At 66.9% G+C, this 55,733-nt stretch carries 57 protein-coding genes, 1 pseudogene and 1 riboswitch (1 of these 59 running past the window's edge); of the genes and pseudogenes, 35 read left to right on the top strand and 23 right to left on the bottom strand.

Annotated features, from left to right (window positions below):
- Positions 1-36: 36 nt before the first annotated feature.
- From AC5Y4T_RS18940 to AC5Y4T_RS18955, 4 genes are all read left to right on the top strand, one after another.
- Entirely contained in the window at positions 37-1,176 is a 1,140-nt protein-coding gene (locus AC5Y4T_RS18940) for a CaiB/BaiF CoA transferase family protein (protein ID WP_499917688.1), read from the top strand.
- Positions 1,177-2,889: a thiamine pyrophosphate-binding protein gene (locus AC5Y4T_RS18945; RefSeq protein WP_499917538.1), complete on the top strand. Its 1,713-nt coding sequence runs from the start codon at positions 1,177-1,179 to the stop codon at positions 2,887-2,889.
- Between the two features lie 27 nt (positions 2,890-2,916).
- The gene (locus AC5Y4T_RS18950) at positions 2,917-4,344 is read left to right on the top strand and encodes an aldehyde dehydrogenase family protein (protein ID WP_499917539.1); all 1,428 of its coding nucleotides are present in this window, start codon (positions 2,917-2,919) and stop codon (positions 4,342-4,344) included.
- Between the two features lie 238 nt (positions 4,345-4,582).
- Positions 4,583-6,577 (top strand): acyltransferase family protein, encoded by a 1,995-nt coding sequence (locus tag AC5Y4T_RS18955; protein ID WP_499917540.1) that lies wholly within the window; start codon positions 4,583-4,585, stop codon positions 6,575-6,577.
- 2 nt (positions 6,578-6,579) lie between these two features.
- On the opposite strand, the gene AC5Y4T_RS18960 is transcribed toward AC5Y4T_RS18955, so the two are convergent.
- Positions 6,580-7,239 (bottom strand): O-methyltransferase, encoded by a 660-nt coding sequence (locus tag AC5Y4T_RS18960; RefSeq protein WP_499917541.1) that lies wholly within the window; start codon positions 7,237-7,239, stop codon positions 6,580-6,582.
- A gap of 108 nt (positions 7,240-7,347) precedes the next feature.
- Positions 7,348-7,527, top strand: a riboswitch (M-box (ykoK) riboswitch).
- Positions 7,528-7,759: 232 nt separating this feature from the next.
- On the opposite strand from AC5Y4T_RS18960, the gene AC5Y4T_RS18965 reads away from it, so the two are divergent.
- Together AC5Y4T_RS18965 and AC5Y4T_RS18970 are read left to right on the top strand one after the other, a co-directional pair.
- The gene (locus AC5Y4T_RS18965) at positions 7,760-7,975 is read left to right on the top strand and encodes a hypothetical protein (protein WP_499954931.1); all 216 of its coding nucleotides are present in this window, start codon (positions 7,760-7,762) and stop codon (positions 7,973-7,975) included.
- A 109-nt stretch (positions 7,976-8,084) separates the two neighbouring features.
- On the top strand, positions 8,085-9,875 hold the full coding sequence (locus AC5Y4T_RS18970; protein WP_499954835.1) for an NRAMP family divalent metal transporter: 1,791 nt from the start codon (positions 8,085-8,087) through the stop codon (positions 9,873-9,875).
- On the opposite strand, the gene AC5Y4T_RS18975 is transcribed toward AC5Y4T_RS18970, so the two are convergent.
- Complete coding sequence (locus tag AC5Y4T_RS18975) at positions 9,867-10,811, bottom strand: NADP-dependent oxidoreductase (RefSeq protein ID WP_499917543.1); 945 nt, start codon at positions 10,809-10,811, stop codon at positions 9,867-9,869. The genes AC5Y4T_RS18970 and AC5Y4T_RS18975 overlap by 9 nt on opposite strands.
- A gap of 182 nt (positions 10,812-10,993) precedes the next feature.
- Here AC5Y4T_RS18975 and AC5Y4T_RS18980 point away from each other — a divergent pair, with 182 nt between their 5' ends.
- Positions 10,994-11,605 carry a hypothetical protein gene (locus AC5Y4T_RS18980; protein ID WP_499917544.1) on the top strand — a complete coding sequence of 204 codons (612 nt, stop codon included), beginning with the start codon at positions 10,994-10,996 and terminating at the stop codon, positions 11,603-11,605.
- 250 nt (positions 11,606-11,855) lie between these two features.
- Here AC5Y4T_RS18980 and AC5Y4T_RS18985 read toward each other — a convergent pair whose 3' ends face one another.
- A complete protein-coding gene (locus AC5Y4T_RS18985; RefSeq protein ID WP_499917545.1) occupies positions 11,856-12,611 on the bottom strand; it encodes a L,D-transpeptidase in 756 nt (251 codons plus the stop codon).
- A gap of 384 nt (positions 12,612-12,995) precedes the next feature.
- Here AC5Y4T_RS18985 and AC5Y4T_RS18990 point away from each other — a divergent pair, with 384 nt between their 5' ends.
- Complete coding sequence (locus AC5Y4T_RS18990; RefSeq protein ID WP_499917546.1) at positions 12,996-13,928, top strand: LysR family transcriptional regulator; 933 nt, start codon at positions 12,996-12,998, stop codon at positions 13,926-13,928.
- Here AC5Y4T_RS18990 and oxc read toward each other — a convergent pair.
- Complete coding sequence (oxc, locus tag AC5Y4T_RS18995; protein WP_499954837.1) at positions 13,912-15,663, bottom strand: oxalyl-CoA decarboxylase; 1,752 nt, start codon at positions 15,661-15,663, stop codon at positions 13,912-13,914. The two genes, AC5Y4T_RS18990 and oxc, sit on opposite strands and share 17 nt — an antisense overlap.
- A 238-nt stretch (positions 15,664-15,901) precedes the next feature.
- Here oxc and AC5Y4T_RS19000 point away from each other — a divergent pair, with 238 nt between their 5' ends.
- Positions 15,902-17,488 (top strand): FadD7 family fatty acid--CoA ligase, encoded by a 1,587-nt coding sequence (locus AC5Y4T_RS19000; protein ID WP_499954839.1) that lies wholly within the window; start codon positions 15,902-15,904, stop codon positions 17,486-17,488.
- 6 nt (positions 17,489-17,494) lie between these two features.
- Here AC5Y4T_RS19000 and AC5Y4T_RS19005 read toward each other — a convergent pair whose 3' ends face one another.
- Positions 17,495-19,654: an elongation factor G-like protein EF-G2 gene (locus AC5Y4T_RS19005; protein ID WP_499917549.1), complete on the bottom strand. Its 2,160-nt coding sequence runs from the start codon at positions 19,652-19,654 to the stop codon at positions 17,495-17,497.
- Between the two features lie 144 nt (positions 19,655-19,798).
- Positions 19,799-20,215: a TIGR03668 family PPOX class F420-dependent oxidoreductase gene (locus AC5Y4T_RS19010; RefSeq protein WP_499917550.1), complete on the bottom strand. Its 417-nt coding sequence runs from the start codon at positions 20,213-20,215 to the stop codon at positions 19,799-19,801.
- A 162-nt stretch (positions 20,216-20,377) separates the two neighbouring features.
- Here AC5Y4T_RS19010 and AC5Y4T_RS19015 point away from each other — a divergent pair, with 162 nt between their 5' ends.
- The 4 genes from AC5Y4T_RS19015 to AC5Y4T_RS19030 all read left to right on the top strand — a co-directional run bounded on the left by AC5Y4T_RS19015 (position 20,378) and on the right by AC5Y4T_RS19030 (position 25,567).
- Positions 20,378-21,460, top strand: coding sequence for a S1C family serine protease (locus AC5Y4T_RS19015; RefSeq protein WP_499917551.1), 1,083 nt, complete (start codon positions 20,378-20,380; stop codon positions 21,458-21,460).
- 121 nt (positions 21,461-21,581) lie between these two features.
- Positions 21,582-23,354: a maltose alpha-D-glucosyltransferase gene (treS, locus tag AC5Y4T_RS19020; RefSeq protein ID WP_499917552.1), complete on the top strand. Its 1,773-nt coding sequence runs from the start codon at positions 21,582-21,584 to the stop codon at positions 23,352-23,354.
- 100 nt (positions 23,355-23,454) lie between these two features.
- Complete coding sequence (locus AC5Y4T_RS19025) at positions 23,455-24,804, top strand: maltokinase N-terminal cap-like domain-containing protein (RefSeq protein ID WP_499917553.1); 1,350 nt, start codon at positions 23,455-23,457, stop codon at positions 24,802-24,804.
- Between the two features lie 58 nt (positions 24,805-24,862).
- Positions 24,863-25,567 carry a YoaK family protein gene (locus AC5Y4T_RS19030; RefSeq protein WP_499917554.1) on the top strand — a complete coding sequence of 235 codons (705 nt, stop codon included), beginning with the start codon at positions 24,863-24,865 and terminating at the stop codon, positions 25,565-25,567.
- 38 nt (positions 25,568-25,605) lie between these two features.
- On the opposite strand, the gene ag85C is transcribed toward AC5Y4T_RS19030, so the two are convergent.
- The 5 genes from ag85C to AC5Y4T_RS19055 all read right to left on the bottom strand — a co-directional run bounded on the left by ag85C (position 25,606) and on the right by AC5Y4T_RS19055 (position 29,519).
- Complete coding sequence (gene ag85C, locus AC5Y4T_RS19035; protein WP_499917555.1) at positions 25,606-26,631, bottom strand: diacylglycerol acyltransferase/mycolyltransferase Ag85C; 1,026 nt, start codon at positions 26,629-26,631, stop codon at positions 25,606-25,608.
- A 234-nt stretch (positions 26,632-26,865) separates the two neighbouring features.
- Entirely contained in the window at positions 26,866-27,684 is an 819-nt protein-coding gene (locus AC5Y4T_RS19040; RefSeq protein ID WP_499917556.1) for an ABC transporter permease, read from the bottom strand.
- The gene (locus AC5Y4T_RS19045; RefSeq protein WP_499917557.1) at positions 27,674-28,504 is read right to left on the bottom strand and encodes an ATP-binding cassette domain-containing protein; all 831 of its coding nucleotides are present in this window, start codon (positions 28,502-28,504) and stop codon (positions 27,674-27,676) included. The genes AC5Y4T_RS19040 and AC5Y4T_RS19045 overlap by 11 nt, the downstream gene beginning before the upstream one ends.
- Positions 28,501-28,953, bottom strand: coding sequence for a MarR family winged helix-turn-helix transcriptional regulator (locus tag AC5Y4T_RS19050; RefSeq protein ID WP_499917558.1), 453 nt, complete (start codon positions 28,951-28,953; stop codon positions 28,501-28,503). Before AC5Y4T_RS19050 ends, AC5Y4T_RS19045 begins: the two co-directional genes overlap by 4 nt.
- Before the next feature lie 68 nt (positions 28,954-29,021).
- Positions 29,022-29,519: a metallophosphoesterase family protein gene (locus AC5Y4T_RS19055; RefSeq protein WP_499917559.1), complete on the bottom strand. Its 498-nt coding sequence runs from the start codon at positions 29,517-29,519 to the stop codon at positions 29,022-29,024.
- A gap of 93 nt (positions 29,520-29,612) precedes the next feature.
- On the opposite strand from AC5Y4T_RS19055, the gene AC5Y4T_RS19060 reads away from it, so the two are divergent.
- Genes AC5Y4T_RS19060 through AC5Y4T_RS19070 form a run of 3 tightly spaced genes read left to right on the top strand, consistent with a single transcriptional unit; the run spans position 29,613 to position 31,004 of the window.
- Positions 29,613-29,921 (top strand): metal-sensitive transcriptional regulator, encoded by a 309-nt coding sequence (locus AC5Y4T_RS19060; protein WP_499917560.1) that lies wholly within the window; start codon positions 29,613-29,615, stop codon positions 29,919-29,921.
- A gap of 33 nt (positions 29,922-29,954) precedes the next feature.
- Positions 29,955-30,566 (top strand): DsbA family protein, encoded by a 612-nt coding sequence (locus AC5Y4T_RS19065; RefSeq protein ID WP_499917561.1) that lies wholly within the window; start codon positions 29,955-29,957, stop codon positions 30,564-30,566.
- A 36-nt stretch (positions 30,567-30,602) separates the two neighbouring features.
- Positions 30,603-31,004, top strand: a complete 402-nt coding sequence (locus tag AC5Y4T_RS19070) for a DUF302 domain-containing protein (protein ID WP_499917562.1) — start codon at positions 30,603-30,605, stop codon at positions 31,002-31,004.
- Between the two features lie 39 nt (positions 31,005-31,043).
- Here AC5Y4T_RS19070 and AC5Y4T_RS19075 read toward each other — a convergent pair whose 3' ends face one another.
- Entirely contained in the window at positions 31,044-31,217 is a 174-nt protein-coding gene (locus AC5Y4T_RS19075) for a hypothetical protein (RefSeq protein ID WP_499917563.1), read from the bottom strand.
- A gap of 133 nt (positions 31,218-31,350) precedes the next feature.
- On the opposite strand from AC5Y4T_RS19075, the gene AC5Y4T_RS19080 reads away from it, so the two are divergent.
- On the top strand, positions 31,351-31,806 hold the full coding sequence (locus AC5Y4T_RS19080) for a MaoC family dehydratase (protein ID WP_499917564.1): 456 nt from the start codon (positions 31,351-31,353) through the stop codon (positions 31,804-31,806).
- An 81-nt stretch (positions 31,807-31,887) separates the two neighbouring features.
- Here AC5Y4T_RS19080 and AC5Y4T_RS19085 read toward each other — a convergent pair whose 3' ends face one another.
- Both AC5Y4T_RS19085 and AC5Y4T_RS19090 read right to left on the bottom strand, forming a co-directional pair.
- Complete coding sequence (locus tag AC5Y4T_RS19085; protein ID WP_499917689.1) at positions 31,888-33,183, bottom strand: acyl-CoA dehydrogenase family protein; 1,296 nt, start codon at positions 33,181-33,183, stop codon at positions 31,888-31,890.
- An 81-nt stretch (positions 33,184-33,264) separates the two neighbouring features.
- Positions 33,265-33,963, bottom strand: a complete 699-nt coding sequence (locus AC5Y4T_RS19090) for a GAF and ANTAR domain-containing protein (protein ID WP_499917565.1) — start codon at positions 33,961-33,963, stop codon at positions 33,265-33,267.
- A gap of 159 nt (positions 33,964-34,122) precedes the next feature.
- Between AC5Y4T_RS19090 and AC5Y4T_RS19095 the strand changes: the two genes are divergently transcribed.
- Positions 34,123-35,022, top strand: a complete 900-nt coding sequence (locus tag AC5Y4T_RS19095; protein ID WP_499917566.1) for a manganese catalase family protein — start codon at positions 34,123-34,125, stop codon at positions 35,020-35,022.
- Positions 35,023-35,078: 56 nt separating this feature from the next.
- Here AC5Y4T_RS19095 and AC5Y4T_RS19100 read toward each other — a convergent pair whose 3' ends face one another.
- A complete protein-coding gene (locus AC5Y4T_RS19100; protein ID WP_499954841.1) occupies positions 35,079-35,657 on the bottom strand; it encodes a hemerythrin domain-containing protein in 579 nt (192 codons plus the stop codon).
- Positions 35,658-35,743: 86 nt separating this feature from the next.
- Entirely contained in the window at positions 35,744-36,838 is a 1,095-nt protein-coding gene (locus AC5Y4T_RS19105; protein ID WP_499954843.1) for a F420-dependent hydroxymycolic acid dehydrogenase, read from the bottom strand.
- Between the two features lie 51 nt (positions 36,839-36,889).
- Here AC5Y4T_RS19105 and AC5Y4T_RS19110 point away from each other — a divergent pair, with 51 nt between their 5' ends.
- Positions 36,890-37,495: a GNAT family N-acetyltransferase gene (locus AC5Y4T_RS19110; protein WP_499954845.1), complete on the top strand. Its 606-nt coding sequence runs from the start codon at positions 36,890-36,892 to the stop codon at positions 37,493-37,495.
- A 62-nt stretch (positions 37,496-37,557) separates the two neighbouring features.
- On the top strand, positions 37,558-37,905 hold the full coding sequence (locus tag AC5Y4T_RS19115; protein WP_499917570.1) for a hypothetical protein: 348 nt from the start codon (positions 37,558-37,560) through the stop codon (positions 37,903-37,905).
- Between the two features lie 34 nt (positions 37,906-37,939).
- On the opposite strand, the gene AC5Y4T_RS19120 is transcribed toward AC5Y4T_RS19115, so the two are convergent.
- A complete protein-coding gene (locus tag AC5Y4T_RS19120) occupies positions 37,940-38,614 on the bottom strand; it encodes a TetR family transcriptional regulator (RefSeq protein ID WP_112707223.1) in 675 nt (224 codons plus the stop codon).
- A 70-nt stretch (positions 38,615-38,684) separates the two neighbouring features.
- Here AC5Y4T_RS19120 and AC5Y4T_RS19125 point away from each other — a divergent pair, with 70 nt between their 5' ends.
- Genes AC5Y4T_RS19125 through AC5Y4T_RS19140 form a run of 4 tightly spaced genes read left to right on the top strand, consistent with a single transcriptional unit; the run spans position 38,685 to position 42,561 of the window.
- On the top strand, positions 38,685-39,788 hold the full coding sequence (locus AC5Y4T_RS19125) for a ferredoxin reductase (protein WP_499954847.1): 1,104 nt from the start codon (positions 38,685-38,687) through the stop codon (positions 39,786-39,788).
- Between the two features lie 38 nt (positions 39,789-39,826).
- Complete coding sequence (locus AC5Y4T_RS19130) at positions 39,827-40,942, top strand: fatty acid desaturase family protein (RefSeq protein WP_499947097.1); 1,116 nt, start codon at positions 39,827-39,829, stop codon at positions 40,940-40,942.
- A gap of 45 nt (positions 40,943-40,987) precedes the next feature.
- Positions 40,988-41,512, top strand: coding sequence for an SRPBCC family protein (locus AC5Y4T_RS19135; RefSeq protein ID WP_499954849.1), 525 nt, complete (start codon positions 40,988-40,990; stop codon positions 41,510-41,512).
- Positions 41,512-42,561, top strand: a complete 1,050-nt coding sequence (locus tag AC5Y4T_RS19140; RefSeq protein ID WP_499954851.1) for an LLM class flavin-dependent oxidoreductase — start codon at positions 41,512-41,514, stop codon at positions 42,559-42,561. Before AC5Y4T_RS19135 ends, AC5Y4T_RS19140 begins: the two co-directional genes overlap by 1 nt.
- Here the strand turns inward: AC5Y4T_RS19140 and AC5Y4T_RS19145 are convergent.
- Both AC5Y4T_RS19145 and AC5Y4T_RS19150 read right to left on the bottom strand, forming a co-directional pair.
- The gene (locus AC5Y4T_RS19145; RefSeq protein WP_499954853.1) at positions 42,558-43,661 is read right to left on the bottom strand and encodes a DUF1214 domain-containing protein; all 1,104 of its coding nucleotides are present in this window, start codon (positions 43,659-43,661) and stop codon (positions 42,558-42,560) included. The genes AC5Y4T_RS19140 and AC5Y4T_RS19145 overlap by 4 nt on opposite strands.
- On the bottom strand, positions 43,658-44,233 hold the full coding sequence (locus AC5Y4T_RS19150; protein ID WP_499954855.1) for a TetR/AcrR family transcriptional regulator: 576 nt from the start codon (positions 44,231-44,233) through the stop codon (positions 43,658-43,660). The genes AC5Y4T_RS19145 and AC5Y4T_RS19150 overlap by 4 nt, the downstream gene beginning before the upstream one ends.
- Positions 44,234-44,261: 28 nt before the next feature.
- Between AC5Y4T_RS19150 and AC5Y4T_RS19155 the strand changes: the two genes are divergently transcribed.
- Entirely contained in the window at positions 44,262-45,491 is a 1,230-nt protein-coding gene (locus tag AC5Y4T_RS19155; protein ID WP_499954857.1) for a sulfotransferase family protein, read from the top strand.
- A gap of 29 nt (positions 45,492-45,520) precedes the next feature.
- Entirely contained in the window at positions 45,521-46,411 is an 891-nt protein-coding gene (locus tag AC5Y4T_RS19160; RefSeq protein ID WP_499954859.1) for an alpha/beta fold hydrolase, read from the top strand.
- Positions 46,412-46,486: 75 nt separating this feature from the next.
- Here the strand turns inward: AC5Y4T_RS19160 and AC5Y4T_RS19165 are convergent, their stop codons facing one another.
- Together AC5Y4T_RS19165 and AC5Y4T_RS19170 are read right to left on the bottom strand one after the other, a co-directional pair.
- Positions 46,487-46,699 carry a TOBE domain-containing protein gene (locus AC5Y4T_RS19165; protein WP_067834587.1) on the bottom strand — a complete coding sequence of 71 codons (213 nt, stop codon included), beginning with the start codon at positions 46,697-46,699 and terminating at the stop codon, positions 46,487-46,489.
- Positions 46,700-46,805: 106 nt separating this feature from the next.
- A complete protein-coding gene (locus AC5Y4T_RS19170; RefSeq protein ID WP_499954924.1) occupies positions 46,806-47,423 on the bottom strand; it encodes a TetR/AcrR family transcriptional regulator in 618 nt (205 codons plus the stop codon).
- Positions 47,424-47,567: 144 nt separating this feature from the next.
- Between AC5Y4T_RS19170 and AC5Y4T_RS19175 the strand changes: the two genes are divergently transcribed.
- The gene (locus AC5Y4T_RS19175) at positions 47,568-48,887 is read left to right on the top strand and encodes a cytochrome P450 (RefSeq protein WP_499917579.1); all 1,320 of its coding nucleotides are present in this window, start codon (positions 47,568-47,570) and stop codon (positions 48,885-48,887) included.
- A gap of 37 nt (positions 48,888-48,924) precedes the next feature.
- Here AC5Y4T_RS19175 and msrA read toward each other — a convergent pair whose 3' ends face one another.
- Positions 48,925-49,437 carry a peptide-methionine (S)-S-oxide reductase MsrA gene (gene msrA, locus AC5Y4T_RS19180; RefSeq protein ID WP_499954861.1) on the bottom strand — a complete coding sequence of 171 codons (513 nt, stop codon included), beginning with the start codon at positions 49,435-49,437 and terminating at the stop codon, positions 48,925-48,927.
- Between the two features lie 88 nt (positions 49,438-49,525).
- Here msrA and AC5Y4T_RS19185 point away from each other — a divergent pair, with 88 nt between their 5' ends.
- From AC5Y4T_RS19185 to AC5Y4T_RS19200, 4 genes and pseudogenes are all read left to right on the top strand, one after another.
- Positions 49,526-50,032 (top strand): nuclear transport factor 2 family protein, encoded by a 507-nt coding sequence (locus AC5Y4T_RS19185; RefSeq protein WP_499954863.1) that lies wholly within the window; start codon positions 49,526-49,528, stop codon positions 50,030-50,032.
- Positions 50,029-51,048 carry an NAD-dependent epimerase/dehydratase family protein gene (locus AC5Y4T_RS19190; protein ID WP_499954865.1) on the top strand — a complete coding sequence of 340 codons (1,020 nt, stop codon included), beginning with the start codon at positions 50,029-50,031 and terminating at the stop codon, positions 51,046-51,048. Before AC5Y4T_RS19185 ends, AC5Y4T_RS19190 begins: the two co-directional genes overlap by 4 nt.
- An 82-nt stretch (positions 51,049-51,130) precedes the next feature.
- Positions 51,131-51,987, top strand: a pseudogene (locus AC5Y4T_RS19195) (class I SAM-dependent methyltransferase).
- A gap of 20 nt (positions 51,988-52,007) precedes the next feature.
- Complete coding sequence (locus AC5Y4T_RS19200; RefSeq protein WP_499954926.1) at positions 52,008-52,388, top strand: DUF427 domain-containing protein; 381 nt, start codon at positions 52,008-52,010, stop codon at positions 52,386-52,388.
- Here AC5Y4T_RS19200 and AC5Y4T_RS19205 read toward each other — a convergent pair.
- A complete protein-coding gene (locus AC5Y4T_RS19205) occupies positions 52,382-52,783 on the bottom strand; it encodes a nuclear transport factor 2 family protein (protein WP_499917584.1) in 402 nt (133 codons plus the stop codon). The two genes, AC5Y4T_RS19200 and AC5Y4T_RS19205, sit on opposite strands and share 7 nt — an antisense overlap.
- 60 nt (positions 52,784-52,843) lie before the next feature.
- Between AC5Y4T_RS19205 and AC5Y4T_RS19210 the strand changes: the two genes are divergently transcribed.
- The 4 genes from AC5Y4T_RS19210 to AC5Y4T_RS19225 all read left to right on the top strand — a co-directional run.
- A complete protein-coding gene (locus tag AC5Y4T_RS19210; protein ID WP_499917585.1) occupies positions 52,844-53,755 on the top strand; it encodes a DNA-3-methyladenine glycosylase family protein in 912 nt (303 codons plus the stop codon).
- An 87-nt stretch (positions 53,756-53,842) separates the two neighbouring features.
- The gene (locus AC5Y4T_RS19215; RefSeq protein ID WP_499917586.1) at positions 53,843-54,391 is read left to right on the top strand and encodes a Dps family protein; all 549 of its coding nucleotides are present in this window, start codon (positions 53,843-53,845) and stop codon (positions 54,389-54,391) included.
- A 135-nt stretch (positions 54,392-54,526) separates the two neighbouring features.
- Entirely contained in the window at positions 54,527-55,507 is a 981-nt protein-coding gene (locus AC5Y4T_RS19220) for a pirin family protein (RefSeq protein ID WP_499954867.1), read from the top strand.
- 2 nt (positions 55,508-55,509) lie between these two features.
- On the top strand, positions 55,510-55,733 hold the 5' end (the start) of the coding sequence (locus tag AC5Y4T_RS19225) for a TetR/AcrR family transcriptional regulator (RefSeq protein ID WP_499954869.1). The gene runs 412 nt beyond the window's last position; 224 of the gene's 636 nt are visible here — the first part of the coding sequence; it begins with the start codon at positions 55,510-55,512; the stop codon falls past the right edge of the window.

Here is a 55,733-nt window from a genome sequence, read left to right on the forward strand (position 1 = left end):
ACCAGGGGGCGCTCAATGGCTAGCCCGACCGGCCCGATGGCGGGGCTGCGCGTCATCGACCTCACCGCGATGGTGATGGGGCCGTACTGCACGCAGATCATGGCCGACATGGGTGCAGACGTCATCAAAGTCGAACCGCCGCAAGGGGATAACACCCGCTACATCTCGGTGGGTCCGGCACCGGGCATGAGCGGGGTGTTCGTCAACGTCAACCGCGGCAAGCGCAGCGTCGTGCTGGACCTGCAGACCGACGCCGGGGCGCGCGCGCTACGCGCTCTCGTCGAGACCGGCGACGTGTTCATCCACTCGATGCGCGCCAAGGCGATCACCAAACTCGGCTTCGGTTATGACGACGTCGCCGCGATCAATCCCGCAATCATCTACACCAATTGCTACGGGTACGGTCGACGCGGCCCCGACCACGACCGCCCCGCCTACGACGACACGATCCAGGCCGAGTGCGGCCTGCCCGCGGTGCAACGGCAATTGACCGGCGAGGCCGATTACGTCGGCACCATCATGGCCGACAAGATCGCCGGGCTGACCGCGCTGTACGCGACGACCATGGCGTTGTTCCATCGTGAGCGCACCGGCCAGGGCCAAGAGGTCGAAGTCGCCATGTTCGAGACCATGGCCTCGTTCATGCTCGTCGAACACGCCAACGGCGCCCTGTTCGACCCGCCCCTCGGGCCGGCGGTGTATCCGCGAACGGTGGCGCCCAACCGCCGCCCGTACCGGACCAGCGACGGCTACATCGCCGCGCTGATCTACAACGACAAGCACTGGAACGCCTTCATGAAAGCCGTTCAGCCGCCGTGGGCCAGCGAGTTGTACGCGACGCTGGAACAGCGCGCCCGCGAGATCGACACCGTCTACGGACTGCTGGCCGAGACCATGAAGGAGCGGACCACCGCGGAGTGGCTGCAGCTGCTGCGCGACCTCGAGATTCCGGCGGCGCCGCTGAACACACCGGAGGCTCTGTTCGACGATCCGCATCTCAACGCCGTCGGCATGTTCGAGACGGTGGACAGCCCGCACGGGCCGGTGCGCTTCCCGGGGGTGCCCACCTGGTTCTCGCAGACACCGGGCCACGTCGCCGGGCCGGCGCCAGAACTCGGCGCCGATACCGAAGAAGTACTCGCCGAAATTGGCGCTCGCGAGGGAAAGGAACTGTAAATGGGCGTGCCGGTTTATCGGAGGATCCTCGACCTGTTCGAGGCGGAGGGCGTGAACACGCTGTTCGGCATACCCGACCCGAACTTCGTGCACATGTTCGCCGAGGCCGACGCCCGCGGGTGGTCGGTGGTCGCGCCGCATCACGAGCTGAGCGCGGGATTCATGGCCGAGGCGGCGTCGCGGATGACGGGTAAGCCCGGCCTGTGCATCGGCACCCTCGGCCCGGGCATGGCCAACATCGCCGGTGCGATCCAGTGCGCGCTGGTGGAGAACTCGCCGGTGATCTTCCTCGGCGGGCAGCGGGCCCGGGTCACCGAGCGTCGGGTCCGGCGTGGGCGCATCCAATTCGTCCAGCAGGAACCGCTTTTCGCCGCGTCGGTCAAGTACAGCAGCTCGATCGAATACGCCGACCAGACCGACGAGATCATCCACGAGGCCATCCGCAGGTCGATGTCCGGCACCCCGGGACCGTCCTATGTCGAGTTCCCGTCGCACGTCATCCTCGAGGAACTCGAGGTGGGCGCCGCGCCGAGCCCGTCGGCCTACCGGCTGGTCAACCAGGGCGCCGGCACCCGCGAGGTGGCCGAGGCCGTGAAGCTGATCCGCGGGGCCAAAAGCCCGGTGCTGCTGGTCGGCCACGGCGTGCACACCTCCCGGACCCAGCAGCAGGTCAAGGAGCTGGCACAGTTGATGGCCTGCCCGGTGATCCAGACCTCCGGCGGCACCTCGTTCATCCCGGGACTACAGGAGCGGACGTTCCCATACTTGTTCTCGCCGGCCGCCAACGAGGCGGTCGAGGAATCCGACCTGTGCGTCGCGCTGGGTACCGAACTCGGTGAGCCCATGCACTACGGCCGGACGCAGCATTGGGCCGGCAACGACGCGAACCGCAGATGGGTGCTCGTGGAGCAGGATCCGACGGCCATCGGCGTGAACCGGCCGGTCGACGTGGCGCTGGTCGGCGATCTGCGCGGTGTCGTGCCGCAACTGGTCTCCGCCCTCAAAGATTCCCCGCGCAACCCCGCACCCGCGCTGCAGGCCCTGATCGACAAGGACACGAAAGAGCTTGCGGATATGGCTGAATCGGCACCGTCCGGGCGTTCGCCGATTCATCCCGCGCGCTATGTCGTCGAGGCGACCAAGGCGTTCAACGAACTCGACGACGGCATCCTCGTGCGCGACGGCGGTGCGACCGTGATCTTTCAATGGACCTACTCGCAGTCCAAGCCGCGCGACGTGATCTGGAACCAGAACTTCGGCCACCTCGGCACCGGCCTGCCGTATGCGGTCGGAGCCTCTGTCGCCGAGGGTGGAAAGCGGCCGGTGATGCTGTTGACCAGCGATTCGGCGTTCCTCTTCCACATCGCCGAATTGGAAACCGCTGCGCGGCAGAACCTTCCGCTGGTGTGCGTGGTGGGCGTCGACCACCAATGGGGCTTGGAGGTGGGTGTGTACAAGCGCACCTTCTCCCAGCCCTCGCCGCAGCCCGGTGTGCACTGGAGCAAGGACGTCCGGATGGACAAGGTTGCCGAGGGCTTCGGTTGCCACGGCGAGTATGTCGAGAAGGAATCCGAGATCGGCCCGGCGATCGCCCGCGCTTATGCCAGTGGCAAAGTCGGTGTAGTGCACGTGTGCATCGATCCGAAGGCCAATTCCGAAGAGATGCCGAAGTACGACCGATTCCGCACCTGGTACGCCGAAGGCACTCAGTAAGCCCACAGTAAGAAAAGGACCGATGTCATGCGCGAATACCTGAAGTTCTACATCGACGGACAATGGGTCGACCCGTTGCGGCCCAATGCATTCGACGTGGAGAACCCGGCAACCGAGCAGGTTTCCGGGAAAATCTCGCTGGGGTCGGCGGCTGACGTCGACGTGGCGGTCAATGCCGCCCGCCGGGCCTTCTCCAGCTGGTCGCAGAGCACCCGCGAACAGCGCCTGGACCTGTTGCAGGCCATCCTCACCGAATACCAGAAGCGCGCCGACGATCTCGCCGAGGCTGTCACCGAAGAAATCGGCGCGCCGCCCTCGCTGGCCGCCGGGCCGCAAGTCTTCCTCGGGATCGGTCACCTGACCACGGCCATCGACGCGCTGAAGAACTTCGAATTCTCCGAACAGAAAGGGGCGACACTGATCGCCAAGGAGCCGATCGGTGTCTGCGGGTTGATCACCCCCTGGAACTGGCCGATAAACCAGGTCGCGGTCAAGGTCTACCCGGCGCTGGCGACCGGCTGCACCGTCATCCTGAAACCCTCTGAGGTGGCCCCCTATTCGCCGTACATCTTCGCCGAGATCCTGGATGCCGCCGGCGTACCGGCCGGGGTGTTCAACCTGATCAACGGCGACGGCCCGGGGGTCGGCGTGGCCCTGGCGAGCCATCCCGACATCGACATGGTGTCCTTCACCGGATCCACCCGCGCCGGTGTCGATGTGGCCACGAATGCCGCCGCGACCGTGAAGCGAGTGACCCAGGAACTCGGCGGCAAAAGCCCCAACATCGTCCTCGACGACAGTGGCTTCGCCCAGGGCGTCAAGGCCGGCGTGGCCAACATGATGCCCAATTCCGGACAGAGCTGTAACGCCCCCTCGCGCATGCTGGTCCCGAATTCCCGGATGGCCGAGGCCATTGACATCGCGCGTGAGGTCGCCGAACAAGTCCAGGTGGGCAGCGGCGACGCGACCGCCATCGGTCCGGTCGCGTCGAGGGCACAGTTCGAGAAGGTTCAGCGCCTTATTCAGCAGGGCATCGACGAGGGCGCGACCGTGGTCGCGGGGGGCCCGGGCCGGCCGGAGGGACTCGACACGGGGTACTACGTCAAACCCACCGTCTTCGCCCATGTCACCAACGACATGACGATCGCGCGCGAGGAGATCTTCGGGCCGGTGCTGTGCATTCTCGGCTACGACGACCTCGACCACGCCGTCGAGATCGCCAACGACACCCAATACGGCCTCGCCGGCTACGTTTCGGGCGCCGACCTCGACACGGCGCGCGAGATCGCCCGCAAGATCCGCGCGGGATGGGTGACCATCAATCACGCATTCGACATGAACGCACCGTTCGGCGGCTACAAGCACAGCGGCAACGGTCGGGAATGGAGCGAGTTCGGCTTCCACGAGTATCTGGAGGTCAAGAGCACCCTGGGTTACGCCCCCGGCAAGGGCTGACGCGCCCACCCGAAATCCGAACGCAGCGCGGCGGAAAACACGTCGCGTGTCCTCCACCTGATCCCGTGCGCCCGCCTCTAGGCTGGCTTGCTGAAATCAACAGGAGGGGCAGCGACGTATCGGCATCAACCATGGCGCCGGGCGAAATGGTAGTTACGGCGCGCTGACAGCAAGCACAGAGCCGGGCGGGTTTCACCCCGCACCGGCTCGTCGCACTCGCCCCCGGTGGGTGGCCCCCGTGCGTCGCGTCGGCCGGCTGGCGATCTGGGATCGGCCCGAGCGGGCCAGCGGAATCCCGGCGCTCGACGGGCTGCGTGCGATCGCGGTCGCGCTGGTGCTCATCGGGCACGGCGGGATCCCGGGCGTCAGTGGCGGATTCATCGGCGTCGACGTGTTTTTCGTCCTCAGCGGGTTCCTGATCACCTCGCTGCTGCTGGACGAGCTTGGGCGCACCGGCCGTATCGAGTTGACCGGCTTCTGGATCCGGCGTGCGCGCCGGCTCTTGCCCGCACTGGTGCTCATGGTGCTCACCGTGGCCGCCGCCCGTCAGCTCTTGCCCGACCGGTCGCTGACCGGCCTGCGCGACGACGCCATCGCGGCCTTCGTGTGGATGGCGAACTGGCGGTTCGTCGCCCAGAAGACCGACTACTTCACCCAGGGCGCGCCGCCCTCGCCGCTACAGCACACCTGGTCACTCGGGGTGGAGGAGCAGTACTACTTCGTCTGGCCGGTGCTGCTCATCGCCGTGACCCTGCTGCTCGCCGCGCGCGCGAGGCGCCGCTCGTCCCGAGCCACCGTCGGCGGTGTGCGGTTCGCGACGTTCCTGATAGCCACCTTCGGCGCGCTGGCTTCGGCGGCGCTCGCCATCGTGTTGGCGTCCAATGGCACTCGCGACCGAATCTACTTCGGCACCGACACCCGTGCGCAGGCGTTGCTGGTCGGCGCCGCGTCGGCCGCGCTCCTGGTGCGGGACTGGCCGTCGATGAACCGCGGCTGGTGCATGATCCGCACCCGGTGGGGCCGCCGGGTCGCCCGGATCCTGCCGCTGTTCGGTATGGGGGGACTGGCGGCGGCGACCCACTACGCGACCGGGGCCAGCGGCGAATTCCGCCTCGGCTTGCTGATCGGAGTCGCGATCGCGGCGGTGATCGTGATCGCACCCGTCGCGCTGGAGCAGCGCGGAATCGTGGCCCGCGCGCTCGCGTTGCCACCCCTGGTGTGGCTGGGAACCATCTCCTACGGCGTCTACTTGTGGCATTGGCCAATCTTTTTGGCGCTCAACGGCGAACGCACCGGATGGTCCGGCCTGCCCTTGTTCGCCGCGCGGTGCGGTGCCACGCTACTGGCGGCCGCAACGTCGTATTGGCTGCTCGAACAACCCATTCGGCGCTGGCGACCGGCGCGGGTACCGCTGCTGCCGCTGGCGGCCGCGACCGTGGCCAGCGCGGCCGCGGTGACGCTGTTGGTGATCCCGGTGGGCACCGGGCCCGGCCTGCGTGAGGCCGGTCTGCCGCCCGGCGTCTCGGCCGTCGCGGCGGTCTCGCCGTCGCCGCCCGGCCCGAGCCGGCCCCGAGATGCCAACCGGCCGTTCACCGTCTCGGTGTTCGGTGATTCGATCGGGTGGACGTGGATGCACTACCTGCCCCCGACACCCGGGTTCGCCTTCCTCGACCACACCGTCATCGGATGCAGCCTGGTGCGTGGCACGCCGTACCGCTACATCGGCCAGACCCTGGAGCAACGGTCCGAATGCGATGGCTGGCCGATTCGCTGGTCGACACAGGTCAGCCGGGATCAGCCGGACGTCGCGCTGCTGGTCATCGGCCGCTGGGAGACGGTGGACCGGGTCAACGAAGGCCAGTGGACTCACATCGGCGACCCGACCTTCGACGCCTACCTCAACGGCGAGCTCGAACGGGCGCTGACCATCGTGGGCGCTACCGGTGTGCACGTGGTGGTCGCGACCGTCCCCTACAGCCGGGGTGGCGAAAAGCCGGACGGTCGGCTGTATCCGGAGGACCAGCCGGACCGGGCCAACCTGTGGAACACCATGTTGCGCAAGACCGTCAGCCACCATCCCAACGTCGCGATCCTCGACCTGAACAAGAAGCTGTGCCCCGACGGGGTCTATACCGCCAAGGTCGACGGCATCAAGGTGCGCAGCGACGGCGTCCACCTCACCCCCGAAGGGGTGAAGTGGCTGACGCCGTGGCTCGAGGAATCGCTGAGGTAGCCCTAACCGCTTGTGCGGCAGCTGATCTCCATGCTGTCGCTGTCGCGGACCTGGAAGTTGAAGCTGACGTAGCCGTTGTCCTGGTTGCGGACGCGATCGAGATAGGGCGCCATGTCGGCCGAGCTGGCGTTGTCGGCGATGACCAGCGCACCCGTGGACAGGCGAGGCTCCAGCAGCTCGATCACGGGCAGATACAGATCCTTCCAACCGTCGAGCAGCAGGAAATCGATTGCGCCGTCCAGGCTTTCCAGCGTGGTCAGCGCGTCGCCCTCCAGGATCGTGATCACATCGTCCAGGCCCGTCTCGGCGAATGTCTTCTTCGCCGCCGCGATCTTGGTCTCACTGAGCTCGGTGGTCACCACCCGGCCGGCGCCGTTGTCGCGCACCCCCGCGGCCAGATGCAGGGCGGAGATGCCGAAGGACATCCCGAATTCCACGACGGTGGCCGGGCGGGTGGCTCGCACCAGCGAATACAGCAGCCGGCCGGCTTCCGGTGTCACTGGAATGTAGAACTCGCTCATCGCCTCGGTGCGTTCTCGCGTGGTCATCGGCCGATCGAAGGTGCCGCGCCGCTCACGCAACAGCGACATCTGATTCTTCGACTCGGCGTACATGCGGTCGAGCGTCGATGCGACCCGGGAATCCTGCAAGGTTGTGGTCATGTGTTTGAGCCTAGGCTTTTTCCCATGAGCGGTGCCCGGGCGCGCAACCGTCAGGAAACCGTTAAGCGGTTTGACGAGCTTGCGGACCCGGTGTCACTATGGACCCCGCAAGCACCTCGGTAGGTGAGGCGTCTGCATGGACACAGGCCACTGACCCCGAACGTCGAGAGACGCCCCGGGTCAGGACAGCTCTTCCCGGACTAAGGGTTGAGCCCAAGTGGCTTCTGGACCATCGGCTGGGTCTGGATACGCCGTGCAGTGCCGAAGCTCCGACGAGAGGGGTGCGGCCGGCGCTGCACTGTCGGTCATTTCCGCCTCTCCCGTTCAGGTGAATGTAGTGACACCCGCGTGTGTCCCGGCCGTGAGGAGGTGAGGGCGAGATGAGTCCCGGCGATAGTCCCTATCCGAAATCCGTCTTGTCCCGATCCGGTTCCGGCATTTCTCGCACCGCCTGACCTCGCTTGGTTTCGCGGCTGACGCGCCGTGCCGACGCCGACCGGGCCTCCGTCAGGAGAAGATCATGGCTTTTGCTGTTATGCACCGTTTTTCCGCTGCCTCCGGGATGCGCGGCCGGTCGATGCTGCGTGCAGGCCGGTTGCTGGCCAACAGGTTTCACCTGCGCGCCAGCCTGACCCCGCAGGAGCGCGCCAACCTGTACGTCTCGAGGATGCCGGTCGCGATGGTCACCGCGTCGCTGGGCGGCCACGTCTCGGGTCCCGACGGCAGCCACCGTTGAAATGCTGCCCCGGCGGCGGGCGGCACAGCTCCGCTCGCCGCCGCAGGCACGTTGAGCGCCGCAACCGCCTCACTGGTGGCTGAAAACCGCTCGAGATAGCGAGGATTCGATGACTTCGATCTACGACCGCCGCACCCCGGTGGCCGGTCGGGCCGCTGCCGCGCCGGAAGGCGCACGCTCCGCGCCGCAACGCGCGGCCGAGCTGGATTCCGCGCACGCCGGCGACATCGTCGGGGCGTTCGGGCGCATCCGGCGCGACGGGGACGGGGCTTTCAGCGGGCGTTGGCGGCGCCTGCGCACACTGGCGGTCATCACCGGACCGGGACTGATCGTCATGGTGGGCGACAACGACGCCGGTGGCGTCGCGACCTATGCGCAGGCCGGCCAGAACTACGGCATGGGCCTGTTGTGGACGCTGGCACTGCTGATTCCGGTGCTGTACGTGAACCAGGAGATGGTGCTGCGACTAGGCGCAGTGGCCCGGGTTGGGCACGCGCGCTTGATATTCGAGCGGTTCGGCAAGTTCTGGGGCGCCTTCAGCGTCGCTGACTTGTTGATCCTGAACGCCTTGACCATCGTCACCGAATTCATCGGCGTCTCACTGGCTCTCGGGTTTTTGGGTTGCCCGAAGATCGTCGCCGTTCCCGCCGCGGCCGTCCTGCTGTTCGCCGCGGTGGCGGGCGGATCGTTCCGCCGTTGGGAGAGGTTGATGTTCCTCCTGATTGCGGTGAATGTGCTGATCTTCCCGATGGTCTTGCTGGTGCATCCGACCCCGAAAGCCACCGCGGCCGGGCTCATCCCGCAGTTTCCCGGTGGGCTCAACTCGACGGTGTTGCTGCTGGTGGTCGCGATCGTGGGCACTACGGTCGCACCGTGGCAGCTGTTCTTCCAGCAGTCCAATGTGGTGGACAAGCGCATCACGGCCCGCTGGATTCCCTACGGCCGAGCGGATTTGGCCATTGGAATCGTCGTGGTGATGGTCGGCGCGACGGCGCTGATGGCCGTCGCGGCGTTCGGGTTGACGGGCACGGCCGATGCGGGCCACTTCACCGATGCGGGCGCGGTCGCGTCGGGGTTGTCGACGCATCTTGGCCCCACGGTGGGCGTGCTGTTCGCGATCGTCCTGCTGGACGCGTCGCTGATCGGCGCCAATGCCGTCGGCCTGGCGACCACGTATGCGGTCGGTGATGCCATGGGTAAGCGCCACTCGCTGCATTGGAAGATCCGCGAGGCCCCGCTGTTCTACGGCGGCTACGCGATACTGCTGGCGGTGTCGGCAGCGGTCTCCTTCAGCCCCGACCACATCCTGGGCCTGGTGACCCAGGGAGTCCAGGCACTGGCCGGCGTGCTGCTGCCCTCGGCCACGGTCTTCTTGGTGTTGTTGTGCAACGATCGGGCTGTGCTGGGACCGTGGGTGAATACGGTGCGGCAGAACATCATTGCGTGGACCATCGTGTGGTGCCTGGTGCTGCTGTCGCTGGCGTTGACGGCGGCCACCTTCTTCCCCAGCCTCTCCACCGCCACCATCGAGGCCGGGCTCGCGACCGGTGCGGTGCTCGGCGTCGTCGGCGGTGCAGTGATGATCATCGTGGGCGGACGACACCGGAACCTGACCGAGGCGGAAGCAATCGTGCGCACTCTCGGCGGCGGCCTCGACCCGGGGGAGGTCGACGATCTCGACGACGCCTCGTCGCTGACGCGTGCCGAGCGGCGGGCGGTACGGCGCCAGGACCGGTTGAGCTGGCAGACCCCCAGCCTCGCGCTGCTCGATCGGCCAGTGATGTCACCGATGCGCCGGGCGGGGCTCTTCACCCTGCGGGGCTACCTGGTTGTGGCCGTCGTTTTCGTCATCATCAAGATCGTGCAGGCCGGCGTTGTCGGGCCGGCCACCTCATTCTGAGTTGGTCGGCAGCAGAACGATTTTCCCGTGTGTGTGCCGCTGCTCGAGCTCGGCATAGGCGTCGGCGACCCGGTCGAGCGGGTAGGCCGCGGCGATGTCGAATTCGATGGCGCCGGAAACGATCAGGTCGGCCATCTCGGCGAGCACCTCGGGTGTCGAGGCTGCCATGCTGCCCTCGGTCTTCGCGCCCACCTCGCCCGCCTTCTGGAACGAGATGATGGTGTCGATTCGCTCGGGTGCCACGCCGAGATCGACGGCAAGCTGGACGTAGTCAGGGCCGAACAGGTCGATGAATGCGTCGATGCCGTCCGGTGCCGCGTCACGCAGCCGCTCGGCGAGCCCGTCACCGTAGGCGATAGGGGTGACGCCATGCGCGCGTAGCCAGCCGGCATTGCCCGGGCCCGCAATGCCGAGCACTCGCGCCTCGCGCAACGCCAGAAGCTGCACGACAAGGCTGCCCACCCCGCCCGCGGCCGCCGACACGGCGATCGTTTCACCGGCTTGAGGCGCCACGGCACGCACGGCAGCATAGGCGGTCGCACCGACCACGTACAGCGAACCTGCCGTCTCCCAACTGAGTTCGGCGGGTTTGCGGATCAACTGGTTGACGGGAACCGCGGTGTGGGTGGCGTGGCTGGACCGCCGCATGCTGAAGCCCAAGACTTCGTCGTCGACCGAAAACTCGGTGACCCCGGGCGCCACGGCGGTGACGACGCCGGCCAGATCGCTGCCCTGGCCGGAGGGAAAGGTCGCCGGGAACATCTCGTGCATCGCCCCGGTCCGGATGCCGGCTTCGCCGGGATTTATCCCCGCCGCGCGCACCTCGACGACGACCTCGCCCGGCCCGGGGGAGGGCATCTCGATGTCCGCGACGTACAACACCTCACGCCCCCCGTAATGGTCGAACCGCACTGCGCGCGCCGCTGCAGCCGTCATACCGATCTCCTTCCAGCGCGGGGATGCTCGTGTCCACGCCAGCATAGGCGCGCCAAACCGCTACCCAGGGGGCGTCGACTGGGCCTATGTTCGTAGCGACCCTGGTTTACACCAGTGTTTCGCCGGCGGCGTCGGGGGCCGCGGCGGAGGCCCGGACACCGATGACACGTGGAAGGACATGCGTGCAAGTTGATCGGATCGGCATCGCCGGCTGGGCCGCTGCCATCGTCGTGGTCGGCGCCGCGAGCACCGGATGCGGCGGCGACGGCAAACCCTCATCGGCGCCGGCGCCGAGTTCTCCCGCTTCGACCGGTTCGAGCTCGGTCACCGGCCCGCCGTCGGTCCAGCCGTCGGACTACGGCTCCCTGCTGATCAAGCCGAACGACGTCGGCGGCGGGCTCACAGCACCGCAGTCGCCCCTGCTCAACCCCAACAATGCGCCCGGCGTCGCCCAGCTGTTCGCCAACGCGGACAGCAGCCGGCGGCTGTGGGACACCATCGTCATCGCCGCCGATCCGCCCGCGGCGGTCGCCGAATTAGCCTCCACCCAAAGCAGTTACAACGGCAAGGTGAGCGGTAGTTGGCAACCGCTTGCTGTCGGCGCGAACGGGGTGATGATCTCGGGGACCTCACCGGACAACTCCCAAGCGATGACCGTTTTGGTCTTCACCGAAGGCAAGGCACTGGTCACCCTGGAATTCGACAGCCCGCCCAACGAGCCGGTCGATCCGGCCGTCGCTCTCGACATCGGTCGCAAGCAGGATGCCGCGGTGAAGAAAGGGCTACCCGGCTAGCTTGGCAGCGACTACACCAAGCCCAGATCCGCGACGTTCTCGTCTGTCCACGCCGCCGACAGACGCGGAATGTCGTCGTCCACAACGATTTTCGCCTCCGGCACGGCGGTACGGAACACGTCGATCGGGCCGGCGCACCCACGGCGCGGCTGCGGCATTGGGTAGGCGCCCAGCAAAGCCCGCGCTTTCTTTCAGCGCCCGTGCCGGCGGTAGGGGAGCCCGGGTCGCGCCGCCGATGAGGCGGTGGCGCTCAGGCCACGACCTGGATAGGATCGCCGACGTTCACCTCGTTGAAGTACCAGGCGGCGTTGTCGGGACTGAGGTTGATGCAGCCATGGCTGACGTTGGCGTAGCCCTGGGAATCGACCGACCACGGTGCCGAGTGCACGTAGACGCCGCTCCAGGTGACTCGCACCGCGTAGGAGGCGGTGATCTTGTAGCCCTCGGGCGAGCTGAGCGGGATACCGATGGTCCGCGAGTCCATCACCACGGTGCGCTGCTTTTCCAGTGCCGTGAAGCTGCCGATCGGGGTGGGCCGGCTGGGCTTGCCCATCGACGCCGGCATGGTGCGCAGCACCTCCCCGTTCCTGCTCACGGTGAAGGTGTGCTTGGAGATGCTGGCGACACCGAGTAGCGAATCGCCGGTGTCGAAGCCCGTCGACAGGGCCTGCACGCCGACCTGCACGTGGGTGTGGGCCGGCCAATACTGGTCGGGTACCCACTGAACGACAGTGCTCTGGATCCATTCGAAGTGTCCGGGGGTGCCGCTGGGCGACGTGACGTGGATCGACCGTTCGACGGCGGCCCGATCGGCCACCGGAGCGGCGAAGGTCACCACGACCGGATGGGCGACGCCCACCGAGGCGCCATTAGCGGGCAAAATCGAGGCGACCTCGGGGGCGGGCTGTGGTTGTGGCACGGCCGCGGTGCTGCGACCGACCGGTGCCACCAGGCCCACAGCTGTGATCGCGACCATAACAAATAGATAACGAACACCCCGACGCATAGCGTCCACCCTTCGAGATGGCGTGATTAGCACACCGATATTCTACTGGTTACCCGCTGATCACCGTTTTCAGCAAACAATGACAGCTTGGCGCGGTCGTCACGGTAACGATTTGATCACCGATTGAGTTCACGCGCGTCGGAGCGCATCCGGGTGGGTCCCGCGTGCCGCGGAAGTTGCGCAAGCCTGAGCCGCAGTTGCGTGAAACCGGTACCAGCGCTTCGGTTTTCGCGGTCGCGGTGTTACGAGCAGCCCGAAAGGCCGAATTCATACGGATAGCCGCGATGGCGGTGGCGCAAACTTCGGCTTGGCCCGCCAGTCGGCAACGCGCTAGCCTCAGCGGATCGGTGCCCGAGAGGCCCAGCCCGAACCCGAGGAGTGCGGGTGCTGTTCCGTCAACTGGAGTACTTTGTGGCGGTCGCTTCCGAGCGGCACTTCGCCCGGGCGGCCGAGAAATGCTTTGTCTCCCAGCCGGCGCTCTCGGCCGCGATCGCCAAGCTCGAACGAGAACTGAATGTCACGCTGATCAATCGCGGACACAGCTTCGAGGGCCTCACTCCCGAAGGCGAGCGGCTGGTGGTGTGGGCCAGGCGGATCCTCGCCGAACACGATGCGTTCAAGTCCGAAGTGGACGCCGTACGCTCGGGCGTCACCGGGACACTTCGGCTGGGCACCGTTCCCACCGCCTCCACCACGGCTTCCCTGGTGCTCTCCGCGTTCTGTTCGGCGCACCCATTGGTGAAGGTGCACATCCTCTCTCGGCTGGCGGCCACCGAACTGTACCGGCGGCTCCGCGAGTTCGAGATCGATGCCGCCATCGTGCATGCGGCGCCGGAAGAAGCACACGACGTGAATCTGGTTTCGCTGTACCAGGAGCGATATGTGCTGCTGGCGCCGGCGGTCATGGTGGGATCCGGCGCGACGACGATGACCTGGGTGGAGGCCGCGCAACTGCCGCTGGCGTTGCTCACTACCGCGATGCGTGATCGCCAGATCATCGACAAGTCGTTCGCCGATCATTCCCTCACCGTCAGCCCGCAGGTCGAAACCGATTCCGTCGCATCGTTATTCGCTCAGGTCTCGGCGGGCAACTGGGCGTCGATCGTGCCGCACACGTGGCTGTGGACGTCGCCGCTGGGGCCGGCCATCCGGGCGGTGGAAATGGTCGACCCGGTGCTCAAGGCCGATGTCGCCCTGGCCACCAGCTCGAGCGGACCCGGATCGCCGATCGCCCGCGCGCTGGCCACATCCGCCGAACAGCTTTCGCTCAACGAGTTTTTCGACGCGCAGTTGCTGGGGCTTACCCACCGTCGCTGAGCGCCGCCGCCGGTGGGGCGGTGGCGGCGCTGGCCGGGTTCAGGTTGGACAGATGCCCGCTTTCGACCCCCGCCGCCGGGTCGAGTTCGCAGTCGATGAGTGAGGGCGCCCGGGAGCCGATCGCCTCTGTCAGCGCCGTGCGCAGCTCCGACGGGGTGGTGACGTGATAGCCCTTGCCGCCGAACGCGTCCGCGATCAGTTCGTGGCGCGCCCGGGCGTTCAGCACGGTCGGGGCCGGGTCGGATCTCGCGGCGGCCGCACCGGGTGTGGCCTCGTCACCGCGGTAGACACCGCCGTTGTTGAGGATGACCACGGTCACCGGCAGCCGGTAGCGGCAGATGGTTTCGATCTCCATGCCGCTGAAGCCGAACGCGCTGTCCCCCTCGATTGCGACCACCGGCTTGCCGGTCTCGACCGCAGCGGCGATGGCATATCCCATCCCGATGCCCATCACGCCCCAGGTTCCGGTGTCCAGCCGGTGCCGCGGCAGCTCCATGTCGATGACATTGCGGGCCAGATCGAGCGCGTTGGCGCCTTCGTTGACGACGTACACGTCCCGGTTGTCCTGCAGCACAGACTGAATCGCACCAAGCGCGTTGTAAAACCGCATGGGGTGCGGGTTTTCGGCCAGGCGCTCGCGCATCTTGGCGTCGTTGCGTGCCGTGCGCTCGGCCAGCTCGCCCGTCCATTGCGGCGGCGCGGTGATCGGGCGGGCGGCCAGGCCGTCACACAGCCCGGACATCACCGAGCCGATGTCTCCGGCCAGCGGCGCGACCTGCTGGTTGCTGTCGAACTCGGACGCGGCGATGTCCACCTGGACGAATTTGGCGTCACGGCTCCACTGCGGTGACTCCCCGTGTCCCAGAAGCCAATTCAGTCGGGCGCCGACCAGCAGGACCGCATCGGCGCGCGAGATCGCCAGGGACCGGGCGGCCGCGGCGGACTGCGGGTGCGAATCGGGGAGCAGCCCCTTGGCCATCGACATCGGCAGGAAAGGAATTCCGGTGGCCTCGACGAATTTCCTAATCGCGTTGTCGGCCTGGGCATACGCGGCGCCCTTGCCCAGCACGATCAACGGTCGCTGCGCTTGAGCCAGCACGTCCAGCGCGCGTTCGACGGCGTCCGCAGCCGGCAGCTGTCGGGGGGCGGGGTCGATGATGCGCCAGACCGTCCTCGCCGCGGCGTCTGCGTTCATGGCCTGACCCAGAACCTCACCGGGGATGTCCAGATAGACGCCGCCGGGCCGTCCGGAGACCGCGGTGCGGATGGCGCGCGCGACCCCGCGCCCGATGTCTTCGATCCGATTGATCCGATAGGCGGCCTTGGCGAACGGCTTCGCCGCGTTGAGTTGGTCGAGGTCCTGGTAATCGCCTCGCTGCAGGTCCACCAGCGCCCGATTGCTGGAGCCGGAGATCTGGATCATCGGAAAGCAATTCGTCGTGGCGTTCGCCAGCGCGGGCAGGGCGTTGAGGAACCCGGGTCCGGAGGTCGTGAGGCAGACGCCGGGACGCCGGGTGAGGAATCCGGCGGCGGCGGCGGCGTTGCCGGCCGAGGATTCCTGCCGGAAACCGATGTAGCGGATTCCCGACGCCTGCGCGACTCGGGCGAGGTCGGTGATCGGGATGCCGACGATGCCGTAGATCGTCTCGACGTCGTTGGCCATCAGCGCGTCCACCACGAGGTGAAAGCCGTCGATCAGGCCCCTCGGGTTCGGAGGTACCGAAGCGGTGGACATGGGCGACTCCTCGGGTGCTGTGCGGTACGGCCTTGGCCATCACTGTGACCCCGGCGCATCCCACGTGTCCAAGACGAGGGCACTATCCCTCGATTTATGTTGGCTATCGTCACAGGTCACGGCCACACTACGGGAGTTAATAGCCCCCGGTTATCGATCGTGAGCGAATCGGTATTGGACGCACCAGAAAGCCGACCGGCAGGGTGGCATCGATGGCAAGAGTGGAAGGAGTTCGGCGATGGGGTCGAATGACGGCGGCGGGGGGTCGACAGAATCCGCGAGCATCGCCGATCTGGTCGAGGCGGCGGCACGCCGATCGCCGGAGGCGCGCGCGCTGGTGGTCACCGCCGATCACCTACGGGTCGACTATCGCGATCTGCTCCGGCTGGTCGATGACCTGGCCGCGAAGCTGAAGGCCGCCGGCTTGCTGCGCGGCGACCGGGTGGCGCTGCGCGCCGGCAGTAACGCCGAATTCGTCGTCGGGCTACTGGGGGCGTCGCGTGCGGATCTCGTTGTGGTTCCGCTGGATCCGGCCCTGCCCCTCGCCGAACAGCGTGCCCGTAGCGCGGCGGTGGGCGCCCGGGCGGTGCTGGTCGACCAGCCCGGCGACAGCGATGCGACCGCACCGGACGGCTTGCCGTCCTGGCCGGTCGCGGTGGCCGTCGGGTCTGACGGCACCGCCGCGACGGTCAGCCTGGACGTCACCGCGGCACCCCGGCGTGACGTGTCGACACCGGAGGGGCTGCGCGAGCACGACGCCATGATCATGTTCACCGGCGGAACCACCGGTGTGCCCAAGATGGTTCCGTGGACGCGCCACAACATCGCTCGCTCGGTGGCGGCCATCATCGCGGGCTATGGGCTTGATGCACAGGACGCGACGGTGGCGGTGATGCCGCTCTACCACGGGCACGGTCTGCTCGCCGCGCTGCTGGGCACCCTGGTGTCCGGGGGAGCGGTGTTGCTGCCGGCGCGGGGAAAGTTTTCGGCGCACACCTTCTGGGACGACATCGAGGCCGTCGGGGCCACCTGGTACACCGCCGTCCCGACGATTCATCAGATCTTGCTGGAGCGCGCCCGAACCGAGCAGCCGAGCGGCTCGCACGCCCTGCGGTTCATCCGCAGTTGCAGCGCACCGCTGACCGCCGAGACCGCGCAGGCGCTGCACGACACCTTCTCGGCGCCGGTGGTGTGCGCCTTCGGGATGACCGAGTCGACCCACCAGGTGGCGACGACGGCCATCGGCGGTGCCGGCCACACTGAAAACCCCGGTGCCACACCCGGACTCGTCGGCCGGTCGACCGGACCGGAAATCCGGATCGTCGGACCCGACGGCCAGGCGCTGCCGCCGGACGCGGTCGGCGAAGTCTGGCTGCACGGCCCGACCGTGGTGCGCGGCTACCTCGGCGACCCGTCCATCACCGCCGCCAACTTCACCGAAGGGTGGTTGCACACCGGCGACCTCGGAACGCTGTCGCCGGCCGGTGACCTCGTCATCCGCGGCCGCATCAAGGAGCTCATCAACCGGGGCGGCGAGAAGATTTCGCCGGAGCGCGTCGAGGGCATCCTGGCCACCCACCCCGACGTGCTGGAGGTCGGCGTGTTCGGCGTGCCGGACAAGCTGTACGGCGAGTCCGTGGCCGCGGTCATCGTCGCGCGTGGATCCGCCGCCCCGACGGCCGACGAACTGACGGCGTTCTGCCGTGACCGCCTGGCACCCTTCGAGGTGCCCGCCGAGTTTCAACTGACCGCCGAGTTGCCGCACACCGCGAAGGGTTCGCTGGACCGGCGCGCGGTGACGGAGCGGTTCGGCCGCAAAAGCTGAGGAGTTCTAGACGGCGGCGTTCAGTCGGGCGGCCGCGGATTCCGGCATGGGTTCGTAGCGGGCGAAGGACCGGGTGAACGACGCGGCCCCATGGGCCAGGGACCGCAGGTCGATGGCATAGCGGGTCAGCTCCACCTGCGGCACCTCGGCGTTGACCACGGTGCGCTCGTTGCCCGCGGTGTCGGAGCCGAGCACCCGCCCCCGCCGGCTGGACAGATCACCCATCACCGCACCGACGAAGTCGTCGGGCACCAGCACCGAAATCTCGTCGATGGGCTCGAGCAGCGCCACCTTGGTCACCGCGGCGGCCTCCCGCAACGCCAGCGAGCCCGCCATCTGAAACGCGAAGTCCGACGAGTCGACGCTGTGCGCCTTGCCGTCGAGCAGCGTGACCCGGATATCGACCACCGGGTAGCCCGCGTGCACGCCCTTCTCCATCTGGGCCCGCACGCCCTTCTCCACGCTCGGGATGAACTGCCGCGGCACCGCCCCGCCGACCACCTTGTCGACGAACTCGAACCCGGAACCTTCCGGCAACGGCTCCACCTCGATGTCGCACACCGCGTACTGGCCGTGCCCGCCGGACTGCTTGACGTGGCGCCCGTGGCCTTTGGCCTTGCCGGCGAACGTCTCTCGCAGGGGAACGCGCAGTTCCACGGTGTCGACGGTGACGCCGTACCGGTTGGCCAGCGCCTCCAGCACCACGCCCGCGTGGGACTCGCCCATGCACCACAGCACGATCTGGTGGGTCTCCTGGTTCTGCTCGATCCGCAGCGTCGGGTCTTCGGCGGCCAACCGGCCCAGCCCCACCGACAACTTGTCCTCGTCGGTCTTGGCGTGGGCCGCGATAGCGATCGGCAGCAGCGGCTCGGGCATGGTCCAGGGCTTCAATACCAACGGCTCGGACTTATCCGAAAGCGTGTCACCGGTTTCCGCGCGGCTCAGTTTGCCGATCGCGCAGATGTCACCGGCCACCACCGCCTGCGCCGGGCGCTGCTGCTTGCCCAGCGGGAAGGACAGCACCCCGATGCGCTCGTCCTCGTCGTGGTCGGGATGCGCATGACCACTGCCGTTGCCGGTGCCGAAGAACGACGCAAAGTGGCCCGACACATGAACCGTCGTGTCGGGCCTGATGGTCCCGGCGAACACCCGGACCAGGCTGACCCTGCCGACGTACGGGTCCGACGTCGTCTTCACCACCTCCGCGAGCAAGGGGGCGTCCGGCGAACACGTCAGGCTGGCGTGCGGCGCACCGACCTGGGTGAAGACCTCCGGCAGCGGGTGTTCCATCGGCGACGGGAAGCCGCGAGTGGCGACCTCCAGCAACTCCAGGGTGCCCACGCCGCTGCCGCTGCAGACCGGGATCACCGGAAAGAACGATCCCCGGGCGACCGCGCGCTCGAGATCCTGGATCAGCACGGACTCGTCGATGACCTCGCCCCCGAGGTAGCGCTCCATCAGCGACTCGTCCTCGGACTCCTCGATGATTCCCTCGATCAGGGCGCCGCGCGCCTCCTCGATCTGCTCGGCGTCGGAGGGGTCCGGCGGTTGCACGGTGCGTTTGCCGTCGGTGTATTCGTACCGCGTTTGCGACAACAGCCCGATCAGGCCGTGGCAGGAGGGCAGGCCGGTAGGCAGGTACAGCGGTAAAACCTTGTCGCCGAACGCATTCTGCGCGGCGGCCAACGCGTCGGAATAATTTGCCCTGGCGTGGTCGAGCTTGGTGATCACCACGGCGCGGGGCATGCCGACCTGGTCGCATTCCTGCCAAAGCGATTTGGTGGGCTGGTCGACGCCTTCGTTGGCCGCGATGACGAACAGCGCGCAATCCGCGGCGCGTAGCCCCGCCCGCAACTCGCCGACGAAGTCGGCGTATCCGGGAGTGTCGACCAGGTTCACCTTGATGCCGTTGTGCGACAGGGATGCCACCGCGACGCCCACCGACCGTTGTTGTCGGATCTCGGCGTCGTCGTAATCGCAAACCGTGCTGCCGTCGGCCACCGAACCGCTCCGGGTCAGCACACCGGCGGCGACCAACAGGGCTTCTACGAGTGTGGTTTTGCCCCCACCCGACGGACCGACCAGCACCACGTTGCGGATTTCGTCGGGACCGTTGGCGGTAGGAGCGTTCCCCGCTCCTTGGGAAGCGTTTGTCCTGTCGGCCATGACTTTCCTCCAGGTTGCCCGGGGCGCGCCATTGCTGTCCTAGCCAGCACCTATCTAGCTACCATCCACCCAACTTCGGTCGACCACAAGACCGTCGGACCGAATCAGCCGCCACGGCGGTGGGCGGCCCCGCCGAGCCGGCGCTCAGTGATGCCAGCTGGACCAACGCCGCACCGCGACCTCGATCACCGGGCCGTCCAGCGAAACCGATTGATACTGTGGGTATTTCGCTCGTAGCAGCAGGCGCCCGAGCTCAACGGCGTCACCGTGGGTGTGGACGGTGGCGACGCCGTCGGCGCGCACCCACCACAGCTGGGCCCAGTCGTCGGCGTAGTGATCCACGAGCAGGCTCACCCGGGGGTTGCTGTCGATGTTGGTCAGGCGGCGCAGCCGCTGTGTCGTTTTCGGCTTCGCGTCGACGGCCGTGTAGACCACGTCGCCGTCGTCGGCGGCGACGGCGAACACCACCGGCACCAGGTGCGGCAGGCCGCCGGGCGTGACCGTCGCCAGTCGGGCCACCGGGGCCCGGCCGAAGCTGGCCTTGGGTTCGAATTCGCCCACCGTGTCAGCTTAAGACGCGCGGTAGCTGCGGACGGGCTGGTCAGAACCTCACCCATGCCGTGCATAGCTACCTGCATTACGGTTATATACACACACATGTGCCGCCAAGAGCCTGAGGCCGGGACAATTTGTTCTCTACCGCGAAGCAGGAGGGTGACACCGATGAGCAAACCGCACCACCGCCCGGTCCTGTGGTCATGGTTGGTCAGCGTGCTGACGGTGGCCGGACTGTGGCTTGGTCTGGGGTCCGGCGTGGGCCTTGCGCCGGCTTCGGCGTCACCGTCCAACCTGACGCTGGATCGGTTCACCGACCGCCCCCTGGCGCCACTCGACCCGTCGGCGGCGGTCGGTCAGGTGGGGCCGCAGGTGGTCAACATCGACACCAAATTCGGCTACAACAACGCGGTGGGCGCCGGAACCGGCATCGTGATCGATCCCAACGGGGTCGTGTTGACGAACAACCACGTGATCTCGGGCGCCACCGACATCAGCGCATTCGCCGTCGGCAACGGCCAGAGCTACGCCGTTGACGTGGTCGGCTACGACCGCACCCAGGACATCGCGGTGCTGCAGCTTCGCGGCGCGGCCGGCCTTCCCACCGCCGCGATCGGGGGCGCGGCGACCGTGGGAGAGCCGATCGTCGCGCTCGGCAACGTCGGCGGCCAGGGCGGCACGCCCAACGCCGTGGCCGGCAAGGTCGTCGCGCTCAACCAGAGCGTCTCGGCGACCGACACGCTGACCGGCGCGCAGGAGAACCTGGGTGGCCTGATCCAGGCGGACGCCCCGATCAAGCCCGGTGACTCCGGTGGTCCCATGGTGAACAGCGCCGGGCAGGTGATCGGCGTGGACACCGCCGCCACCGACAGCTACAAGATGTCCGGCGGGCAGGGCTTCGCCATTCCCATCGGACGCGCGATGGGGGTTGCCGGCCAGATCCGGTCGGGCGCCGGCTCGAACACGGTTCACATCGGTCCCACCGCCTTCCTGGGCCTGGGTGTGATGGACAACAACGGCAACGGCGCGCTGGTGCAGCGCGTCGTCAGCACCGGCCCCGCGGCGGCCGCCGGCATCGCGCCCGGCGACGTCATCACCGGCGTCGACAACGTCGCGATCAACGGCGCGACGTCCATGACCGGGGTGCTCGTCCCGCATCACCCGGGGGACACCATCGCCGTGCACTACCGGTCCAACAATGGCGGCGATCACACCGTGGACATCACCCTGGCGGAGGGGCCACCGGCCTGACAGCCGCGCCGACGGGACCGGGCCGGTGGCCAAATCGTTTGCGAGCGGGCGTGTTTCGACGTAAACGTAGGTGCGTGATTCCGAAAGTGGCGCCTAGGGTACCCGTGGCATCGTGGATTTGATGAACGACGCAAGAGAAGCTGTCGAGCACCATCCCGAGGGGGGCAGTCACGTCCAGGACGGCGTCGTGGAGCACCCCGACGCCGAGGACTTCAACAACGCCGCCGCGCTGCCCACCGACCCCACGTGGTTCAAGCACGCGGTGTTCTACGAGGTGCTGGTGCGGGCCTTCCTGGACGGCAATGCCGACGGATCCGGCGACCTGCGCGGGCTGCTGCAACGACTGGACTACCTGCAGTGGCTGGGCATCGACTGCATCTGGCTGCCACCCTTCTACGACTCGCCTCTGCGAGACGGCGGATACGACATCCGGGACTTCTACAAGGTGCTGCCCGAGTTCGGCACGGTCGAGGATTTCGTCGCGCTGCTCAACGCCGCGCACGAGCGGGGCATCCGGGTCATCACCGACCTGGTGATGAACCACACCTCCGATTCGCACCCTTGGTTTCAGGAGTCGCGGCACGACCCCGACGGCCCGTACGGCGACTTCTACGTCTGGAGCGACACCGCGGAGAAGTACACCGATGCGAGGATCATCTTCATCGACACCGAGGAGTCGAACTGGACCTTCGACCCGGTGCGCAAGCAGTTCTACTGGCACCGGTTCTTCTCCCATCAGCCCGACCTGAACTACGACCACCCCGCCGTGCAGGAAGCCATGATCGACGTGCTCCGGTTCTGGCTCGAGCTCGGTATCGACGGATTCCGCCTGGACGCGGTGCCCTACCTCTTCGAGCGCGAGGGCACCAACTGCGAGAACCTGCCCGAGACGCACGCCTTCCTCAAGCGGGTTCGCAAAGTCATCGACGACGAATTCCCCGGCCGGGTGCTGCTGGCCGAGGCCAACCAGTGGCCGGCCGACGTCGTCGAGTACTTCGGCGACGCCACCACCGGCGGCGACGAATGCCACATGGCGTTTCACTTCCCGCTGATGCCGCGCATCTTCATGGCGGTGCGCCGGGAATCGCGCTTTCCGATTTCGGAGATCCTGGCCCAGACGCCCGAGATCCCCGATATGGCGCAGTGGGGGATCTTCCTGCGCAACCACGACGAGTTGACGCTGGAGATGGTCACCGACGAAGAGCGTGACTATATGTATTCCGAGTACGCCAAGGATCCGCGGATGAAGGCGAACGTCGGGATCCGCCGCCGGCTGGCGCCGCTGCTGGACAACGACCGCAACCAGATCGAGCTGTTCACCGCGCTGCTGATGTCGCTGCCCGGCTCGCCGGTGCTGTACTACGGCGACGAGATCGGCATGGGCGACGTGATCTGGTTGGGTGACCGCGACGGGGTGCGCACACCGATGCAGTGGACACCGGACCGCAACGCGGGCTTCTCCAAGGCCAACCCGGGCCGGCTTTATCTGCCGCCCAGCCAGGATTCCGTCTACGGATACCAGGCGGTCAACGTGGAGGCGCAACGCGACACCTCCACGTCGCTGCTCAACTTCACCCGGACGATGCTGGCCGTGCGGCGCCGTCACGAGGCCTTCGCGATCGGGACCTTCGAGGAGCTGGGCGGCTCGAACCCCTCGGTGCTGGCCTTCGTGCGGCAGGTGTCCGACGACGGTGACACCGTCCTGTGCGTCAACAACCTGTCGCGTTTCCCCCAGCCGATCGAACTGAATCTGCAGCATTGGAGCGGTTGCACGCCGATCGAGCTGACCGGACAGGTGGAGTTTCCGCGCATCGGTCACCTGCCCTACCTGCTCACACTCCCCGGACACGGGTTCTACTGGTTCCAGTTGACCGGATGCGAGGAGGATTCATGATGAGGGCTCGCGCCGCGGCGATGCCGTGGGGGTACTCCCCAGCCTCGCGGGGAGCGCATCCGCTGGCGGGGAACGGAGCCGATGAGAAGGAGTGGCGCAAATGACTCAGCCGGCCAAGCTGCCTTGGTCTGAGTGGCTTCCACAGCAACGTTGGTACGCAGGACGCAACCGCGAACTGTCCAGCGCCGAGGCGAGCGTGGTCGTCCCGCTCGACGACGGCCTCGACCTGGTGCTCGTCGACGCCGTCTACGCCGACGGTTCCCGGCACCGCTACCAGGTGATCGTGCGCTGGGACGCTCCCCCGGTCTCCGAATACAGCAACGTCGCCACCATCGGCGCCGTCGACGACCGGACGGCCTTCGACGCGATGTACGACGCCGTTGCGCCGCGGTTCCTGCTCTCGCTCATCGACTCGTCGGCCTCGCGCGGCGCGTCGGGCACCGAGATCAACTTCGCCAAGGAACCGGATGCGAAGCTGCCCCTGGAGGCGATGGCGCACGTATCCGATGCCGAGCAGTCCAACACCAGCGTCATCTTCGACCGCGACGCCATCTTCAAGGTCTTCCGCCGAGTCAGCAGCGGCATCAACCCCGACGTCGAGCTGAACCGCGTGCTGGGCCGGGCCGGTAACCCGCACGTCGCGCGGCTGCTGGGAAGCTACGAGATGGCGGGTTCGGACGGCGGCGCCGACGCGGCATGGCCGCTGGGCATGGTCACGGAATTCGCCGCGAATTCCGCCGAAGGCTGGGCGATGGCCACCGCCAGCGTCCGCGACCTGTTCGCCGAAGGCGATCTCTACGCTTACGAGGTCGGCGGCGACTTCGCCGGGGAGTCCTACCGGCTCGGCGAGGCCGTGGCGTCGGTGCACGCCACCCTGGCCGAGGCCCTGGGCACCTCGCAGGCCGTTTTCCCGGTGGACAACGTGCTGTCGCGGCTGTCCTCGACGGTGGCGCAGGTTCCCGCGCTCGAGGAGCACGCGGCGACGATCGAAGAGCGATTTCAGAAGTTGGTCTCGGAGACGATCACCGTGCAGCGCATCCACGGCGATCTGCACCTGGGCCAGGTGCTGCGCACGCCGGAGCGCTGGTTGCTGATCGACTTCGAGGGCGAGCCCGGACAGCCGCTCGAGGAGCGCCGTGCGCCCGACTCAGCGTTGCGGGACGTGGCCGGCGTGCTGCGGTCGTTCGACTACGCCGCCTACGGACCGCTGGTGGACCACGCGGATGACAAGCAATTGGCGGCGCGCGCCCGGGAGTGGGTCGAGCGCAACCGGACGGCATTCTGCGACGGCTACGCGGCCGCCTCGGGGATCGATCCGCGCGACTCGGCGCAGCTGCTGGCCGCCTACGAGCTGGACAAGGCCGTCTACGAGGCCGGCTACGAGGCGCGGCACCGGCCGGGCTGGCTGCCAATCCCGTTGCGTTCCATCGCACGTCTTACCGCTGCCTAGCGGGCTGCCGCCTCGGCCGTCCGCTGCGCGGATGGCCGATGTCTGAAAACATGTGCGGGTGCCGAGTGAAATCAACAACAGCGAATCGCGCCTGTCGTGGGTGCTGGCAGTGCTTGCCGGGATCTTGGGGGCGACCGCCTATACGCATTCCGCCGGATACTTCGTGACGTTCATGACCGGCAACGCGCAACGCGCGGCGCTGGGGTTCTTTCGCGGCGACGTGGTGCTCTCGATCTCCGCGGCGGTGTTGATTCTGTGCTTCGTCGCCGGCGTGATAATCGCGTCGGTGTGCCGGCGACATCTCTGGGTGGCGCACCCGCACGGACCGACGGTGTTGACGACATTCAGTTTGGCGGCGGCCACCTTGGTCGACGTCGTCGACGAAGGCTGGGAGGAGAATCTGCTCGACTTTGCACCGATCATGTTGGTGGCATTCGGGATTGGGGCTTTGAACACATCGTTCGTCAAGGACGGTGAGGTGTCGGTCCCGCTGAGCTATGTGACCGGCACGCTGGTCAAGATGGGCCAGGGCATCGAGCGTCACATCGCGGGTGGGACGGCGGCGGACTGGCTGGGCTATTTCCTGATGTTCGCGAGCCTCGTGGTGGGCGCGGCCGTGGGTGGCTTGATCAGCCTGTTCGTGAACGGGACGTGGATGCTGGTGATAGCCACCGTCGTGTGCGGGCTGACGACCGGCTACACGTATTTCCACTCCGATCGCCGAGCCCTGCTCCAGCAGGCGGGAAAAGAGCATCGGCAGTAGCGCTGACCGGTGCGCTACTGCCGATGCTGGCTTTGGCCTTAAGCCGCGGGAGGGTTAGCGGTGGGCGCGCTAGCCGGTGCGGCGTTGACCGTGTTGAGGGTTTGCAGGATATCGGGCTTCATCGCGACCAACTGCTGGTTCCAGTAGGGCCAGGAGTGCGTCCCGTTGGCAGGGAAGTTGAACACCCCGTTGCGTCCGCCGGCGGCCACGTAGTTGTTCTGGAACTGCTCGTTGGTGCGCAGCGTCATGCCCTCCAGGAACTTCGCCGGCATGTTGTCGCCGCCGAGGTCGCTGGGGGTGCCGTTCCCGCAGTAGACCCAGAGGCGGGTGTTGTTGGCGACGAGTCGCGGAATCTGGATCATCGGGTCGTTGCGCTTCCACGCCGGGTCGCTGGACGGGCCCCACATGCTGTTGGCGTTGTAGCCGCCCGCGTCGTTCATCGCCAGCCCGATCAGGGTGGGCCACCACCCCTCGGAGGGGTTGAGGAAGCCTGACAGCGCGGCGGCGTACGGGAACTGCTGCGGGTAGTAGGCCGCCAGGATCAGCGCGGAGCCGCCCGACATCGACAGGCCCACCGCGGCGTTGCCGGCCGGGGAGACCTGCTTGTTGGCCTGCATCCACAGGGGCATCTCCTGGGTCAGGAAGGTCTCCCACTTGTAGGTGTAGTTCTGTCCGTTACCCGACGACGGCTGGTACCAGTTGCTGTAGAAGCTGGACTGGCCGCCGACCGGCATGATCACCGACAGGCCGGACTGGTAGAACTCCTCGAACGCTGGGGTGTTGATGTCCCAGCCGTTGTAGTCGTCCTGCGCGCGCAGGCCGTCGAGCAGGTAGACGGCGTGCGATCCGCCGCCCTGGAACTGAACCTTGATGTTGCGGCCCATCGACGGCGAGGGCACCTCGAGGTATTCCACCGGAAGGCCGGGCTTGGAGAAGGCCCCCGCGACGGGGGAGCCGCCGGAGGCTACCGCGAGACCGGACAGCAGGGAGGCACCCACAGCCGCGATCGCCAGTCGGCGCGGCATGGTAGCCGCTGCGCCACGCAACTTTTCGAAGAACGACATAGCTCTCTACCCATCCCAACTTTCATCTGCCGCAAGGTGCGGTCGAATCTGTTCTCGGGGAGTGAAACACAGCGAGAGCGCCGAATCCCGTTGTCGCGGCCGGGATGACAGATCGCGGTTAGCTAACGATTGAGCCTCGCGCAGACATCGTCACAGTCGGGTCACGATCGTCTCTCGGAACCCTGCGCAACCCTTGCGCTGCGATGGCGCATGCGCTATCGCGACCGCAGTGCCTCAGGCGACCAGGCGACGTAAAAGTGTTGATGCCGTGACGATTCCGAGGACGGCTGCCACCACCAGCACGACGATGTCCACGGGGTTGAACGGGGTGCCGATCAGCAGCCCGCGCAGTGCGTTCACCTCGTAACTGAGTGGATTGACCTTGCTCAGCACGTGCAGCCACGTCGGCATCACGTCGACCGGGTACAGCGCGTTGGACGCGAAGAACAGCGGCATCGTGATCGCCTGGCCGATCCCCATCAGGCGGTCGCGGTTGCGCACCAGACCGGCCAGGGTCATGGACAGGCAGGCGAAGAATGCGGCGCCGAGCATGACGATGGCCATCGCCGCCAGAATCCGCAGCGGATTGACCGTCAGGCCGACGCCCATCACGTACGCCAACGCGAGCACCCCGACCACCTGGGCCACCGAACGGACGCCGGCGGCGAACGCCTTGCCGGTGATCAGTGCCGACGCCGGGGCCGGCGTCACCATGAGTTTGGCCAGCACTCCGGCGTCTCGATCCCAAATGATTTGTATCCCATAGAAAATGGAGATGAACAGCGCCGACTGGGCGATGATCCCCGGCGCCAGAAACGCCAGATACGACACCGATCCGGTGGGGATGACATGCAGGTGGCTGAACGTGGTCCCGAAGATCAACAGCCACAGCGCGGGCTGCACCATCCGGGTGACGAGCTCGGTCCGGTCGTGTTGCAGCTTCTGCAGTTCGACGATCGCGAATGCTCCGATGCGGCTGGACAGCGCACCGACTCGTTGCCAGCCACGCGGGGCGAGGACCAGCGAGCCCGCCGCGGCGCTATCAACCGACACGACGCGCCACCTTTCTGCTGGAACGGATTTCGCGAATGGACCCGTTGGCTTCCCCTGGGTCTTCTTCTTCGTCCAAACCCGACGCCGCGTAGTGGCGGAATACGTCTTCGAGGGTGGCCGACGGCGACACCGTCGCCTTCAGTCTGTCGGGGGTGCCGACGGCCCGCAGCTGACCGCGATGCATCAGCGCGACCCGATCGCACAGCGCGTCGGCCTCCTCCATGTAGTGGGTGGTCAGCAGGACGGTCATGCCGAACTGGGCCTGCATCTTTTGCACCTGCCCCCACACCCCGTCCCGCGCAATCGGATCCAGACCGACGGTTGGTTCGTCGAGCACCAGCAGCGACGGGCGGTTGACCAGCGCCTGGGCCACCTCGAGGCGGCGCACCATGCCGCCGGAGTACGACGACGCCAGCCGGTCGGACACCTCCATGAGATCCATGGCGGACAGCGCCTGATCGACGCGGTCGGCGCGCTCGCTGCGGGGCACGCCGTACAACCGCGCGAACCACGCCGCATTCTGCCGGCCGGTGAGCGCGGGCTCGATCGAAAGCTGTTGCGGCACATAGCCGATATTGCTTCTGATGTCGGTGGTTTGGCGGCGCGCGTCCATCCCTAAGATACGCAGTTCGCCGTGCTGCACGGGTGTCAGCGTGGTCAGCATCCGGACCATGGTGGTCTTGCCGGCGCCATTGGGCCCCAGCAGTCCCATGGTCTCGCCAGGGCGCACCTGCAGGGTCACGTCATCGACGGCGGTGAACTGGCCATAGCGATAGGTCAGGTTTCGGCCGTCGACCGCCATCGGCAGCGATCCGCTCATGGTCGCCGCTCTCGCAGTTTTCGGGTCATCGTGTCGAGGACCTCCAATCCCTTTGTCAAAGAATCGATTTCGTCGTCATCCAGTTCGCCGATCACCTCGGACAGCAATGCCCGCCGGGTGGCGCGGGATGCGTCGACGACCTGCTGGGCGGGCTCGGCAAGCCGAAGTTGGCAGACCCGGCGGTCGGTGTCTCCCGCCGTCCGCAGCAATAGCCCGCCGGACACCAGCTTGGTGACCAGGGTGGAAGCGGTGTTGGGCACCAGGCCGAGCTCGGCCGCCGCGGCGCTGACCGAAATACCCGGCCGACGCCCGACCAGCCACAACAGCTCCGATTGAGACTCGGAGAGTCGCGACGAGTCGAATCCGCGGCCGGCCGACCTGCGCAGCTGCCGACGGAACCTGCCGACGACTCCAAAGAGCTCGCCCGCCACATCAGTGCGTGATTTCATATGCACCCCATAATACCTCTGTAGCCGAGCTATTTATGTGGAGAAGCTATGCGTGGGTTATGTACCCGCTACCGGGGAAGGCGATGCAGCACGACGTCGGTCAGCTCGCCGTCGTCGACGTTCGCGGTCATGTAGGTGCAGAACGGTTGCCTGCGGCGGTCCGTCGGCGACCCGGGATTGAGCAGGCGCAACCCGGTCTCGGTGGTGGTGTCCCACGGGATGTGGCTGTGCCCGAAGACCAGCACCTGACTGTCGGGGTAGAGCCGCGACATCCGGGCGTCGCGTCCGCTCGCGGCGCCGGTCTCGTGCACGACGGTGAACAGGACCCCCGCCAGCCGTACGTCCGCACGTTCGGGCAACCTCGCCCGCAACGCCGGGCCGTCGTTGTTTCCCCAGCAGCCCACCAGCCGGGCCGCCCGCGCCTCGAGCTCGTCGAGGAACTCCCGCGCTATCCAGTCGCCGGCGTGGACGACGACGTCGGCCTCGGACACCGCGTTCCATACCGGCGCGGGCAGGTCGCGGGCCCTTTTCGGGATGTGGGTATCGGCGATCAACAGCAGCCTCACAGCCCCATCTTGCGCCAAATCGCGCGCATCGTTGCCCGGACCCGGCGGGACGATCAGGGCTATATACCCTACGGGGTATGGTATACAGGACGCATGGGAAGCGAAGGTAACGGCAGCGGATCGCACAACACGGATGTCGCCAAGCACGACGCCGGGGACATCGACGCCGTCCTCGCCCGGTTACGGCGGGCGCACGGTCAGCTCGGGGGCGTCATCTCGATGATCGAGCAGGGTCGCAGTTGCAAGGACGTCGTGACCCAGTTGGCGGCCGTCTCGAAGGCCCTCGATCGCGCGGGCTTCAAGATCATCGCGTCCGGGCTGCGTGACTGCATCGCGCGGCCGGCCGCTAAGCCGGCCGTCTCCATCGATGACCTCGAGAAACTGTTCCTGAGCCTGGCCTGAAGGGCCACGCTGCCGAGAGAGGGGTGAAAAGCAATGTCCTCCGCGAAAAATGACCGGACCCGACCGACGGTGACGCTCTGGCTCGACCCGGTGTGTCCGTACTCGTGGAACACCGCACGTTGGCTCCGCGCCGTCGCAGAGAAGACTGGACTGGCGATCGACTGGCACCTGATGAGCCTGGCGGTTCTCAACGAGGGTCGGGAGTTGTCACCCGCGCAGCAGGCCCACATGCGTGACTCGCGGCAGATCGGCTGGCTGATGGCCGCTATAGCGCGCGACCATGGCGACGCGGGATGGAACGCGGCGTATTTCGCCTTCGGCGAGCGACACTTCGACCGCTCAGAGCCTGTCAGCGGCGACCTCGTCGCGCAGGTCTTGATGGCGGCGGGGGCCCGCGGCGCAGAAGCGGCGGCGGTCTCCGACGCGTCCCTGGACGACTTCATCCGGACCCAGCATGAGGAGGGCCAAAAGGCACTCGGTGAGACCGGGGGCAGCCCCATTCTGCGGATCGGCGACCACACATTCTTCGGGCCTGTGCTGACCGGGCTTCCGGATTCCGATGCCGCCACCGCGCTGTTCGATGCGATCGCGACCTTGGCCGCGATTCCGCAGTTTGCCCAACTGCAACGGCCACGCGCGGCCTAGCCGCACGAGCGTCGACGCTGAAACAAGGAGGAAAGAATGACATCGACGTTGAGCACCACGCTGCACACCTCGTTCGAGGATGCGGTGGACCGGACGACAAAGGCGTTGGCGGATCAGGGTTTTGGCGTCCTGACGACAATCGACGTCAAGGCCACGCTGAAGCAGAAGCTGGGCGAGGACATGGAGGATTACCTCATCTTGGGCGCCTGCAACCCCACGCTCGCGCATCGCGCGCTGGGCATTCATCGCCAGATCGGCCAGCTGTTGCCGTGCAACGTGGTGGTGCGGTCCGATCCCGCCGGTGATGCCGATGCGGTTCTGGTCGAAGCGATGGATCCCCAACTCATGGTCAAGGTGACGGGCGAGCAGGGAGCTCTGCAGGAAGTCGCCGACCAGGCCACCGCCAAGCTGCAAGCGGCGATCGGCGCGCTGGGATAACCCGGATAGCCGCGCGGGCGCAAGCGCTCGCCGGCCCGACTAGCCGTCTTGGCTGCGCGCTTCGGCGCCCGACTCACCGGCGTCGAACGAGTCATCCGAACCCGCAGCCCCCACATACGAGCCGTCTTCCTCGCCCGCGGCGGCGCGGGACTGAGTCTGGTGGTTCTCAGCGTCCACGTCTTCCTCGGCCTTGTGGCCCTTGTGATCTGGCATGGTGGCTTCCTTTTCTGGGGAGGGGGAGTTCCCCCGTGGGGTTCCCTCGACAGCCGAGATGAAACGGCGACCTCCGGCCACGACGTGGAGCCACGGCGCTATTGTTAGCAGCCGAAGCCAAGGAGAACATCGAATGCGCACCTTCGAATCAGTCACCGAACTTGCCGCGGCCGCGGGCGAAGACCTCGGGCACAGCGACTGGGTCACCATCACCCAGGAAGACGTCAACCTGTTCGCCGACGCGACCGGCGATCACCAGTGGATTCACGTCGACCCGGAACGGGCCGCGTCGGGCCCGTTCGGCAAGACCATCGCCCACGGTTTCATGACCTTGGCGCTGCTGCCCCAGCTGCAGCACCAGATCTACACCGTCAACGGCATCAAGCTGGCAATCAACTACGGCCTCAACAAGGTTCGATTCCCCGCCCCGGTTCCGGTCGGCTCCCGGGTACGCGCCCAGAGTTCGTTGGTCAGCGTCGACGACGTGGGTAACGGCGCCGTGCAGGCGACCATCTCGACCACCGTCGAGATCGAGGGATCGGCCAAGCCGGCGTGCGTGGCCGAAAGCGTGGTTCGCTTCGTCGCATAAAACCCGCGCCTAAAACCCACGTCGAGCGTCGAGTTGTTGCGGTGAAACGCGGGCTTTTCCCCAACAAGTCGACGCTCGACGTCAGAACTCGGCGACCGCGTGTTCCAGCCGCTCGGCCAGCCGCGCTTGTGCTTCGGCGCGCCGGGTCGGGATGTGGGCTGAGGGGAAAGGCGTTGTCACCGGCTCATATTCACGCAGGGTCCGGCGGGCGACCGTCATCTTGTGCAGTTCGGTCGCGCCGTCGGCGATGCCCAGGGATTCGGCGGCCACCAGCATTTTGACGAACGGCATCTCGTCGGAGACGCCGAGTGCGCCGTGTAGGTGCAGCGCGCGCTGCGCGACGTCGTGCAGGACCTGCGGCATGGCCACTTTCACCGCCGCGATGTCGCGGCGCACCTTCTGATAGTCGTGGTGCTTGTCGATCAACCAGGCGGTGCGCAGCACCAGCAGCCGGAATTGCTCGATCTGGATCCAGCTGTCGGCGATCTTCTCCTGCGTCATCTGGAAGTCGGCCAGCTTCCCATGCCTGGTCCGGCGCGAGACCGCGCGCTCACACATCATGTCAAAAGCCTTGCGCGCCAACGCTATCGTCCGCATGGCGTGATGGATGCGGCCACCGCCCAGGCGGGTCTGCGCGATCATGAACGCCGAACCTTCGCCGCCGAGCACATGGTCGGCCGGCACCCGCACGTCGTTGTAGCGAACGTATCCGTGTGAGCCGTGCTTACCGGACTCGCCCCCCACCGCGACGTTCCGAATGATCTCGATGCCTGGGGTCTCGGCGGGGACGATGAAGAGCGACATCTTGTCGTACGTGCGCGCGTCGGGCTTCGTCACCGCCATGACGATGAAGAACGACGCGTGCTTGGCGTTGCTGGAAAACCACTTCTCCCCGTTGATGACCCAGTCGTCTCCGTCCCGGGTTGCGCTCGTCACGAACATCCCCGGATCGGAACCACCCTGTGGTTCGGTCATCGAGTAACAGGAGGTGATCTCGCCGTCCAGCAACGGCTGCAGGTACCTGGCCTTCTGCTCGTCGGTGCCGAACAGCGCGAGGATCTCGGCGTTGCCGGAATCCGGCGCCTGACAGCCGAATACCGAAGGCGCCCAACGGGAACGCCCGAGGATCTCGTTGAGAAGCGCGAGCTTGACCTGACCGAACCCCTGACCGCCGAGCTCGGGGCGCAGGTGGGCCGCCCACAGGCCCTGGTCCTTCACCTGCTGCTGCAACGGCCGCAGAATGGCCATCATCTCCGCGTTGTGCTTGTCATAGGGGTCGAGGGCGACCAGGTCGAGCGGTTCCAGCTCTTCGACCATGAACTTTTCCACCCAGTCCAGCTTTGCCTGGTATTCGGGGTCTGTTTCGAAGTCCCACACGAGGGCCAACCAATCCCCGGCGCAGCGCCGCGCCGGACTCGTCGATGAAGCCACCCCATCCTAGAGCGAGGCGGCCAGGATTCAGTCGTCGGCGCGGGTGTCTATCACGCGCTGGGCGACGTCGATGAGCTTGGTCTGGCTCTCCTGGGAAAGCCGGCGCAGCAACTCGAAGGCACGCACATCGTCGACGCCGTAGCGCTCCATGATGATGCCCTTGGCCTGGCCGATACGGTCTCGCGTGGACAGGGCCGACAGCATTTGCTGTCCGTGCCGCGAGGCCATGATCGCCGAGGCGGCATGCGCGGCGAACACCGTTCCGATGGTTTCGGCCTCGGTGTCCCACACGCCGGGCCGAAAGCTGAACAGGTTGAGCGCGCCGGCAGTGCGCTCCGCCGTATACAGCTTGAACGAGAGGCTGCTCAGCACGCCGTGCTCCACGGCCGCCGGGGCGTAGTGAGGCCAGCGCGGTTCCTCGCGAAGGTCGTCGGTGCGCACGATCGTTTCTTTCAGCGCGGCGTCGTGGCAAGGGCCCTCACCGAAGTCGTGTTGTAGCTTGTCCAGCTTGGCGACCAGGCTGTCGGTGTCGGCGAGGGATTCGAAGTCGCCGCCGCCCTTCACCAGCAGTACGCCCGCGATGTCCGCCGCCGGTATCAGCTCCACAGCCGTGGTGGTCACGTCGGCGAGAACCCGGTCGAGCGAGCGCGGCGCCGCGATTTCCCGGGCGAGCTCGGCCATGCGCGTAGCCAGCTCGTGCCGCGAGGTCGCGTCCAAAGACTCCATGGGACCGGATTCTCCACGATGTACCCCCGTGGGTCACCCCGTCCGCGCATTTTTCCGCGGCGCCGACCCGCCGAGAAGTTTGCGGAGTGCATCGTTTGGCCCCATGAGCCCCGGGTACCCGCCGTCGACAGCCCGATGCCAATCCCCCAGGAGGCCCCAGTGTTTGTGCACAACAAAGATCTTCAATTCGAGGTTCGCGTCGATCGACCCGACCCTCGCTTCGCGTCGCTGCTGATGGAACAGTTCGGCGGAGCCAACGGGGAACTCACCGCGGCGCTGCAGTACTTCACCCAGGCGTTCGTGCTGCGGCAGAAGAACCCCAAGATGTACGACCTGTTCATGGACATCGCGACCGAGGAGTTGAGCCACCTCGAAATGGTCGGGTCGATGATCACGATGCTGCTCGACGGGCTCAACGACAACCTCAAGATCGCCAACGAAAAATGTGACTGGATGCCGGCGGTGGCTTCCAACGGCGGCGGCCGGGATGGCCTCATCCATTCGGTCGCGGTCAACCCGCTGTTCCTGGTGCTCAGCGGCGGTGGGCCCGACGTCAAGGACTCCGGTGGAAACAACTGGACGGGCGCCTACATCGACGCCAACGGTGACCCGACCGTCGACCTGCGCAACAACGTCGCGGCGGAGTCGCGTGCCAAGATCGTCTACGAATACCTCAAGCAGTACACCGATGACCCCGGCGTTCAGGACACCCTGACGTTCCTGATGACCCGCGAGGTGGCGCACTATCAGCAATTCAGCGCCGCGCTGAACGAGCTGCCGGTGAACTTCCCACCCGGACAGTTGCCGGGTGACCCACGCTTCCAGAACGTGGCGTTCAACATGTCCAACGGCGGCGGCGAGTCCATCCGCGGCCCGTGGAACCAAGGCCAGGGGCCGTGGCCCGAGGGCATGGAATGGGAGTACGTCGAAAAGCCCGAAGAACAGTGGCTGGGCGGCACCACGCGCAAGAACACGGGCGCTGCCGAGAACCCGCAGGGCTCACCGGCCGTCAACGCCGAGAAGCCATTCACCCACGAACAGCACGTTCCCACAGGATAGTTGGAGCGGAACAAGGGCCGGGCGTCGATTATTCGGCGCCCGGCCGCCGGCCGGCCTCAATGCATCTGGGGATCCGGCGGGTTGTCCTCGCCGCGGCCGGTGAGCGCGTCGCGCACGTGGTCGACCGCCGCCGCAGCCATTCCCATCGTTTTCAGCACCGCGGGGTTCGGCGGCGTGTCCGGATGCGGTCGGGTCGGGGCAATCTTCTTCCCGGCTTCCAGCTTCGCGCCGATCTTCTCCAAATCCGCACGGCTCATTACGGTTTCGACCTGAGGCCAAACCTCATTCTGTTCGTAGGCGATGTGTTCGCGCCCCGCCTTGACGAATTCCTGCAACGCTTCGTGGTAATCCGGCTCGCCCGGCTTACCGTCCTCGAGGCGCTGCAGCAGCTTCTTTCCGGCTTGCTCCTGCTCGATCGCCTTGTCGACGAGTCCGTCACCGATCGCGTCGCGTACCGCGGGCCAGAAAAACTGCTCCTCGATCGCTTCGTGCTGTGACTCGGCGATGATGAGGTTGTTGACCATGGTCTCCAGGCCGCTCGCCTGCGCACCGGACCCCGACGGCGCGCCGTCCAGCGTCTCCAATAAGCCGAGCACGCTCTTATGGTCCTGACGAAGAAAAGTGATTGCGTCCATGCCGTGCCTTCCAGTCGGGGCTGTGAGAAGTTCGCGTGCGGATACCCCGGCTGACCGCGCCGAAACGGTAGGTGGGCGAGGTGCGTTCAGCGCAGTTGCGGTAAGACGTTGGCGCGGTAGAAGTCGATGGCGACGACGGGATCGCCCTGGGGAAAGTGCAGGAACGGGATGGCGCCGGCGTCCAGAACCCGCTGCACGGCGTCGACGTGCGGACCTGCGTCGGTGCCGACCGTCCAGCCGGCCAGCACCTTGTCAATGGGGTTGGACTCGGCCGCGCGCTGGATCTCGACGGGGTTGGGCTGATCGACGGCCCCGGCGGTGAAACGCCACAGCGTGGCGGCCCGGATCGCCTCGGCGTTGTCGCCGACGACCGCGAACAACTCGGCGCGCTTGCCCAGCGTGCCCGCATCGCGGCCGGCGTCCCGCGCGCCGGCAGCGAAGGCCGCCAAGAGTTTTGGATTGGTGACATCGTGGGCCTGGGTGATCCAGCCGTCCCCGCGCTGCCCCGCAAGCCGGGCGCTCTTCGGGCCGGCGGCTGCCACGAAGATCGGCGGGGGCGTGGCCGGGACGTCGTAAAGCTTCAGCGAATTGGTCTGAAAATAGCGTCCGGAGAACGAGATTCGCGAGCCACTCCATAGCTGGCGAATCAGGTCGATCGCTTCGGCCAGCCGGTCGTGGCGCTCGGCGTAATTGCCGTAGGTGTCGGTGGTGGCCTGCTCGTTGAGCCGCTCGCCGGTGCCCAGTCCCAGAAACACCCTGCCCGGGTTCAGGATCGCCAGCGACGCGAAGGCCTGGGCGACTGTGGCGGGGTGGTAACGGTAGCTCGGACAGGTCACCCCGGTGCCGAACGAGATGTGGCTGGTGCCGCTGCCGACCAGCGCCAGCGTCAGCCAGGGAAACATCGCGTGGCCCTCGTTGTCCTGCCATGGCTGGATGTGGTCGCTGGCCCACACGTACTGAAAGCCGGCCCGTTCGGCCGCCTGAGCCTGTGCCACCAGGCGATCGGTGCGGAACTGCTCGTGCGAGAGCACGAAGCCTACGCCCTTGCCCGGCGGCGGTGGGCCGCCGGACTTGCCATGTTCGCCAGCCGGTTTCGCGCATCCGTCGGTCAGGCCGACGGATCCGAGCATGCCCGCACCGGCCGCGACCCGACCGAATGCCCGCCGCGAGATGCCGGTCACCGGATCGGCATACCCGTACCACCCGGGCTCACACCCACTAGCCTGATGCGGATGACCCCGCAGGTCCGACCGGCAGTAAAGGCCGATGTCCGTGAGCTCTCCAGCACGCTGGCGCGCGCGTTCTACGACGACCCGGTGATGATCTGGCTGATTCCCGACCAGGACAAGCGGACCGTGCACCTGTCCAGGTTGTTCGCGACGATGACGCGCCACCACCACCTGGCACGCGGGGGCGTGGAGGTGGCCGGCGCGGACGCGGGTATCGGCGCGGCCGCGCTGTGGGATCCGCCCGGCCAGTGGCAGGAGACCACCGGCGGGCAGCTGGCGATGACGCCGACTTTCATCCGGGTGTTCGGCCTGCGCTCGATGCGCGGGCGCGCGGTACAGGAACTGATGAAGAGCCTGCACCCCGAGGAACCGCACTGGTACCTGGCCGTGATCGGCAGCGATCCGACGGTCCGCGGCACAGGATTCGGTCAGGCGCTGATGAGGTCGCGGCTGGACCGGTGCGACGCCGAATACTGCCCGGCATATCTCGAGTCGAGCAAGCCCGAAAACGTGCCGTACTACGAGCGTTTCGGCTTCACGGTCACCCGCGAGATCGTGCTGCCCTATGGTGGTCCGAGCCTATGGGCCATGTGGCGCCAGCCGCGGTGACGGCCCGCCAACCGGCCCCCGCCCGCGTTTAGCCCCGCGAAGGCGCGGGCAACCGTCTCGGCATGAGCGATAACCCCCAGGCCGACCTGGATCCCGCGGACTTCCCCGAGGAGGGCGGCCCGGGTGACACCTTGAACGCGAGCGAAAGCACCGACTCGGACGAATTGCGCAATGACGACGGCGACATCGTCGTCGACCCTCCCGAGGGCTGGAGCGAGGCTGACAAGTTCGGCATGACCGCCAGGGAAGAACGCGAGGGCGAGTCCCTCGACGCCCGGTTGGCGGCCGAGGAGCCCGACGTCCCCGATGCCATCGAGCCGGTCGACGACAAACCCCGGCGCGCGCACCGGGGCCAGATCGACGGCACCCCCGAAGACGGCGACTCGCTGTACGAGGTCGTCGACGAATAAGTCAGTGTTCGGCTGTTTACTGCAGCCGACGCGATCAGGGCGTGCTTCGCCAACCGGCGATGCCGGTCGCGATCATCCTCAGCTGCTTGACGGCGAGCCGGCGGATGTCCTCGGTCGCCTCGGCGCTCTGCGAATCCTCGATGGCCTCCGCGATCACGATCATCGCGTTGACGAACAAGGTCGCCAGCACGTTGAGATCCTCGGTGGTCCACTTGTTCAGCCCGGGAAATCGCGCCAGGTCGGTGGCCAGCTCGGACGTGATCAGCCGGATTTCGGTGCGAATGGCGTATCGCAGCACAGACAGGCCACTGTTGCGTTCCCGGCCGATGAGCCGCCAGTGTTCGCGCCGGTCGGCGACGCTGGCGACCAGGATCTCGACCGAGGACTCGATCACCCGGTTCGGGTCGAGCTTGCCGGCCCGCGCGTCGCGCAGGGTGTCGCGCAGGCTCCGGAACGACTCGTCGATCAGGACCAGGCCCAGGGCCTCCATCGATTCGAAATGCCGGTAGAAGGCCGCCGGAACGATGCCTACCTCGCGGGTAACCTCGCGCAGGCTCAAGCTGGAGAAGCTGCGGTCCTGCAACAGCTTGAGGGCCGCGGCGATGATGGCCCGACGAGTCGCCTCCTTGCGCTCCTCCCGCGACTGGCTTTCGCGCGTGCGCTCGCGACCTGAGCCGCGCCCGCGTGAGCTAGGAGTACGGCTGTTCACTGTGTGAACCCTACCACAGCCAGGCAGTAAACCCTTGACTACCTGGCCGCCGTGGCCTCACGGTGTACATATGTTCACTCAAACCGCCCAAACTTCTGGCCGAGTCCTCGCGCGGACCCTTCGGCAGCGTGTGTTGGGTTCAGAGCTGTTAGACCTGCTGACCGGTCCGCACGGCGTCGACCGCTACACCGAACTGGTGGCGCCGACCTGGACGCTGGGCGAAGCCCGCGCCAAAGTGACGGACGTGCGCCGGACCACCCCGCGCAGTGTCACCCTGACCCTGACCCCCAACGACACCTTCCTGTCCGCTCACACCCTGAAGGCCGGCCAGTACGTCAACCTCACGGTCGAGATCGACGGCCGTCGGCACACCCGTTGCTATTCGCCCGCCAATGCCGAAGGGACGGCCGGCCTCGAGTTGACCATCGGTCGGCACGAGGGCGGCCTGGTCTCGAATTATCTGTACGAACACGCCCACCGCGGCATGGTGGTCGGCTTGACGGGCACCGGGGGCGACTTCACGTTGCCGGCGCCCGGACCGCAGAGCCCGCAGCGCATCCTCTTCATCTCCGGCGGCAGCGGCATCACTCCCGTGATGGCGATGGCGCGCACCCTGCTCACCCAGCGCCATCCGGGCGAGATCGCCTTCATCCACTACGCCCGCACGCCCGCCGAGGCCTGCTACCGAAACGAGCTGGCCGCGATGTCCCCGGTGCGGGTGCTGCACGGCTATACCCGATCCGACGACGGCGACCTCACCGGGCGCTTCGGCCCGGAGCACCTGGCCGCCGCGATGCCGTCGCCCGACGCGGTATTCGTCTGCGGGCCAACGCCTTTGGTCGAGGCCGTCCGATCGCACTGCGACAACGTGTACACCGAGAGCTTTGTGCCGCCGGCCTTCGACACGCCGGCGGAACCGTCGGGCGGACGAGTCACATTCGCCGACAGCGGCGTTGACATCGTCGACGACGGGCGGTCGCTGCTGGAACAGGCCGAAGCGGCGGGTCTGTCGCCCGAAAACGGATGCCGGATGGGCATCTGCCACACCTGCACGCGCCGCAAAACGGCCGGCACCGTGCGCAACCTGGTCACCGGTGCGGTCTCCACCGCTCCCGATGAAGACGTGCAGATCTGCGTGTCCGTTCCGGTCGGTGACGTGGACCTGTCGCTGTAAACGCCAACTCAGCTCATAAAACGCTTGGAGGACAAGCAATGTCGAACGAAAAGATCACCCTGACCCGCGAACAGGCCGACGCGTTCGGCCGTGAACTCGACGCCATCAAGGAACGCGTGATGGCCGAACTCGGCGAAGAGGACGCCGACTACATCCGTCGCGTCATCAAGGCGCAGCGCGCGCTGGAAGTCGGCGGCCGAGCGCTGCTGTTCGCCGGGTTCCTGCCGCCGGCATGGCTGGCGGGCACCGCGATGCTGGGCCTGTCGAAGATCCTGGACAACATGGAGATCGGCCACAACATCATGCATGGCCAGTACGACTGGATGCGCGACCCGGCGATCTCCGGCCGCACCTTCGAATGGGACACGGCATGCCCGGCCGATCAGTGGCGGCACTCGCACAACTACATGCACCACACCCACACCAACATCGTGGGGATGGACCGCGACATCGGCTACGGAATTCTGCGGATGAGCGAAGACCAGCCGTGGCAGCCCTACTTCCTCGGCAACCCCGTCTATGCGTTCCTGCTGATGGTGCTGTTCCAGTACGGCGTCGCGCTGCACGAGCTGGAAACCGAGCGCATTCGCTCCGGCGAGATCCGGCTCGAGGACAAGAGGGAAGTCCTGCGGGCCATCTGGAAGAAGACCCGACGGCAGACCCTCAAGGACTACGTCGCCTTCCCGCTGCTGGCCGGACCCGTCGCTCCGTTCGTCTTCACCGGTAACCTCACCGCCAACCTGATGCGCAACGTGTGGTCGTACATGATCATCTTCTGCGGCCACTTCCCGGACGGGACGCAGGAGTTCACCGTCGAAGAAACCAAGGACGAGTCGCGCGGCATGTGGTACTTCCGCCAGGTCCTCGGCTCGGCAAACCTTACCGGCGGCAGGCTCTTTCACCTGCTGTCCGGCAACCTGTCACACCAGATCGAGCACCACCTGTTCCCCGACATGCCGGCCCGCCGGTACTCCGAGATCGCTCGAGAGGTGCAGGAGATCTGCGAACGCTACGGCATCCCGTACAACCGCGGCCCGCTGCTGCGCCAATTCGGCACCGTCGTCCGCAAGATCGTCCGGCTGACCTTCCCCGACTCGTGGACGCAGCAGTCCGGCGCCGAGAAGTCCCCCGAGCGCGAGCCTGTCGCCGCGTAAATCCGCGCGGCCCGGCCCATTGCCTCGCGCCGGGACAGGGGGACAATGAGGTCCGTGGAATGGACCGGCGCGCGCTATGCGGATACCCCGACAGTGGAAGCCTCGACGTGGATCGACGCCGACCCGGCGCGGGTCTGGAGCCTGGTCTCCGATATCGCGCTGATGCCGACCTTCAGTGACGAGCTGAAGGCCGTGGAATGGGCCGAGGGATCGGATGGCCCGCGGGTCGGCGCTCGCTTCGTCGGCCACAACGAGCATGACGCCTTTGGGCAGTGGAGCAGCACCTCGCAGATCGTCGCCTGCGACCAGCCGCACGAGTTCGCCTGGGCCGTGGGCCAACCCGACGACCCTGCGGCGATGTGGCGATTCCGGCTCGCCCCCCGCGACGGCGGCACCCTGCTGAACTACTGGATGCAGATGGGGCCGGGCCGCTCGGGCCTGTCGGTGGCCCTCGAGGCGATGCCCGATAAGGAACAGAAGATCGTGTTCGTGCGGCTGCGCGAATTCGAGGGCGCGATCGGAAAAACACTGGCGGCCATCAAACGGCTCGCCGAGCGCGGAGTGCATTGATGCGGACGGCCACCACGGTCGAGCTGTCCGGCTCAGGCAGCGAGGTCGCCGAGGTCACTGCGCTGGTCGTCGAGGCGGAGAAGCTGGGGCTGGATGTCTGCTGGGTGGCCGAGGCGTGGGGCGCGGATGCGCCGTCGGCGCTGGGCTACCTGGCGGCGCGCACCGAGCGGATCGTGCTGGGTTCCGGCGTGCTTCAAGTCGGCACGCGGTCGCCGGTCATGGTCGCCCAGACCGCGATCACGCTGTCCAACCTGTCGAACGGGCGGTTTCTGCTCGGTCTGGGCGCCTCGGGCCCGCAGGTCATCGAGGGCTTGCACGGCGTCTCGTTCAGCCGACCGCTGGCACGCATGTCCGACACGATCGACATCGTGCGGCAGGCGTTCGCCGGCGGGAAGATCTCCTACGCCGGAGAGGCGCTGGAGATTCCGCGGCCCGGCGGTGAGGCGGTGCCGATGCGCTTGTCGGCCCGCGCCGAGCACGCCATTCCGGTGTACCTGGCCGCGCTGTCACCGGCGATGCTGCGGTTGACCGGACGCGTCGCCGACGGCTGGCTGGGCACCAGCTTCGTTCCCGAAGGGGCCGGCGACGCCTACTTCGCCCACCTCGATGACGGGCTGGCGTCCGCGAACCGCACCCGCGCCGATATCGACATCTGCCAGGGCGCCGAAGTCGCTTTCGCCGCAGACGAAGACGAGTTGCGGGGCATGGTCGCGGGCCGAAAAAGGGAGCTGGCCTTCAGCCTCGGCGGCATGGGATCGTCGAGCACCAACTTCTACAACCGGGCCTACAGCCGGCAGGGTTGGGCAGACGTCGCCGCCGAGGTGCGCGAGCGCTGGCAGAGCGGCGACCGGGACGGGGCGGCCACCCTGGTGACCGACGAGATGGTGCTGGCCACCACGCTCATCGGGACCGAGGAGATGGTCTCCGCGCGCCTTAAGGTGTGGCGCGACGCCGGGGTCGACACCGTGCGGCTGTATCCCGCGGGCGCCACCCTGGACGCCAAGCTGGAGACGTTGGGCCGGGCGATCGAACTGGTCCGCGAAACCTAGCTCACGTCGGTCGGGGCGTCGATCGCCTTGACGAGTTTCACCTCGGGCCGCTGCGGCACGCCGTCGGCAAGGAACCACCGAAATGCCAGGTTTCCGCGCGGATACCCCAGCGTGGTAAGCGAATTCGGATGTGACGTCGTGTCGTGAGACAACACGACCGTCACGGAGCCGTCGCTGTTGGCGACGGCGCTGTGGCCGTTGAGGGAGCAGCGGGCATCCTGCGCGCCGAAGGTTGCCATGAACTGATTCCACACCACCAGGTTCCAGAACCTGCATGACGGCGGCCGGTGCGTGATGACCAGCGCCTCGTCTGCGTCGAGCACGAAACTGCCGTAGGCGTAGCAGGCGTCGCGCGCCGACCAGCCGAAGTTGGCATCGGGCACCTGGTAGGGATCGGCGAATGCGTTGGCGGCATGGGCGGTTTCGTGCCCCAATGCGTGCTCCTGATCGACGCGGTTCCCGACGGCCAGCGGCACGATGGCGAACATCGTCCGCAACCAGGCCGTGGCGGCGCGCAGACTCGCCGCGGTCTCGGCGTCACCGTGCCTGATCGGGTCGGGATCGTCGAGCGCCTCGATGTGCCAGGTCACCGGGCGGCCGGTCAGGGGATCGCCCTGATAGTCGCGGGTCATCAATACGGCCGCATCGGGGGTGGCGGGAAAATCAAAGGTGAAGTTGCCGTCGGCGTCGATATCGAGATCGGTGTCGCGGACGATGGCGACCACCCGATCGGACCAGGCGCCGGGTGATGGCTCGTTGTAAGCCGTCACCGAGAAGTACACGCTGTCACCCGTGTTCCCGCTGATCCGGTACCGGCGGGCGGGATCGACCGGGCAGATGAAGTAGTAGGCGTCGGTGTTGTCCCCGCCCCAGCGGCGGTCGCGGCGGAAGGGAGTGTTCACCGCGACGAACTGCGGCCGACCCGGTTCGGGGAACAAGTAGGTGTCCAGCGCGACGCCTAGGGTGGCGGCGAGCATGCGATAGCCGTCGGCCACGTGCCGGTCGTCGGTGACGGCACGGTCACCCTCGAGGAACGAGTGGTCCAGTTCGCCAAGCGTTTTCAGCAGTTCCTGCCACGCGTGCGTCGACTGATGCGTCATGCGCCGATTCCTTTCAGGAGCAACTTGGTGGTGCGATCGACCCACGCATCGTCGAGTTCGCCGGCGTGGGTGAGGAGGGAGACCAGCGCGATGCCGGCGATGGTCTCGGCCAGTTCGACGGCGGTCACGTCGGACCGCACCTCACCGCGCGCCGCGGCGGCCGCGAGCCAGTCGGCGAGGCCACCGCCGATGACGCCGGCGAACCGCTCCAGCAGCGCCGAATGCAGCGTCGGATCCGCGGCCATCTCGCCGATCAGGCCGGGCAGCGCCGCCCGGGCGGCCGGGGTGCTCAGGAAAGCCATTGTGCGGCGGACCATTTCGCGTAGACCATCGCGAACCCGCCCGCTGTCGGGTATGGCGGTGCCCGCGCCGATCGGGAACACCGCCTCGTGCACCAGGTGTGCCTTGCTGGGCCAGCGGCGATAGATGGCCGGCTTGCTGGTGCCCGCGCGCTCGGCGATGGCGGAGACCAACAGGCCGGGGTAACCGGTTTCGGCCAGCAGCTCGACCGTCGCGCGGAGCACCGCGGCGTCGATCCGGGGATCACGGGGTCTGCCAAAATCCACAACCATTACGAAACTCAGAGTAACATAAGTCGCCGTGAACGTTCGGCTTGACGATCTCGCCTCGCCCCGGTTCAGCCCCGAGGGCCAACAGATTCTGGACATGATGGCCTCGATGGCGCCGGAGTGCCCGTTGGACGCCGGCGCGCTGCACGCCAAGGCCAGCGCCGACACCGGTCTGCATGATTTCGGCCCGACCGATTACCGCGAGCGCCTCGAGGTCTACCTCGCCGCGCTGCGCGAGATCGACGGCCTGCACGACGCCGGGGTGGTGAACTTCTACGGGCAACTGTTGCAGGTGCTCAAGAACCGGCTGCTGTTGGCCGAACTGCTGCGGCGCCATCCCGAGATCAACGGGATCGACCTGCGCTCGCCGGTGGTGATTGCCGGGCTGCCCCGTACCGGCACCACGCACCTGCACAACATGCTGGCCGCGCCGCCGACCTTTCGCACCATGCCGTACTGGGAGAGCAACGAGCCGTTCCCGATGCCGAATGAGGTTGGCATCGAACCGGATCCGCGGCGGACCCGGATGGATGTCGCGGTCGGGGTGATCAACATGGTGATGCCGCATTTCGCGCTCATGCACGAGATGACCACCGACCACGTCCACGAAGAGATCCAGTTGTTGGCCAACGACGTGTCGACGATGCTGCTGGAGACGCTCGCCGAGGTGCCCCGCTGGCGCGACTACTACCAGGCGCACGACCAGACGCCGCACTACCGATACCTGGCGACCCAACTCCGGGCGATGCAGTATCTGCGCGGCGGGCGGCGCTGGCTGCTCAAGTCGCCCCAGCATCTCGAGCAGGTGCCCGTGCTGGATCGGGTGTTTCCCGACAGCATCGTGGTGTTCACCCACCGCGATCCCGTGCCGGTGGCGCTGTCGATGATTACGATGATCACCTACTCCGCGCGCATGCATCGCTCGCCGGTGCCGGTGGAGCAGATCGCCAACTACTGGATCGATCGCCTCGATCAGATGCTCACCGCGCTCATCCGCGACCGCGACGCCGTCGGGCCGGACCGCTCGATCGACGTCCGGTTCGACGACTTCATGGCCGACGAACTCGGCGTGGCTCAACGGGTATACGCCCTGGCGGGCGAACCGTTCACCGACGAGGCACGCGCGGCCATCGACGACTACCTGACGGGCCACCGGCGCGGACGACTGGGCAATGTCGAGACGTCGTACGAGATGTTCGGGCTGGACGAGGGAAACCTGCGCGAGCGCTTCGCGCCGTATGTCGAGCGATTTCTGGCCTAAGCCTTTCCGAGCCACTACGTTCTCAACTCATGGTCGCTATGCCGGCGCTGGACGGTGTCGAACACAGATACGTCGATCTGGGAGAGGGCGTGACGATTCACGTCGCGGACGCCGGTCCGGCGAGCGGTCCGGCGGTGATGCTGGTACACGGCTTCCCGCAGAACTGGTGGGAATGGCACGAGCTGATCGGGCCGCTGGCCGCCGACGGCTACCGGGTGTTATGTCCCGACCTGCGCGGTTCGGGCTGGAGTTCGGCGCCGCGCTCCAGCTACACCAAGGACGAGATGGCCGACGATCTGGCCGGGGTGCTGGATCGGTTGGGCGTCGCGACGGTCAAGCTGGTGGCCCACGACTGGGGTGGGCCGGTCGCGTTCATCATGATGCTGCGTCATCCGGAAAGGGTGACCGGGTTTTTCGGGGTGAATACCGTTGCGCCGTGGGTGAAGCCGGGCCTGGCGACGCTGCGTAATATCTGGCGGTTCTGGTATCAGATCCCGATCATGCTGCCGGTCGTCGGGCCGCGGGTGATCAGCGATCCCAACTCCCGGTTCGTCCGGATGCTCGGGTCATGGGTCGGCGGTGGTTTCACCCTGCCCGACGATGACATCCGCCTGTACCTCGAATGCATGCAACAGCCCGGCCACGCCGAGGCCGGCTCACGCTGGTATCGCAGCTTCCAGACCAAGGAGATGCGGAAATGGATGCGCGGCGAATACAACCACGCGCGCGTCGACGTCCCGGTCCGCTGGCTGACGGGCACCAATGATCCGGTGATCACGCCCGACCTCACCGACGGATATGCCGATCGGATCAACGATTTCGAGGCCGAACTGGTCGACGGCGTCGGCCACTGGATCGTCGACCAAAGGCCCGACCTCGTCCTGGACCGCGTTCGCACATTTCTGCGCCACGAAACTTAAACTGCAGCGCCGGTTTTCGGCGTGTCGTGTGCGTGACGTAAGTGTCGTGACGCGCCGAGTGGTACGCGCGGGATGCTAGTCGACGCCGATGGTGACTTCAGTCGACTTGATGAACACGGTGGCCGGCTGTCCGACCTTGAGTCCGAGGTCGGTGGCGGCGTCCTTGGTGACCGACGACGTGACAACCTGATCGCCGCCGTCCAGCGTGACCTTCACAACGGCCATCACGGTGCCGAGTTCGACCTCGGTGATGGTTCCCCTGAGCTGGTTTCGGGTCGAGAGCCGCATCGCAGGATCCTCCATGTCGGAACGGGTGGGGTCTGCGCTGAGCTTAGCCCCGCCGGACCGGCGCCAGAATGGCTTGCCACGCATTCCTTTACGGGAACGTACGGACCTAATGCCGCGGGCCGAGCAGGGCTACGGATGCATCGACGGCGGGTTCCACGATTCCTCGGACCGGCTTTCCGTCCTCGACCGCAAGTGCGGTCAGCTCCCGCAGGCCGCCGAGCAGGATCACGGCCAACGGCGCGGTCAGCGGAGGCAGCTTTGCACGCCGGAACCCCGGACTGGCACTGAGGTCGATCAGCAGGCTGGTCAGCAACTGCAGCCCGCGCCGCTGGACCGGTCGCGCGGCCGCCCCCAGCGAGGGCAATTCACGGATCCAGCTCAACGTGATGGCGGGGCGCGCCTCGATGTATCCGACATACGCCTCGACCGCCTGGCGGATCTGCACATGCCAATCGGCTTCGGGATCGACCGACGCCGTGATTTTCGCGCCGAGTTTCTCGATGTCGACGGCCAGCAACTCGAGGAAGCACTCTTCCTTCCCGGCGAAGTGGTCGTAGAAGGTGCGCTTGGACGTGCGAGCGTGGCGGACCACATCGGCGACGGTGCTCGCGCGGTAGCCGCGCTCGGTGATCGACGTGGCCAGACCGTCGAGCAGTCGTTGCCGAAACGGATCCGGCCCGGCGGGTGCGTCGCCTGCGACCGCGTCGGCGGCAGTCGCTGTCACCGTTGGTGTCACGCGGGTGCCCCCTTTCGGTGGATGCGGCACCTTGTCAGGCCTGGTACATCAGAGTACCGTACAAGGAACGCGCTGCGGTACATCGCCGTACCAGCCCCGTCGCCGGGGCAGATGTTGGGAGACGCCATCGTCATGAGCCACCAAGTCGCCGCCCCGCCGGCCGCCGTCAACCTGCCTCCGGCGGTCCGGATCCCCAAGGTGCTTCAGGGCCTTGGGTTTTCGATGTCGCGGCGCTGGATGATCCAACGGCTGGCGCGCCGCCACGGCGATGTATTCACGCTCAACCTGCCGATGTACGGGCGGGTCATCGCCGTCGGTGACCCGCAGTTGGCCAAGCAGATCTTCACGACGAGCCCCGACGAGCTCGGCAACATCCAGCCCAATCTGGGCAGGCTGTTCGGCACCGGTTCGGTCTTCGCGCTCGAGGGCGACGAACATCGCCGACGGCGCCGGCTGCTGGCGCCGCCGTTCCACGGCAAGAGCATGAAGAAGTACGAAAGCATCATCGAAGAAGAGACGCTGCGCGAAATCGCCGACTGGCCGCAAGGCAGCCCATTTCCCACGCTGCCGCCGATGATGCGGATCACGCTGAACGCCATTCTGCGCGCGGTTTTCGGAGCGGAAGGCGCCGAGCTCGACGAGCTGCGCCGGCTCATTCCGCCGTGGGTCACCCTGGGATCGCGACTCGCGTCGGTGCCGATGCCCAAACGCCAATTCGGCAGATACAGCCCGTGGGGACGGCTGGCCGAATGGCGCCGCCGGTACGACAAGGTCATCGACAAGCTGATCGACGACGAGCGGGCCGACTCGCACTTCGCCGAGCGAACCGACGTCCTGGCGATGCTGCTGCGCACCACCTATGAAGACGGTTCGGCCATGTCACGCAAGGACATTGGCGACGAGCTGCTCACCTTGCTGGCGGCCGGACACGAAACCACCGCATCCACGCTGGGCTGGGCGTTCGAACGGATAAGCCGGCACCCCGACCTGCTGAAGGCGCTCGTCGAAGAGGCCGACAACGGCGGCAGCGAGCTGCGTCAGGCCACGATTCTGGAGGTGCAGCGAGCCAGGACGGTGATCGACCTCGCCGGTCGCCACGTCTATCCCGAGACCTTCCAGCTTGGCGAATGGGTGATTCCGCGTGGCGATTCGATCATCGTCGGAATCGGGCAGATTCACAGCAACCCCGACGTGTTCCCCGATCCGGACCGTTTCGACCCGCACCGCTTCCTCGGGACCAAGCCGTCGGCCTTGTCGTGGATCCCATTCGGTGGCGGGACGCGCCGCTGTGTGGGGGCGGCGTTTGCGAACATGGAGATGGACGTGGTGCTTCGAACGGTGTTGCGCCGCTTGACCGTTGAGACGACGGATGCGCCCGACGAAGGCTGGCACTGCCGCGGGGTCGCGTTCACCCCGAAGGCCGGCGGCCGGATTGTGGTGCGCCGGCGCTGATCTCGGTGCGGGCAGTGCGGCCGGGAGCCCAGCGTCGTTACTTCTCCGCGGTCGCCCGGCGCGGCAGCTTCCAGCCCGGGCGGATGAAGTGGCAGGTGTATCCGTTGGGATAGTGCTGCAGGTAGTCCTGGTGCTCGGGCTCGGCTTCCCAGAAGTCGCCGGCGGGGCTGACCTCGGTCACCACCTTGCCGGGCCACAGCCCCGACGCCTCGACGTCGGCGATGGTGTCCAGCGCGATCCGCTTCTGGTCCTCGTCGAGATAGAAGATGGCCGAGCGGTAACTGGTGCCCCGGTCGTTGCCCTGCCGGTCTTTCGTTGTCGGATCGTGGATCTGGAAGAAGAACTCCAGCATCGTGCGGTAGTCGGTGACCGCCGGGTCGTACACGATCTCGATGGCCTCGGCGTGCGTGCCGTGGTTGCGGTAGGTCGCATTCGGGACGTCGCCGCCGGTGTAACCGACCCGGGTCGAAAGCACGCCCGGCTGCTTGCGGATCAGTTCCTGCATCCCCCAGAAGCAGCCGCCGGCGAGAATCGCTTTCTGGTTGGTCATCCTTCGTCCTCCATAACCGGCCAGCCCTCGGATAGGAACAAAAGCCAGGCTACACTCCGCCGATGAGCTGCATCGGTGCCGCGAAATCATGAGCATGCCCGAGTTCTCGCGTAGCGAACTGGCCGCCGCTTTCGAGAAATTCGAAGCGACCGTCGATGCGGCGGCGCGATCGCACGACTGGGATGCCTGGGTTCAGCACTACACACCCGACGTCGTGTACATCGAACACGCGGCGGGCACCATGCACGGCCGCGACGAGGTTCGTGAGTGGATCAGCCGAACGATGGGCAGCTTTCCAGGCAGCCACATGGTCGCGTTCCCGTCGCTGTGGTCGGTGATCGACGAACCCACGGGGCGCATCATCATGGAACTCGACAACCCGATGCGCGATCCCGGGGACGGCACGGTCATCGGCGCGACGAACATCTCGATCATCACCTACGCCGGCGATGGCCTGTGGCGCCAGCAGGAGGACATCTACAACCCGCTGCGCTTCGTGCAGGCCACGTTGCAGTGGTGCCGCAAGGCACACGAGCTCGGCACCCTCGACGAGGCCGGCGCGCAATTCATGGAGCAATACGGAGGCGCCCGATGAGCACCAAGCCCAAACTCGTCATCGGCGCCAACGGTTTTCTGGGTTCACACGTCACCCGCCAGCTGGTCGCCGACGGCCACGAGGTGCGGGCCATGGTGCGCGAGGGCGCCAACACCCGGTCGATCGACGACCTCGAGCTCACCCGGTTTCATGGCGATGTCTTCGACACCGCCGTGCTGCGGGAGGCGATGCAGGGTGTCGACGACGTCTATTACTGCGTCGTGGACACCCGCGCCTGGCTGCGCGACACCTCGCCGCTGTTTCGCACCAACGTCGAAGGGCTGCGCAGCGTCCTCGAGGTGGCCGTCACGCAACCCGAACTGCGCCGGTTCGTCTTCACCAGCACCTACGCGACCGTCGGGCGGCGGCGCGGGCACGTCGCGACCGAAGAGGACATCATCGACACCCGGGGGGTATCGGACTACGTCCGGTCCCGGGTCCAGGCCGAGAACCTGGTGCTGCGCTACGTGGCCGATTTCGGGCTGCCCGCGGTGGCGATGTGCGTGTCGACGACATACGGCAGCGGTGACTGGGGCCGCACCCCGCACGGCGCGTTCATCGCCGGCGCGGTCTTCGGCAAGCTGCCCTTCACGATGGCGGGCATCCAGCTGGAAGCCGTCGGCGTCACCGACGCCGCCCGGGCCATGATCCTGGCCTCCGAACACGGGCGCATCGGCGAGCGGTACCTGATCTCGGAGCGGATGATCGCGCTGAAAGAGGTGGTCCGCATCGCGGCCGACGAGGCCGGCGTGCGCGCGCCGCGTCGCTCCATCTCCGTCCCGATGCTGTACGCGCTCGGCGCGCTGGGCGACCTGCGGGCCCGCTTCACCGGAAAGGACGCCGAGCTCAGCCTCGCGTCGGTGCGCATGATGCGTGCCGAGGCGCCCGTCGACCACAGCAAGGCCGTCCGCGAATTGGGCTGGCAGCCGCGGCCGGTCGAGGAATCCATTCGCGAGGCGGCCCGGTTCTGGGCGGCGATGCGAAATGCCAAGAGCCGGAGCACGACTCCCGGCTGAACACCACGCCGGCCGCTGTTCAGGACGCGGCGCGGCTCCGAAAGTGGGATGTCTAGCCTCGGGCGCTGTGACTACCGCGCGAGTGCCTGTCGATCTCACCGGCGCGCCCCAGACCATGTTGGCGACGTTCTACGCGAAGGCGCTCGATGCCGACTTCGAAAAAACCGATCCTGGGCGATCGGTACGCGAAGGAGATCGTCGAGCGCATCGACTACGACTGGAAGAAAACCACCATCACACCGCGGCGGGCACCGTCGGTCACCACCCGGTCGGCGCACTTCGATGAGTGGACACGCAAATTCCTTGCCGCGCACCCGCGTTCGATCGTGTTGCACGTAGGCTGCGGGCTCGACAGCCGGTTTTTCCGCCTGGGGCCGGGCCCGGACGTCGAATGGTACGACGTGGATTACCCCGAGGTCGTGGCCCTGCGCACCCAGCTCTATCCCGGCCGCGATCACTATCGCGTCATTGCCGCCTCGGTCACCGACCCGGGATGGCTGGCTGAAATCCCCGCCGACCGTCCCGCCCTGCTGATCGGGGAGGGGCTGACGATGTACCTCACCCGGCAGGACGGCACCGCGCTGCTGCGCCGGGTGGTCGACCGGTTCGGTTCGGGCGAGCTGCAATTCGACGCGTTCAATTGGCTCGGGATCAAGTCGCAGTGGCTCAACACCGTGGTGCGACGGTCGGGGTCGACGCTGCGCTGGGCGATCAACGGGCCCGACGACATCGTCGATAGCGTGCCAGGGGTGCGGCTGCTGGCCTGGGAACGGTGGTTCGAGTCGTACACCTTCGCGCAGTTGCCCCGCTCATCGCGAGCGTTGGGCAAGACCATGTCGCTGTTTGCCGCGCTGGCGAACATGGCGCAATACCACCGCTACGCATTTGGTCCGGCCGGACGGGAAGACCTGCCCACGGACGCGCGTTGAACCCCGATAGCCGTCTAAGGAGGAACCACCATTGCCCACCCGGAAATCAAAGAACCCAACGCGGGGCACCCGATCACCATCGAGCCGACCAACGGACGGGTTCAGGTGCGCGTCAACGGTGAACTGGTCGCCGACACCACCGCGGCACTGGAATTACGCGAAGCCACTTTGCCTGCCGTGCAATACATTCCGATCGCCGACGTGGTGCAGGATCGGCTCACCCGGACCGACACCACCACGTATTGCCCCTTCAAGGGCGACGCGAGCTACTACAGCGTGACCACGTCGGCCGGTGAGACGGTCGACGACGTGATTTGGACGTACGAGCAGCCGTATCCGGCGGTCGCGGCGATCGCCGGACATGTGGCGTTCTACGCCACCAAGGCCGACATCACCGTCTCGGCTCAGTAGGGGATCCACCCGGGAAGGGCGGTCGCGACCGCGCGCGTGTCGCTGTACAGACGCATGGAGACGATCAGCCCGTCGCGGGTGTCGAAGATGCATACGAACGGGCTGTCGAACTCGAGGCCGTCGGAGGTGGTGCCGGTGGCCTGCGCCTCCACCACCACCGTCTCTCCCTCGTTGACGCAGCGCACCAGGTCGATGATCAGCTCGAGGTCTTTCTTGCGTTCCTCGATCGCCCGCCGAAAGGTGGCCTTGTCACAGGAAGTGCGCGTGTAGAGGGTCCAGTACGTGAAGTCGTCGCTGAGCAGCGCGAAACCCTCGTCCAGATCGCCGTCATCGCTGACCGTCTGCAAGAACATCCAAGCCAGTTCGCCCTGCGGGTCATCGAACGGCGTCATCACAACGCAATATTGACTTGGACCGCAGCGAACGGTCAATCAGGGCAGTCGGAGAATCATCACGTGAACAGCACGCGCACGGTCGTGTTTCCGGGGCCCGTCAGCTTCGGACACACGTTGGCGCCCCTGCGCCGCGGTCGCGGTGATCCGTGCTTCCGATCTCCCGGCGACGGCTCGATCTGGCGCACCAGCCTGCTGCCCAGCGGATCCGTCACGGCCCGGATCACTCGCGTCGCGCCCAATGCCGCGCAGGGCGAGGCGTGGGGGAGTGGGGCGCGGGAATTCATCGAAATGCTGCCCGCCCTGCTGGGTCTCGAGGACGACGACTCGGACTTCGTGCCGAAACATCCGACGGTAGCGGCTGCGCACCAACGGGTTCCGCACTTGCGCCTGGGCCGCACCGGGCTGGTGCTGGAGGCCCTGATTCCTGCGATCATCGAGCAGCGGGTGCCGGGCGCCGATGCGTTTCGCTCGTGGCGGGTGCTGGTGACCAAGTACGGCACACCCGCGCCGGGACCGGCGCCGGCGGGGATGCGCGTCATGCCGCCGGCGCAAGTATGGCGGCACATCCCGTCTTGGGAGTTTCATCGCGCCAACGTCGACCCGCGGCGGGCGCAGACCGTGGTGGCCTGCGCGCGCCGGGCTCCCTCGCTGGAACGGTTGGTGTCGCGGCCGGCGGTGCAGGCGCGTGAGGCGTTGATGTCGCTGCCGGGGGTGGGGGAGTGGACCGCCGCCGAGACCGCACAACGCGCCTTCGGCGACGCCGACGCCGTTTCGGTGGGCGACTACCACATTCCCAAAATGATCGGCTGGACCTTGCTGGGCCGGCCCGTCGACGACGCCGGCATGCTCGAGCTGCTCGCGCCGATGCGACCCCACCGTCAGCGGGTGGTCCGGCTGCTCGAAGCCAGTGGACTGGCGTACGAACCCCGCCGCGGCCCGAGGCTGCCGGTGCAGCAAATCCACTCGCTTTGATCCGTAGCGTTTTTCAGCGCGGCCATCGGGTACCCACCAGTGCAAGTAGCTGTGTGCGAACCATGGAAGGAAGCTAGGAAACAAGCGATGACTCAGTTCACAATTCCGGGATTGACCGATAAGCAGGCGGCGCGCCTCACCGAACTGCTGCAGAAGCAACTGAGCACCTACAACGATCTTCATCTGACGCTGAAGCACATTCACTGGAACGTGGTTGGCCCGAACTTCATCGGCGTGCACGAGATGATCGACCCGCAGGTGGACGCGGTGCGTGGGTTTGCCGACGATGTCGCCGAACGCATTGCGGCCCTTGGCGCTTCGCCGCAGGGGACGCCCGGTGCCATCATCAAGGACCGGTCGTGGGACGACTACTCGGTCGGTCGGGACACGGTACAGGCGCATCTGGCCGCGCTGGACCTCGTCTACACCGGTGTCATCGAGGACATTCGGCAATACATCGACGAGACGGACGAACTCGACCAGGTGACCCAGGATCTGCTGATCGGTCAGGCCGGGCAGTTGGAGAAGTTCCAATGGTTCGTCCGGGCGCACCTGGAAAGCGCCGGCGGGGAGCTGGCGCACCAGGGTAAGAGCACCGAGAAGGATGCCGCAAGCAGCGCCCGTGGCAAATCCTGAAAATAAGCCGAGAGTCCGCACATTCGCCCCGGCGCCTCGGCGCCGGGGCGAAGTGCATGCGCCCGAGCGAACCTCCTCCGGAATAAGTGGACCCTAGTCCGGTTATATAGGGCATCCACTAAATGAGGAGGCCAGATGCCTGCAGTCACGGCTAACACGCTGACGTTGCCACGAGTCAGCGGTCCCGGCCCCGCCGACACCGAGCGGCCGGTTCGATCGATCACCACCGGCCCCCGCGGCTACGAGGGCGAGGGTTTTCCGGTCGTGCGCGCTTTCGCGGGGGTCAGCACCGCGGCGCTCGACCCGTTCGTGCACATGGACCAGATGGGCGAGGTCGAATACCAGCCGGGGGAGCCACGGGGTACCGACTGGCATCCGCACCGCGGCTTCGAAACCGTGACCTACATGCTCGACGGGAAGTTCGCGCACCAGGACTCCCACGGCGGTGGCGGCCTGATCGCCGACGGCGCGACGCAGTGGATGACGGCAGGCTCGGGCATCCTGCACATCGAGACGCCGCCCGCCGAGCTGGTAGACAGCGGGGGCCTCTTCCACGGCGTCCAGCTCTGGGTGAACCTGCCGAAGAAAGACAAGTTCGCACCCCCGCGGTACCAGTCGATCGAAGGCGGCGACGCCGCGTTGCTGGCATCCGACGACGGCGGAGCGCTGATCCGCATCATCGCCGGCGAGATCGACGGCCACCGGGGCCCCGGCGTCACCCACACGCCGATCACCCTCGCGCACGCGACGATCGAGAACGGGGCACGGCTCGACATCCCGTGGCGGCGCGACTTCAACGCCCTGGTCTATGTGCTGTCCGGCAGCGGGTACGTCGGCCCGGTCGCACAGCCGATCCACCAGGGGCAGTTAGCGGTCCTGGGACCGGGCGATCGGATCACGGTGGGCGCCCAGCGGGCCGCGGATTCGAGCCGGACGGCCATTGATTTGCTGCTTCTGGGCGGGCAGCCGATTCGCGAGCCGGTATTCCACTACGGGCCTTTCGTAATGAACACTCGCTCGGAATTGATCGAGGCGCTCGAGGACTACCAGGCCGGGAAGTTTGGCAGCATTCCGCCAAATGCGCTAATGCCGCACCACGGCGGTGGCACACTTTAGCAATGCTTCCACGGGGGACTCGCCGGCCGGGGCGTCCGCCCGCCGCGAAGGCCGACGAGACTCGGCAACGAATCATCCAAGCTGCTCGTTTGGTGTTCAGCGAGCGTGGCTACGACGGCGCGACCTTCCAGGCCATCGCCGCGCGCGCCGATCTCACCCGCCCTGCGATCAACCATTACTTCTCGAGCAAACGCGCGCTTTACCGCGAAGTGCTGGTAGACACCAA

The sequence above is a fragment of the Mycobacterium sp. NGS11 genome (assembly GCF_059813315.1).

Coding starts and splice junctions, on each gene's coding strand:
- AC5Y4T_RS18940 (WP_499917688.1), top strand. CDS start 37: ATGGCGGGGCTGCGCGTCATCGACCTCACCGCGATGGTGATGGGGCCG.
- AC5Y4T_RS18945 (WP_499917538.1), top strand. CDS start 1,177: ATGGGCGTGCCGGTTTATCGGAGGATCCTCGACCTGTTCGAGGCGGAG.
- AC5Y4T_RS18950 (WP_499917539.1), top strand. CDS start 2,917: ATGCGCGAATACCTGAAGTTCTACATCGACGGACAATGGGTCGACCCG.
- AC5Y4T_RS18960 (WP_499917541.1), bottom strand. CDS start 7,239: ATGACCACAACCTTGCAGGATTCCCGGGTCGCATCGACGCTCGACCGC.
- AC5Y4T_RS18965 (WP_499954931.1), top strand. CDS start 7,760: ATGGCTTTTGCTGTTATGCACCGTTTTTCCGCTGCCTCCGGGATGCGC.
- AC5Y4T_RS18970 (WP_499954835.1), top strand. CDS start 8,085: ATGACTTCGATCTACGACCGCCGCACCCCGGTGGCCGGTCGGGCCGCT.
- AC5Y4T_RS18975 (WP_499917543.1), bottom strand. CDS start 10,811: ATGACGGCTGCAGCGGCGCGCGCAGTGCGGTTCGACCATTACGGGGGG.
- AC5Y4T_RS18985 (WP_499917545.1), bottom strand. CDS start 12,611: ATGCGTCGGGGTGTTCGTTATCTATTTGTTATGGTCGCGATCACAGCT.
- oxc (WP_499954837.1), bottom strand. CDS start 15,663: ATGTCCACCGCTTCGGTACCTCCGAACCCGAGGGGCCTGATCGACGGC.
- AC5Y4T_RS19000 (WP_499954839.1), top strand. CDS start 15,902: ATGGGGTCGAATGACGGCGGCGGGGGGTCGACAGAATCCGCGAGCATC.
- AC5Y4T_RS19005 (WP_499917549.1), bottom strand. CDS start 19,654: ATGGCCGACAGGACAAACGCTTCCCAAGGAGCGGGGAACGCTCCTACC.
- AC5Y4T_RS19015 (WP_499917551.1), top strand. CDS start 20,378: ATGAGCAAACCGCACCACCGCCCGGTCCTGTGGTCATGGTTGGTCAGC.
- treS (WP_499917552.1), top strand. CDS start 21,582: ATGAACGACGCAAGAGAAGCTGTCGAGCACCATCCCGAGGGGGGCAGT.
- AC5Y4T_RS19025 (WP_499917553.1), top strand. CDS start 23,455: ATGACTCAGCCGGCCAAGCTGCCTTGGTCTGAGTGGCTTCCACAGCAA.
- ag85C (WP_499917555.1), bottom strand. CDS start 26,631: ATGTCGTTCTTCGAAAAGTTGCGTGGCGCAGCGGCTACCATGCCGCGC.
- AC5Y4T_RS19045 (WP_499917557.1), bottom strand. CDS start 28,504: ATGAGCGGATCGCTGCCGATGGCGGTCGACGGCCGAAACCTGACCTAT.
- AC5Y4T_RS19050 (WP_499917558.1), bottom strand. CDS start 28,953: ATGAAATCACGCACTGATGTGGCGGGCGAGCTCTTTGGAGTCGTCGGC.
- AC5Y4T_RS19060 (WP_499917560.1), top strand. CDS start 29,613: ATGGGAAGCGAAGGTAACGGCAGCGGATCGCACAACACGGATGTCGCC.
- AC5Y4T_RS19065 (WP_499917561.1), top strand. CDS start 29,955: ATGTCCTCCGCGAAAAATGACCGGACCCGACCGACGGTGACGCTCTGG.
- AC5Y4T_RS19070 (WP_499917562.1), top strand. CDS start 30,603: ATGACATCGACGTTGAGCACCACGCTGCACACCTCGTTCGAGGATGCG.
- AC5Y4T_RS19075 (WP_499917563.1), bottom strand. CDS start 31,217: ATGCCAGATCACAAGGGCCACAAGGCCGAGGAAGACGTGGACGCTGAG.
- AC5Y4T_RS19080 (WP_499917564.1), top strand. CDS start 31,351: ATGCGCACCTTCGAATCAGTCACCGAACTTGCCGCGGCCGCGGGCGAA.
- AC5Y4T_RS19090 (WP_499917565.1), bottom strand. CDS start 33,963: ATGGAGTCTTTGGACGCGACCTCGCGGCACGAGCTGGCTACGCGCATG.
- AC5Y4T_RS19100 (WP_499954841.1), bottom strand. CDS start 35,657: ATGGACGCAATCACTTTTCTTCGTCAGGACCATAAGAGCGTGCTCGGC.
- AC5Y4T_RS19110 (WP_499954845.1), top strand. CDS start 36,890: ATGACCCCGCAGGTCCGACCGGCAGTAAAGGCCGATGTCCGTGAGCTC.
- AC5Y4T_RS19115 (WP_499917570.1), top strand. CDS start 37,558: ATGAGCGATAACCCCCAGGCCGACCTGGATCCCGCGGACTTCCCCGAG.
- AC5Y4T_RS19125 (WP_499954847.1), top strand. CDS start 38,685: ATGTTCACTCAAACCGCCCAAACTTCTGGCCGAGTCCTCGCGCGGACC.
- AC5Y4T_RS19130 (WP_499947097.1), top strand. CDS start 39,827: ATGTCGAACGAAAAGATCACCCTGACCCGCGAACAGGCCGACGCGTTC.
- AC5Y4T_RS19135 (WP_499954849.1), top strand. CDS start 40,988: ATGAGGTCCGTGGAATGGACCGGCGCGCGCTATGCGGATACCCCGACA.
- AC5Y4T_RS19140 (WP_499954851.1), top strand. CDS start 41,512: ATGCGGACGGCCACCACGGTCGAGCTGTCCGGCTCAGGCAGCGAGGTC.
- AC5Y4T_RS19145 (WP_499954853.1), bottom strand. CDS start 43,661: ATGACGCATCAGTCGACGCACGCGTGGCAGGAACTGCTGAAAACGCTT.
- AC5Y4T_RS19150 (WP_499954855.1), bottom strand. CDS start 44,233: ATGGTTGTGGATTTTGGCAGACCCCGTGATCCCCGGATCGACGCCGCG.
- AC5Y4T_RS19160 (WP_499954859.1), top strand. CDS start 45,521: ATGGTCGCTATGCCGGCGCTGGACGGTGTCGAACACAGATACGTCGAT.
- AC5Y4T_RS19165 (WP_067834587.1), bottom strand. CDS start 46,699: ATGCGGCTCTCGACCCGAAACCAGCTCAGGGGAACCATCACCGAGGTC.
- AC5Y4T_RS19175 (WP_499917579.1), top strand. CDS start 47,568: ATGAGCCACCAAGTCGCCGCCCCGCCGGCCGCCGTCAACCTGCCTCCG.
- msrA (WP_499954861.1), bottom strand. CDS start 49,437: ATGACCAACCAGAAAGCGATTCTCGCCGGCGGCTGCTTCTGGGGGATG.
- AC5Y4T_RS19185 (WP_499954863.1), top strand. CDS start 49,526: ATGAGCATGCCCGAGTTCTCGCGTAGCGAACTGGCCGCCGCTTTCGAG.
- AC5Y4T_RS19190 (WP_499954865.1), top strand. CDS start 50,029: ATGAGCACCAAGCCCAAACTCGTCATCGGCGCCAACGGTTTTCTGGGT.
- AC5Y4T_RS19215 (WP_499917586.1), top strand. CDS start 53,843: ATGACTCAGTTCACAATTCCGGGATTGACCGATAAGCAGGCGGCGCGC.
- AC5Y4T_RS19220 (WP_499954867.1), top strand. CDS start 54,527: ATGCCTGCAGTCACGGCTAACACGCTGACGTTGCCACGAGTCAGCGGT.